General features: G+C 69.4%; 49 protein-coding genes, 1 tRNA gene and 1 pseudogene (2 of these 51 cut by a window edge). 25 read left to right on the forward strand and 26 right to left on the reverse strand.

Features of this window, described 5'->3' with window-relative positions; all coding sequences use genetic code 11:
* The 4 genes from yihA to rpmH all read right to left on the reverse strand — a co-directional run.
* Positions 1–478, reverse strand: partial view of a ribosome biogenesis GTP-binding protein YihA/YsxC gene (gene yihA / locus MWN33_RS06020; protein ID WP_247199801.1) — the 5' portion only. It extends 185 nt beyond the left edge of the window; the window shows 478 of its 663 coding nt (coding positions 1–478); its start codon is at positions 476–478; the stop codon falls past the left edge of the window.
* Between the two features lie 49 nt (positions 479–527).
* Positions 528–2,339, reverse strand: a complete 1,812-nt coding sequence (gene yidC, locus MWN33_RS06025) for a membrane protein insertase YidC (RefSeq protein ID WP_247199519.1) — start codon at positions 2,337–2,339, stop codon at positions 528–530.
* Positions 2,329–2,736: a ribonuclease P protein component gene (rnpA, locus tag MWN33_RS06030; RefSeq protein ID WP_247199520.1), complete on the reverse strand. Its 408-nt coding sequence runs from the start codon at positions 2,734–2,736 to the stop codon at positions 2,329–2,331. The genes yidC and rnpA overlap by 11 nt, the downstream gene beginning before the upstream one ends.
* 65 nt (positions 2,737–2,801) lie before the next feature.
* Positions 2,802–2,936: a 50S ribosomal protein L34 gene (gene rpmH, locus MWN33_RS06035; protein ID WP_013165198.1), complete on the reverse strand. Its 135-nt coding sequence runs from the start codon at positions 2,934–2,936 to the stop codon at positions 2,802–2,804.
* A 614-nt stretch (positions 2,937–3,550) separates the two neighbouring features.
* On the opposite strand from rpmH, the gene MWN33_RS06040 reads away from it, so the two are divergent.
* From MWN33_RS06040 to MWN33_RS06050, 3 genes are all read left to right on the forward strand, one after another.
* Entirely contained in the window at positions 3,551–5,029 is a 1,479-nt protein-coding gene (locus MWN33_RS06040; RefSeq protein WP_425531971.1) for an ATP-binding protein, read from the forward strand.
* A gap of 22 nt (positions 5,030–5,051) precedes the next feature.
* Positions 5,052–6,293 carry a glycoside hydrolase family 2 TIM barrel-domain containing protein gene (locus MWN33_RS06045; protein ID WP_247199522.1) on the forward strand — a complete coding sequence of 414 codons (1,242 nt, stop codon included), beginning with the start codon at positions 5,052–5,054 and terminating at the stop codon, positions 6,291–6,293.
* A 156-nt stretch (positions 6,294–6,449) separates the two neighbouring features.
* A tRNA-Arg gene (locus MWN33_RS06050) sits at positions 6,450–6,526 on the forward strand.
* Positions 6,527–6,966: 440 nt separating this feature from the next.
* Here MWN33_RS06050 and MWN33_RS06055 read toward each other — a convergent pair.
* The 5 genes from MWN33_RS06055 to MWN33_RS06075 form a co-directional block, all read right to left on the reverse strand.
* Positions 6,967–8,238, reverse strand: coding sequence for an alpha/beta hydrolase family protein (locus MWN33_RS06055; protein ID WP_247199523.1), 1,272 nt, complete (start codon positions 8,236–8,238; stop codon positions 6,967–6,969).
* A gap of 20 nt (positions 8,239–8,258) precedes the next feature.
* Positions 8,259–8,993 carry an MFS transporter gene (locus tag MWN33_RS06060; protein WP_247199524.1) on the reverse strand — a complete coding sequence of 245 codons (735 nt, stop codon included), beginning with the start codon at positions 8,991–8,993 and terminating at the stop codon, positions 8,259–8,261.
* 95 nt (positions 8,994–9,088) lie between these two features.
* Positions 9,089–9,595, reverse strand: a complete 507-nt coding sequence (locus MWN33_RS06065; RefSeq protein WP_247199525.1) for a YbhB/YbcL family Raf kinase inhibitor-like protein — start codon at positions 9,593–9,595, stop codon at positions 9,089–9,091.
* 67 nt (positions 9,596–9,662) lie between these two features.
* On the reverse strand, positions 9,663–10,547 hold the full coding sequence (locus MWN33_RS06070; protein WP_247199526.1) for an isocitrate lyase/PEP mutase family protein: 885 nt from the start codon (positions 10,545–10,547) through the stop codon (positions 9,663–9,665).
* A gap of 67 nt (positions 10,548–10,614) precedes the next feature.
* A complete protein-coding gene (locus MWN33_RS06075) occupies positions 10,615–11,451 on the reverse strand; it encodes an alpha/beta fold hydrolase (RefSeq protein ID WP_247199527.1) in 837 nt (278 codons plus the stop codon).
* A gap of 126 nt (positions 11,452–11,577) precedes the next feature.
* Between MWN33_RS06075 and MWN33_RS06080 the strand changes: the two genes are divergently transcribed.
* Complete coding sequence (locus MWN33_RS06080; RefSeq protein ID WP_247199528.1) at positions 11,578–12,579, forward strand: GlxA family transcriptional regulator; 1,002 nt, start codon at positions 11,578–11,580, stop codon at positions 12,577–12,579.
* Between the two features lie 622 nt (positions 12,580–13,201).
* On the opposite strand, the gene MWN33_RS06085 is transcribed toward MWN33_RS06080, so the two are convergent.
* Positions 13,202–13,939 (reverse strand): hypothetical protein, encoded by a 738-nt coding sequence (locus MWN33_RS06085; protein ID WP_247199529.1) that lies wholly within the window; start codon positions 13,937–13,939, stop codon positions 13,202–13,204.
* 232 nt (positions 13,940–14,171) lie between these two features.
* On the opposite strand from MWN33_RS06085, the gene MWN33_RS06090 reads away from it, so the two are divergent.
* Together MWN33_RS06090 and MWN33_RS06095 are read left to right on the forward strand one after the other, a co-directional pair.
* On the forward strand, positions 14,172–15,227 hold the full coding sequence (locus MWN33_RS06090) for a class I SAM-dependent methyltransferase (protein ID WP_247199530.1): 1,056 nt from the start codon (positions 14,172–14,174) through the stop codon (positions 15,225–15,227).
* A 21-nt stretch (positions 15,228–15,248) separates the two neighbouring features.
* The gene (locus MWN33_RS06095; RefSeq protein ID WP_247199531.1) at positions 15,249–18,227 is read left to right on the forward strand and encodes a glycosyltransferase; all 2,979 of its coding nucleotides are present in this window, start codon (positions 15,249–15,251) and stop codon (positions 18,225–18,227) included.
* 10 nt (positions 18,228–18,237) lie between these two features.
* Here the strand turns inward: MWN33_RS06095 and MWN33_RS06100 are convergent, their stop codons facing one another.
* From MWN33_RS06100 to choX, 6 genes are all read right to left on the reverse strand, one after another.
* Positions 18,238–19,371, reverse strand: coding sequence for a cupin domain-containing protein (locus MWN33_RS06100; protein ID WP_247199532.1), 1,134 nt, complete (start codon positions 19,369–19,371; stop codon positions 18,238–18,240).
* A gap of 40 nt (positions 19,372–19,411) precedes the next feature.
* Positions 19,412–20,179 carry a YoaK family protein gene (locus MWN33_RS06105; RefSeq protein ID WP_247199533.1) on the reverse strand — a complete coding sequence of 256 codons (768 nt, stop codon included), beginning with the start codon at positions 20,177–20,179 and terminating at the stop codon, positions 19,412–19,414.
* 306 nt (positions 20,180–20,485) lie between these two features.
* The gene (locus tag MWN33_RS06110; RefSeq protein WP_247199534.1) at positions 20,486–21,205 is read right to left on the reverse strand and encodes an LrgB family protein; all 720 of its coding nucleotides are present in this window, start codon (positions 21,203–21,205) and stop codon (positions 20,486–20,488) included.
* A complete protein-coding gene (locus MWN33_RS06115; RefSeq protein WP_247199535.1) occupies positions 21,202–21,543 on the reverse strand; it encodes a CidA/LrgA family protein in 342 nt (113 codons plus the stop codon). Before MWN33_RS06115 ends, MWN33_RS06110 begins: the two co-directional genes overlap by 4 nt.
* A 123-nt stretch (positions 21,544–21,666) precedes the next feature.
* The gene (betC, locus tag MWN33_RS06120) at positions 21,667–23,205 is read right to left on the reverse strand and encodes a choline-sulfatase (protein ID WP_247199536.1); all 1,539 of its coding nucleotides are present in this window, start codon (positions 23,203–23,205) and stop codon (positions 21,667–21,669) included.
* Positions 23,206–23,280: 75 nt separating this feature from the next.
* Positions 23,281–24,222 (reverse strand): choline ABC transporter substrate-binding protein, encoded by a 942-nt coding sequence (gene choX, locus MWN33_RS06125; RefSeq protein ID WP_247199537.1) that lies wholly within the window; start codon positions 24,220–24,222, stop codon positions 23,281–23,283.
* Between the two features lie 151 nt (positions 24,223–24,373).
* Between choX and MWN33_RS06130 the strand changes: the two genes are divergently transcribed.
* The gene (locus MWN33_RS06130; RefSeq protein ID WP_247199538.1) at positions 24,374–25,273 is read left to right on the forward strand and encodes a LysR substrate-binding domain-containing protein; all 900 of its coding nucleotides are present in this window, start codon (positions 24,374–24,376) and stop codon (positions 25,271–25,273) included.
* A gap of 8 nt (positions 25,274–25,281) precedes the next feature.
* Here MWN33_RS06130 and MWN33_RS06135 read toward each other — a convergent pair whose 3' ends face one another.
* Positions 25,282–26,205, reverse strand: a complete 924-nt coding sequence (locus MWN33_RS06135) for a LysR family transcriptional regulator (RefSeq protein WP_247199539.1) — start codon at positions 26,203–26,205, stop codon at positions 25,282–25,284.
* A gap of 37 nt (positions 26,206–26,242) precedes the next feature.
* Positions 26,243–27,211 carry a YeiH family protein gene (locus tag MWN33_RS06140; protein WP_425531972.1) on the reverse strand — a complete coding sequence of 323 codons (969 nt, stop codon included), beginning with the start codon at positions 27,209–27,211 and terminating at the stop codon, positions 26,243–26,245.
* A gap of 327 nt (positions 27,212–27,538) precedes the next feature.
* Here MWN33_RS06140 and MWN33_RS06145 point away from each other — a divergent pair, with 327 nt between their 5' ends.
* The 7 genes and pseudogenes from MWN33_RS06145 to MWN33_RS06175 all read left to right on the forward strand — a co-directional run bounded on the left by MWN33_RS06145 (position 27,539) and on the right by MWN33_RS06175 (position 32,341).
* Positions 27,539–27,742, forward strand: a complete 204-nt coding sequence (locus MWN33_RS06145) for a YgaP family membrane protein (RefSeq protein WP_247199541.1) — start codon at positions 27,539–27,541, stop codon at positions 27,740–27,742.
* A gap of 31 nt (positions 27,743–27,773) precedes the next feature.
* Positions 27,774–28,634: pseudogene (locus tag MWN33_RS06150) on the forward strand (MBL fold metallo-hydrolase); the annotation flags it as partial.
* Between the two features lie 32 nt (positions 28,635–28,666).
* Complete coding sequence (locus MWN33_RS06155) at positions 28,667–28,996, forward strand: ArsR/SmtB family transcription factor (RefSeq protein ID WP_247199543.1); 330 nt, start codon at positions 28,667–28,669, stop codon at positions 28,994–28,996.
* Positions 28,993–29,418 carry a YeeE/YedE family protein gene (locus MWN33_RS06160; protein ID WP_247199544.1) on the forward strand — a complete coding sequence of 142 codons (426 nt, stop codon included), beginning with the start codon at positions 28,993–28,995 and terminating at the stop codon, positions 29,416–29,418. Before MWN33_RS06155 ends, MWN33_RS06160 begins: the two co-directional genes overlap by 4 nt.
* A 3-nt stretch (positions 29,419–29,421) precedes the next feature.
* Positions 29,422–29,838 (forward strand): DUF6691 family protein, encoded by a 417-nt coding sequence (locus MWN33_RS06165; protein WP_247199545.1) that lies wholly within the window; start codon positions 29,422–29,424, stop codon positions 29,836–29,838.
* A 112-nt stretch (positions 29,839–29,950) separates the two neighbouring features.
* The gene (locus MWN33_RS06170; RefSeq protein WP_247199546.1) at positions 29,951–31,315 is read left to right on the forward strand and encodes an APC family permease; all 1,365 of its coding nucleotides are present in this window, start codon (positions 29,951–29,953) and stop codon (positions 31,313–31,315) included.
* Between the two features lie 99 nt (positions 31,316–31,414).
* Positions 31,415–32,341, forward strand: coding sequence for a glutaminase (locus MWN33_RS06175; RefSeq protein ID WP_247199547.1), 927 nt, complete (start codon positions 31,415–31,417; stop codon positions 32,339–32,341).
* 131 nt (positions 32,342–32,472) lie between these two features.
* On the opposite strand, the gene MWN33_RS06180 is transcribed toward MWN33_RS06175, so the two are convergent.
* On the reverse strand, positions 32,473–32,658 hold the full coding sequence (locus tag MWN33_RS06180) for a DUF2735 domain-containing protein (RefSeq protein WP_247199548.1): 186 nt from the start codon (positions 32,656–32,658) through the stop codon (positions 32,473–32,475).
* Between the two features lie 462 nt (positions 32,659–33,120).
* On the opposite strand from MWN33_RS06180, the gene MWN33_RS06185 reads away from it, so the two are divergent.
* Complete coding sequence (locus tag MWN33_RS06185; RefSeq protein ID WP_247199549.1) at positions 33,121–34,152, forward strand: glutamine synthetase beta-grasp domain-containing protein; 1,032 nt, start codon at positions 33,121–33,123, stop codon at positions 34,150–34,152.
* A gap of 638 nt (positions 34,153–34,790) precedes the next feature.
* Here the strand turns inward: MWN33_RS06185 and MWN33_RS06190 are convergent.
* The 4 genes from MWN33_RS06190 to MWN33_RS06205 all read right to left on the reverse strand — a co-directional run bounded on the left by MWN33_RS06190 (position 34,791) and on the right by MWN33_RS06205 (position 41,274).
* Complete coding sequence (locus tag MWN33_RS06190; RefSeq protein WP_247199550.1) at positions 34,791–36,224, reverse strand: phospholipase D-like domain-containing protein; 1,434 nt, start codon at positions 36,222–36,224, stop codon at positions 34,791–34,793.
* 150 nt (positions 36,225–36,374) lie between these two features.
* The gene (gene lon / locus MWN33_RS06195) at positions 36,375–38,804 is read right to left on the reverse strand and encodes an endopeptidase La (protein WP_247199551.1); all 2,430 of its coding nucleotides are present in this window, start codon (positions 38,802–38,804) and stop codon (positions 36,375–36,377) included.
* Between the two features lie 16 nt (positions 38,805–38,820).
* Positions 38,821–39,237 carry an Hsp20/alpha crystallin family protein gene (locus MWN33_RS06200; protein ID WP_247199552.1) on the reverse strand — a complete coding sequence of 139 codons (417 nt, stop codon included), beginning with the start codon at positions 39,235–39,237 and terminating at the stop codon, positions 38,821–38,823.
* 147 nt (positions 39,238–39,384) lie between these two features.
* Positions 39,385–41,274, reverse strand: coding sequence for a heavy metal translocating P-type ATPase (locus tag MWN33_RS06205; protein WP_247199553.1), 1,890 nt, complete (start codon positions 41,272–41,274; stop codon positions 39,385–39,387).
* Positions 41,275–41,627: 353 nt separating this feature from the next.
* On the opposite strand from MWN33_RS06205, the gene MWN33_RS06210 reads away from it, so the two are divergent.
* Entirely contained in the window at positions 41,628–42,635 is a 1,008-nt protein-coding gene (locus MWN33_RS06210) for a DUF2778 domain-containing protein (protein ID WP_247199554.1), read from the forward strand.
* 87 nt (positions 42,636–42,722) lie between these two features.
* On the opposite strand, the gene MWN33_RS06215 is transcribed toward MWN33_RS06210, so the two are convergent.
* Positions 42,723–43,703, reverse strand: coding sequence for a LysR family transcriptional regulator (locus MWN33_RS06215; RefSeq protein ID WP_247199555.1), 981 nt, complete (start codon positions 43,701–43,703; stop codon positions 42,723–42,725).
* Positions 43,704–43,884: 181 nt separating this feature from the next.
* On the opposite strand from MWN33_RS06215, the gene MWN33_RS06220 reads away from it, so the two are divergent.
* The 8 genes from MWN33_RS06220 (at position 43,885) to rpe (ending at position 52,997) form a co-directional block, all read left to right on the forward strand.
* Complete coding sequence (locus MWN33_RS06220; RefSeq protein ID WP_247199556.1) at positions 43,885–44,910, forward strand: class 1 fructose-bisphosphatase; 1,026 nt, start codon at positions 43,885–43,887, stop codon at positions 44,908–44,910.
* Between the two features lie 13 nt (positions 44,911–44,923).
* The gene (locus tag MWN33_RS06225; protein WP_247199557.1) at positions 44,924–45,799 is read left to right on the forward strand and encodes a phosphoribulokinase; all 876 of its coding nucleotides are present in this window, start codon (positions 44,924–44,926) and stop codon (positions 45,797–45,799) included.
* Positions 45,800–45,873: 74 nt separating this feature from the next.
* Positions 45,874–47,841: a transketolase gene (gene tkt, locus MWN33_RS06230; protein ID WP_247199802.1), complete on the forward strand. Its 1,968-nt coding sequence runs from the start codon at positions 45,874–45,876 to the stop codon at positions 47,839–47,841.
* Between the two features lie 16 nt (positions 47,842–47,857).
* Entirely contained in the window at positions 47,858–48,943 is a 1,086-nt protein-coding gene (gene fba / locus MWN33_RS06235) for a class II fructose-bisphosphate aldolase (protein ID WP_247199558.1), read from the forward strand.
* A 61-nt stretch (positions 48,944–49,004) separates the two neighbouring features.
* Positions 49,005–50,474, forward strand: coding sequence for a form I ribulose bisphosphate carboxylase large subunit (locus tag MWN33_RS06240; RefSeq protein ID WP_247199559.1), 1,470 nt, complete (start codon positions 49,005–49,007; stop codon positions 50,472–50,474).
* Between the two features lie 183 nt (positions 50,475–50,657).
* On the forward strand, positions 50,658–51,077 hold the full coding sequence (locus tag MWN33_RS06245; RefSeq protein ID WP_247199560.1) for a ribulose bisphosphate carboxylase small subunit: 420 nt from the start codon (positions 50,658–50,660) through the stop codon (positions 51,075–51,077).
* A gap of 197 nt (positions 51,078–51,274) precedes the next feature.
* The gene (gene cbbX, locus MWN33_RS06250) at positions 51,275–52,219 is read left to right on the forward strand and encodes a CbbX protein (RefSeq protein WP_247199561.1); all 945 of its coding nucleotides are present in this window, start codon (positions 51,275–51,277) and stop codon (positions 52,217–52,219) included.
* Positions 52,220–52,319: 100 nt separating this feature from the next.
* Positions 52,320–52,997: a ribulose-phosphate 3-epimerase gene (rpe, locus tag MWN33_RS06255; RefSeq protein WP_247199562.1), complete on the forward strand. Its 678-nt coding sequence runs from the start codon at positions 52,320–52,322 to the stop codon at positions 52,995–52,997.
* 19 nt (positions 52,998–53,016) lie between these two features.
* Here rpe and MWN33_RS06260 read toward each other — a convergent pair whose 3' ends face one another.
* Together MWN33_RS06260 and MWN33_RS06265 are read right to left on the reverse strand one after the other, a co-directional pair.
* Positions 53,017–53,901 (reverse strand): hypothetical protein, encoded by an 885-nt coding sequence (locus MWN33_RS06260; RefSeq protein ID WP_247199563.1) that lies wholly within the window; start codon positions 53,899–53,901, stop codon positions 53,017–53,019.
* A gap of 137 nt (positions 53,902–54,038) precedes the next feature.
* Positions 54,039–54,707, reverse strand: coding sequence for a DedA family protein (locus MWN33_RS06265; protein ID WP_247199564.1), 669 nt, complete (start codon positions 54,705–54,707; stop codon positions 54,039–54,041).
* A 251-nt stretch (positions 54,708–54,958) separates the two neighbouring features.
* Between MWN33_RS06265 and MWN33_RS06270 the strand changes: the two genes are divergently transcribed.
* Positions 54,959–56,569, forward strand: partial view of a mechanosensitive ion channel family protein gene (locus MWN33_RS06270; protein WP_247199565.1) — the 5' portion only. Its footprint extends 774 nt past the window's final position; the window shows 1,611 of its 2,385 coding nt (coding positions 1–1,611); it begins with the start codon at positions 54,959–54,961; its stop codon lies beyond the right edge, outside the window.

The following is a 56,569-nucleotide window of genomic DNA, read 5'->3' on the forward strand; positions in this document are numbered from 1 at the left end:
TCAGCACCACGGCATAGGAGACCGCCGCCTTGTCGAGCCCGTCCAGCACCTCGGTGTCGATGGGCTTCAGCCCGTGGCGGGAATCGATGAGCACGAAGACGCGCGCCAGATTGGCCCGCCCGCGCAGATAGGCGTGGATGGTCGCCGTCCAGGCGTCCACCTTGTCCTTGGGTGCCTTGGCGAAGCCGTAGCCCGGCATGTCGACCAGCGTGAGGTCGGGGCCGAGGCCGAAGAAGATCAGCTCCTGCGTACGCCCCGGCGTCACCGAGGTGCGCGCCAGCGCCTTGCGGCCGGTCAGCGCGTTGACGAGGCTGGACTTGCCAACATTGGAGCGGCCGGCCAGCGCGATCTCGATGCCGCGCATCGGCGGCAGGGTGGGAATCGTCGGGGCCGCCGAGAGGAAGTTCCACTCGCCGGCGAACAGCCGCCGCCCGGCCTCGATCTCGTCGGGGGTGAAGGCGGACGCGGCGGCGGGCATCTGCGCCGCTGCCGCGTCCTCGTTCTCGTGTCCGTGCTCGCCCACCGCGTCAGCCGGCCTTCGGCTTCTTCTTGCGGACGAAGACGCTCCTCACATTGTCCCACAATTCGATCTTCACGCCGTTCTTGCGCATGATGATCGACTGCTGGATCACCGAGAGCGTGTTGTTCCACGCCCAGTAGATGACGAGGCCCGAGGCGAACGAGGCCAGCATGAAGGTGAAGACCAGCGGCATCCAGTCGAAGATCATCTTCTGCGTCGGGTCCGGCGGGGCCGGGTTGAGCTTCATCTGCGCCCACATGGTGCAGCCCATGATGATCGGCCACACGCCGAGCAGCAGGAAGTGGCCGATCACCGGCACCTGGCCGGGATCCCACGGAATGAGGCCGAAGAGGTTGAAGATGGTCGTCGGGTCGGGCGCCGAGAGATCGCGGATCCAGCCGAAGAACGGCGCATGCCGCATCTCGATGGTGACGAACAGCACCTTGTAAAGCGCGAAGAAGACGGGGATCTGGATCAGGATCGGAAGGCAGCCCGCGACCGGGTTGATCTTCTCCTTCTTGTAGATCTCCATCATCGCCTGCTGGAGCTTCACGCGGTCGTCGCCGTAGCGCTCGCGCAGCGACTGGATCTCCGGCTGCACCGCCTTCATCTTCGCCATGGAGGCGTAGCTCTTGTTGGCGAGCGGGAAGAAGATCGCCTTGAGCATCACCGTGACGACGAGGATGGCGACGCCGAAATTGCCGACGAAGCGGTAGATCCAGTCGATCACCAGGAACAGCGGCTTGGTGATGAAATAGAACCAGCCCCAGTCGATCAGCCGGTCGAAGCGGTCGATATTGTACTGCTGCTGGTAGCCGTCGACGAGCTGGACCACCTTGGCGCCGGCGAACAGGCGTCCGTCGGTGGAGGCCTTGGCGCCCGGCGCCACGCTCACCGCGTCACCGAGGAAGTCGGTCTGGTAGGTCAGGTCGTTGCCGTTCTGCGCGGCGGAGAAGCGCGCCTGCACCTTCTCGGCCGCGCCGGGGATGACGGTGGCGGCCCAGTACTTGTCGGTGATGCCGAGCCAGCCGCCGACCGAGGGGAAGGTCTCCGACTTGCGGTCGGCGATGTCCTTGTACTTGATCTCGTGCAGCCCGCCTTCCGAGGTCACGCCGATCAGGCCCTCGTGCAGGATGTAGTAGCCGAGCGTGTGCGGCGTGCCGTGGCGCGAGACCAGCGCATAGGGATGCAGCGCCACCGGGTCGGCGGTGGTGTTCTCCACCTCGTCCACCACGTGGAACATATAGTTCGGGTCGATGGTGACGGTGCGGCGGAAGACGAGGCCCGCGCCATTGTCCCAGCTCAGCACCAGCGGGGTGTCGGGCGTCAGCTTGGCGCCTTCCGGGGCGGTCCACAGCGTGTCGGTGCCCGGCACGGCGACGGTGGCGCCGGCGCCCGGCACCCAGCCGAACTCGGCATAGAACGGAGAGGGGCCGCCCGAGGGGGAGAGCAGCACGATGATCGGGCTGCTCTTGTCGACGGTCTCGTGATAGCCCTTCAGCGACAGGTCGTCGATGCGCCCGCCCTTGAGCGCGATGGAGCCGATGACGCTCGGCGTCTCGATGGCGACGCGCGGCGAGCGGGCGAGCGCCTCGGCGCGGCTGAGCGCCTTGGGCGCGGCCGTTGCCGGAGCGGGCGCCGTCGTGCCGGGGGCGGGGGCCTCGGTGCCGGCGGCGGGCGCGCCGGTCTGCGTCTGCTGCGCGGCCTGCTGCTGGTGCTGCGGGGCGCCGCCGAAACTGCCGGAGAAGTACTGCCAGGCGATGAGCACCGCCATCGACAGCACGATGGCGAGGATCATGTTGCGGTTTTCACTGGTCATGCAGCGTTTCTCCGTCGGCGCGTGCCGAATCCCGCGCGGCATGGTCGCGTGCGGGCTTGGGCGTACGCCGGCTCCCTGAATGGAGGCGGGCTATGCCCCGTTCGATGTCTTTGACAAGGTCGGTGAAGGGCGTGCCGAGCGCGGCGCGCCGGGCGACGATCACATAGTCGAAACCGTCCTTGCCCGCGCGCGGCAGGGCGTCGCGGACGGCTGCGCGCAGCCGGCGGCGGATGCGGTTTCGCACCACGGCGTTGCCGTGCTTCTTGGTGACGGTGAGGCCGATGCGGGGAGCGGTGTCGTCCGCGCGGTCGCGGCCCTGCATGAGCAGCGGGCCGGAATTGGCGCGCAGCCCGGAGGCTGCGGCCAGGAAGTCCTTGCGCTTGACGATCCGGTGCATGGCGGGGCGCCGATCCTCAGGCAGCAGGGCGGCGTGCCCCAGCCATGTGGGGCCGAAAGGCGGGATCAGGCCGACAGACGCTTGCGGCCATGAGCCCGGCGGGCATTGATGATCTTGCGGCCGTTGCGGGTCGCCATGCGCGCACGGAAGCCGTGCCGGCGGGCGCGCACGAGCTTGCTCGGTTGATAAGTGCGCTTCACGGGAATTTCTCCGCTCGTTTCGATAAGCTGCCCGGCCGGAATGCTCCCCGCTTCCGGCAGACCGCGAAACCAGTCGCGGCGACAAGCGCGCATGCAGGGGGCAACCCGACCGCGAGGGCAGCCGTGGTTGGAGCCGGCTTATAGGGGGCGCCCCGGACCAAGTCAACGTGTCCGCGGCAAGTTGTGCGCAGCTTGCCGTCCGCCGTGCCGCCGGCTGGACACAGGCCAACCACGGCTCGGGCGCGTGGCACGGGCGCGCGGAGCCGACGGGAACGGGCTCGCGCTTTTGCAAGGCTCCCGCAAGCCGATGGCGATCACACTCTGGCGATCACGGGCCGGCGCCATACATGAAGAGCTGGGGCACATCCGTCCGGGTCGCGCCTGCGTAGGAGTGACGTAGCGTCGTCTCCCTGCCGCATTCATTGGCTCGGATAGGACTTCCGCCGGTGGCGCGCGCTGCCCGCCGGCAGGGCAGGGGTTGGATGAAGCAGGACAACGAAACCGGAGTGCGCGCCGTCGCCCTGTCCGCCGTCACGGCGGACGGCGAGGTCGTGCGTCCCGAGGTCGTGCGCCCGGAGGCGGCGGTGCCGGCGCCGGAGCGCGCGCCCGCCCGCATGGCCGGCGGCCCGCCGGCCGGCCGCAAGCTGCGCCATCTCGGCCTGTCCGGCAAGCTGCTGGTGTTCACCCTCGCCTTCGTGCTGCTGGCGGAGGTGCTGATCCTCGTGCCGGCGGTCGCCGCCTTCCGGCTCAACTGGCTGTCCGACCGGCTGGCCGCCGCGCGCACCGCCGCGCTGGTGCTGGACGCCGCGCCGGACGGGATGATTCCCCCCCAGCTCACGCAGGAGCTTCTGCGCAGCGTCGGCGCCATCACGGTCGCCCTCAAGCGCGACGACACGCGCCGCCTGCTCGCCTCCTCCGACATGCCGCCGGAGGTCGACCACCACGCCGACGTGCGCGATGTCGGCCCGTGGCAGGCGGTGACGGAGGCGGCCGACACGCTGCTCGCGCGCGATGGGCGCATCATCCGCGCCGTCGGCACGCCCCCGCGCGGCGACGGCTTCGTCGAGATCGTGTTCAACGAGACGCCGCTGCGCAAGGCGATGCTGCGCTTCACCGGCAACCTGCTGCTGGTCTCGGCGGTGATCGCCGCGCTGACCGGCGCGCTGGTCTATCTCGGCCTCGCCTGGATGTTCGTGCGCCCGATGCGCCGCCTCACCCAACGCATGATCGCCTTCCGCGACAACCCCGCCCTGCCGGTGCCCGACATGGAGCGCGGCACGCGCCTCGACGAGATCGGCCAGGCGGAGCGCGAACTCACCGACATGCAGCGGCAGATCGCCGAGACGCTGCAGCAGAAGAGCCATCTCGCCGCGCTCGGCCTCGCCGTGTCGAAGATCAACCACGATCTGCGCAACCTGCTGGCCTCGGTGCAGCTCATCTCCGACCGCCTCGCCGATATCCAGGACCCGGCGGTGCAGCGCTTCGCGCCCAAGCTGGAGGCGGCGCTCGACCGCGCCATCGCCTATTGCCAGCATACGCTCGCCTATGGCCGCGCGCAGGAGCCCCCGCCCGAGCGGCGCATGGTGGCGCTCGCCCCGATGGTCGCCGAGGTGCGCGACACTCTGGGCCTCGGCGCGAGCGAGGACGGCGCGGGCATCGGTTTCGTCGAATCGATCGACCGGGGGCTGGAGGTCGACGCCGACCCCGACCAACTCTTCCGCGTGCTTCTGAACCTGTGCCGCAACGCGGTGGAGGCTCTTTCCGCCCGCGCGCCCAACGATCTCTCCCGCGACCAGATACGCATCACGGGGCGGCGCGAGGGCGCCATCGTCGTCATCGAGGTCGCCGATACCGGCCCCGGCGTGCCCGAGCGCGCCCGCGCCCATCTGTTCGAGGCCTTCCAGGGCTCGGCGCGGCGCGGCGGCACCGGGCTCGGCCTCGCCATTGCCGCCGAGCTGATGCAGGCGCATGGCGGCGACATCCAGCTCGTGCCCGGCACTATCGGCGCCACCTTCCAGCTGCGCGTGCCCGACCGGCCGGTCGACCTCGACGCCCATCGCGACGCCCAGCGGGCGCTGCGCTCGCATGGCTGAGCGCGCGCGCCGGCGCCGGCGCATGCTCCTCTCCCTCGCGCTCGGCGCCCCCCTTCTCTTCGCCGCCCTGCCGGCCACCGCCGCCGAGGTGAGCGTCTCCGGCCGCGACATCCTTGTCGACGGCCGGCCCTTCGCGGTGCGCGGCGTGGCCGGCGACGGCCCGCTGGCGCCGCTGCCGGGCCTCGGCGCCACCACGGTGCGCTCCTATGGCGAGGATCCCGGCCCGCTGCTCGACGCGGCGGACAAGCTCGGCCTCAAGGTCATCGCCGGCCTGTGGGTCGGCCAGCCCCGGCAGGGCGCGGACTATGCCGACCCCGCCTTCCGCGCCCGTCAGCTCGCCGAACTCGAAGCCCTCGTCACCCGCTACAGGGACCATCCCGCGCTGCTGATGTGGGGCATCGGCAACGAGGTGGAGGTCGACCTCGCCGACGATTCGGCCGTCTGGCCGGAGATCGAGACGGTGGCCGCGATGGTGCGCCGGGTCGATCCCGTCCATCCCACGCTCGCCGTGCTGGCCGAAACCGGCACCGACAAGGTGGCAAAGCTCATGGCGCAGGCGCCGAGCATCCAGGCGCTCGGCCTCAATTCCTACGGCGACGCGCTTTATTCCGCCCCGTCCCGCGCCCGCGAGCAGGGGTGGCGGGGGCCGATTGTCATCACGGAGCTCGGCGCTCTCGGCCAGTGGCAGGCGGCGCGCGCGCCCTGGGGCGCGCCCTTCGAGCCGTCCTCGACGCAGAAGGCGATCCAGCTGCGCCGCTATCTCAAGGCGCTGGAAGACGCGCAGGCCGGCGCCATCGTCTTCCTCTGGGGCCAGAAGCAGGAGGTGACGCCGAGCTGGCACAGCCTGCTGCTGGCCGACGGCAGCAGGCTGGAGGCGGCCGAAGCCATGGCGGAAGCGTGGGGCGGCGCGCTGCCCAGCGGCAACCACGCCCCGCGAATCGTCTCCCTGCGCGTCGCCGGCGAGCCGAGCGCGCCCTTCGCGAGTTGGGCGGCGGACGAGGAGGGCGCTTTCACCCTCGACGCGGTGGAGCCTGATGGCGAGCTCATGGAGGTGCGCTGGTTCGTGATGGCCGAGAGCGCGGCGCGCTCGGTGGGCGGTGATCCGGAGGCGGTGCCGGCGTCATTTCCCGATGCCGTGCGCCAGTCCGGGCCGACGGGCGCGCGCGTGTCCGGCCTGCCGCCGGGGCGCTACCGCATCTTCGTCGAGCTGCGCGACGGGCGCGGCGCCGCAGCCACCGCCAACATGCCCTTCGAGGTGCGCTAGGCCCGTCGTGCCGGCAAGACAATGGGCGATAGCCTGTGGAAAGCTCGCGCCGTCACCGCGACGTCTTGCAATATGCGCGGAAACGGGGTAGCTCACGGGCCCTCACGGCAGCCAAGCCTGCCGCGAACAAGGCCTTTCCCGCTACGGAAAGGCCGGGCGCCCGTAGCTCAGCTGGATAGAGCACCAGACTACGAATCTGGGGGTCAGGAGTTCGAATCTCTTCGGGCGCGCCATATTCAGTTTATCGCCCCACGTCCGTGCCGGGCTTGGTCACAGATTGGTCAAGCGGCGACCAATGCCGGGTTGCGAGCGCGAAACGCGTTGGTCCTCATGCCTGCTGTCCGGTAACGGAAGGCGCGCGCGAAAGGGGCTGGCGATGAATGGCCGAGTATCGCCGATATTTCGGTGAACGAGACAGCCAATTCCTCAGCCCGCGCTTCATCCGGGTACTGCAGGACGCAGACGGGCGGAGCCATGGATCGCTCAGCCGTTCGATGGACTTCATCGAACGGCTCTGGCGGTCACTGAAATGCGAGTGCATCCATCTCAATGCCTTCGAGACCCGTTCCGAGGTGGGATGGCAGGTCGCTCAAACTACTTTCGCATGAGGCTCCACTCGGCGTTCGGCGGCAGAACGGTCCCCCATATCGGAAAACACCGCGGACATAGCGCTTTACGCGAACTGTTCGTCGAGCCAGTCGAAGACACGGCGGTTGAGGAGCGAGCGGTTCTGCATTTCGCAATGCCCGTCCGCGCCCTCGGCCGCAGTGAAGCTCAAAAGCGTCGTGGGACAGGTGAGCGCGTCGAGGAAGGTGCCGGCATCCTCGGCCAGCGCGTCGCCTTCGGTCTGGGTGATCAGGGTGGGGCATTGGACCAGCTCGGCCCGGCCCTTCAGGGCGAAGGGCTCGGCGGAGGCGAAGAAGGCGCGCAGATTGTCGACGCCGTGCACCCAGAAGCCGCGCTGGACAATCTTCCAATGGAGCGTGCGGTCCTTGCGGATGATGGCATCCAGACGATCGATCACTGCCTGGTCCAGGGTGCCGAGATCGGCTGCCGCCTCGGGGGCGATGCCAAACTTGCTCACCACCACCTTACGGAAGCCGTCGGCGATGCTCCAGGTGCCGGGATCGGCGATGAGGGCGGCGAGGCGCGGCTCGCCGGAGGCGCCGCGGGGCGCGAGATGCCCGCCGAGGCTCCAGCCATAGAGGGCGATACGCTCGGGATCCACCAGCGGCAAGGCCACCGCAAAGTCCACCACTGCATTGACCACCACTTCCCAGTCGGGCCGCAGCGGAATGCCCTCCTCATAGAGCATCGCGCCCTGGCCGGGGCCGTCGAACAGCAAGGCATGATAGCCCCGCCTTGAGGCCGCCACGGCGGACGCGAAATAGGTGTCGGTGATGGTGGCGTCATAGCCGTTGTTGAGGATGACGAGCGGCCGCCGCTCGGTCTCGAAGCCATGTGCGGGAATGAAATAGCCGGGCATGGGCGTCTCGCCGAACGGGATGCTCAGGGGCTTGACCGGATGGGGACCCAGCGCCAGAGCCGCGTTGAGCGCTGCAACCTGCTTGCGGTATGCGGCGAGGAGGCGCGGGTCCACAGGAGCGCCGAAAATGGGATGGAAGGAGGCGGCATAAAAGGTGCTTGCTCGCAGATAGGATTCGCGAGCACTCACCTCGTGGCCCTTGGCAAGGGCCTCGTCTCCCTCGCCCTTCAGCCGGTCGCCCGCAGCCACAAACGCTTCATGGAAGGCGCCGTCATCGCCGTCACCTACGGCGTCCGCCACGGCCCTGACCTCGCCGAAATCGGCGCCGCCATAGGGGATGTAAGCCAGCGGCCAGGTGCCGAAGTCATCGTGGAATTCATTCTTAAACAACATGGTCGGTAACCTTTCTGGAGGGCGATTGCATCGGCGCCAAGTCCACGCACAGGTTACCGCGATCACGCCAATGCACAGACGATGAGTCAGCCTCCACTGCGGCTCGCCTTGATTGTGGCCGGCGCGGCGGGGCTGCCCGAAGCGAAGACGCAACACGGCGAAGGCGGCAAGACAGACCGCCAGTACGGCGGCGGTGACGCCGTCAAGCCGAGCAGCACGGTTGCGCCCGAGGCGAGGATTGGGCCGAGGGCGGTGCCAATGTCCCCGGCCGCCCGGTTGGTGCCGGTGACTGCGCCCGTCTGCTCGGGAGGTATGCCCTCCAGCGCCACGGTGGCCGCCGCCGTCACCAGCGCGCTAGTGACGATCATGACAAAGGCCGTGCCGACCCAGAGCGCCCATTGCACCGGGGCGAGCCACATCAGGACCACGCCCATGAGCGTCGGCGCACTCGCCGCCAGGACCGTGCGGCTCGCGCTCCAGCTGTCGATGAGACGGGCATTCACCGGCAGGAACAGGAGATTGACCGCGGTACCCACGCCGATGATGAGGCCGTAATGCTGCGGCGACAAGGAGAGCATGGTGGTGGCCACCGCCGGGACCACCACCCAGGACACGGTGATGCGGGCGAGGAAGCCGGTGAAGGTCATCGCCGTGCCGATGCGGGCGAAGGCGAAGGCAGAGAGGAGCGCGCCGTGCGCCACCGCCGGCAGGCCCGCCGTGAGGGCGGGGATGGCGGGGACCAGCGTGCCGATGCCAAGCGTGGCGGCGAAGGCCGCGATGACGATGGCGAAGACCGCCGTGCGGTTTTCGGAGGGAATCATGGGGCGTCTCCACCTCATGAGGAGACCCGAGGCTGGCAGGCGGCAATGGGCGCACCGTCTCCGGTCACCGGTTGTCTGTTCGCTCGGCTGTTCGGCTATTTCCTGCCGTACCGATAGATGACGGTCGCCTTGGCGACTGTATGATAGTGGAGCGCGAACCCGACCAGCGCTCCGGAGGAGGTGCCGTCGACCGGCAGCCGGTCGGTGTCGACGGCGTGGAGCGTGAAGATGTAGCGGTGCGGCGGGTCACCCGCCGGCGGGGTCGGGCCGAAATAGCCGGCGACGCCGGCATCGCCGAGGCCGAACACGGCGCCCGCCGGCAGGCCGGCCCCGCCGACGGCCCCGGCTCCCTCGGGCAGGCCCTCGATGGAAGGCGGCAGATTGGCGACCAGCCAGTGCCAGAAGCCGCTGCCGGTCGGCGCGTCGGGGTCATAGACCGTCAGCGCCAGGCTCTTCGCCGCCGCGGGCACGCCGCTCCAGGTCAGCGGTGGCGAGATATCGCCGCCGGTGCAGCCGAAGCGGTTGCCGACAAAGCGTTCCGGAATGAGGCCGGCGGCGTCGATAGCCGGCGACATGATGGTGAACGGAACAAAGGAGTTCATTGGGAGTGCTCCATATATTGGCGTGACAGGCGTGGAGCGCGTCGGGCGCAGAGGCCGACTCCAGCTCTCACACCGCTGCGGCGGCGGTCTCTTCCTTGAGTAGGTCGCCGTATTTCGCCTCGAAGTCCCAGACCTGCTGGAAGCCGATCATCTCGGTGAAGTCGTGGAAGCCGTAGAGCGGCGCCGACACCGGGCGATCCGCGACATGGTCGTCATAGGTGCGGGCGAGCGCGGCGGCGGCGGCGAACAGGCCGGCGGTCGGATAGATGGCGATGGCGATGCCGAGCTCGGCGAGTTGCGACTGCGGCAGGATGGGGGTCTTGCCGCCGTGGAGCTGGTTGGACACGAGCGGCGCGTCCACCGCCGCGCCGATGATCCGCATCTGCTCCACATCCACCGGCGCCTCGATGAAGATCGCGTCGGCGCCCGCCTGCACATAGGCCTCGGCGCGGCGGAGGGCGCTGTCCAGCCCCTCCGAGGCGATGGCGTCGGTGCGGGCCATGATCAGGAAATCCGCTGAGGAGCGGGCGTCGCAGGCGACACGGATCTTGTTCGCCATCTCCGAGACGGGGACGAGGTGGCGGCCCGGCGTATGGCCGCATTTCTTCGGGATCTGCTGATCCTCGATCTGGATCATGCTCACCCCGGCCTTCTCATAGCCGCGGACGGTGTGGGCGACGTTGAGCAGGCCGCCATAGCCGGTATCGCCGTCGGCGATCAGGGGCTTGCCGGTGGCCGCGGCGATCGCTGTGGCTCGGTCCAGCATGTCGGTATAGGTGGCGAGGCCCGCATCGGGATAGCCGAGATACGACGCTACCGTGCCGAAGCCGGTCATGTAGAGCGCCTCGGCCCTGGTGCGGTCGGCGATCTTGGTCGAGACCAGGTCGAACACGCCGGGCGCCGCCACGAACTCGCGGTTCTGCAGCATGGTCCTCAGGACTGGGTTTGCCATTGTCGTTCCCCGTGAAGCGATGAAGTGGCAGGGCGCACCGTCTCCGGTGCGCCCGCGCAGTCGTGGCTCAGCTCTCGATGAAGGCGAGGATGTCGGCGTTGAGGATGTCGGCGTTCAGGGTCAGCAGGCCGTGGCCGAGGCCGGGATAGGTCCTCAGCGTGCCGTTCTTGAGCAGCGGGGCGGAGAGCCGGGCGCTGTCGTCGATCGGGACGATCTGGTCGTCCTCGCCATGCAGCACGAGCGTCGGCACGGTGATCGCCTTCAGGTCCTCGGTCTGGTCGGTCTCCGAGAACGCCTTGATGCCGTCATAGTGCGCCTTGGCGGAGCCCATCATGCCCTGCCGCCACCAGTTATCGATAACGCCCTGATGGACCGTCGCGCCGGGCCGGTTGAAGCCGTAGAAGGGGCCGGCGGGCACGTCGACGAAGAACTGCGCGCGGTTGTCGGCGAGCGCCTTGCGGAAGCCGTCGAACACTTCGATCGGCAGGCCGCCGGGATTGTTCGCCGTCTTCACCATCAGCGGGGGCACAGCGCTGACCAGCACCGCCTTGGCGACCCGGCCCTGCGGCTCGCCATGCCTGGCGACGTAGCGGGCGACCTCGCCGCCGCCGGTCGAATGGCCGATATGGACGGCGTTGCGCAGGTCGAGATGCTGGACCACCGCCGAGGCGTCGGCCGCGTAGTGGTCCATGTCGTGGCCATCCCAGACCTGGCTGGAGCGGCCATGACCGCGCCGGTCATGGGCGATGACACGGTAGCCCTTGGAAAGGAAGAACAGCATCTGCCCATCCCAGTCGTCCGACGACAGCGGCCAGCCGTGATGGAACATGATCGGCTGGGCATCCTTGGGCCCCCAATCCTTGAAGAAGATTTCGACGCCGTCGGTGGTGGTGACCGTGCTCATGATCTCGTCTCCTGTTATGGCCGGGCCCCGTGGTCCGCGGCGGTTCAATTCGATGGAGAGAAATTAGCCGTCCGAAGTGCGCTTTCGGATTGGCATGATCGACAGATATCAGGCCATAACTGACAAATGACGACACCAGGCCCTTTGGCGGAGATCGCCATACTGCTCTATCCCGGCGCGCAGCTCGGCGCGGCCCATGGGCTCACCGACCTGTTCTCGGTCGCCAATTTGCTTGCGAGGCGTCGTCTCGGCGCCGCGGCGCCGCGCCTGCGGATCAGCCATTGGCGCGGCAGTGAAAGCGGCACGGACGCCGAGCGCGTCTTCGACAGCGATCCGGGCGTTCCGGGCGAGCCGGATTTCATCATCATGCCGCCGGCCGTCATCGCGCCGATCACGGCGGAGGAGGCGGCGCCGTTGGCGGTGTGGCTGCGCGAGCGCCACAAGGGCGGCGCGACGCTCGCCTCGGTCTGCGCCGGCGCCTTTCTGCTGGGCGAGACCGGCCTGCTGGAGGGCCGTGCCGCCACCACCCATTGGTTTTACGCCAACGACTTCGCGGAGCGCTTTCCGAACGCTCGCGTCGACATCGACAAGCTGGTCATCGACGACGGCGACCTCATCACCGCGGGCGGGCTCATGGCCTGGACTGACCTCGGGCTCAGGCTGGTGGACCGTCTTCTGGGGCCGACCGCCATGCTGGAGACCGCGCGCTTCCTCCTCGTCGACCCGCCGGGCCGTGAGCAACGGTACTACAGCGTGTTCTCGCCCAGGCTGCGCCATGGCGACGAGGCAGTGCTGAAGGTGCAGCACTGGCTGCAGGCGACCGGTGCCCGCGAGGCGACGCTCGACGCCATGGCGGATAAGGCGGGGCTGGAGCCGCGCACCTTCCTGCGCCGCTTCCACAAGGCGACGGGGCTGAAGCCGACCGAGTACTGCCAGCACCTGCGCGTCGGCAAGGCGCGCGAGATGCTGGAGACCACCACGCGGCCGGTTGATCAGGTGGCGTGGGATGTCGGTTACGAGGATCCGGGCGCGTTCCGGAAAGTGTTCGTTAAGGTGACAGGCCTCGGCCCTCGCGAGTACCGCCAGCGTTTCGGTGTCGCGGCCATCCGCGGGGGCATCGGTGCCTGATGCCCCTGACCCAGGCCGAGCGGGTTCTCCAGGAGCTGGGGATCACCGAGCCGAACGAGATCGACCTTGACGCCATCGCGTTTCACGTCGGCACGCGTATCCGCTATCGCCCGCTTGAGGGCTGCGAGGCGCGCATCATCGGCGCCGGCGATCAGGCCATCATAACCGTGAAGGCCGACAGCCCTCCGGCGCAAGCGGTTCTCGATCGCCCACGAGCTGGAGCACTGGCACCATCATCGCGGCCAGCGCCTAGTCTGCCGGGCGGAGGAGACGCGGCCGGGTGGCGCCCTGTCGCCGGAGCGGGTCGCCGACGGACGCGGTCAACGCGGTAGCGGAGGCCTTCAACATGAGCCGGACCGCGCGGCGATCCGCCTTGTCGAGAGCGACACGCCCCCGCCCTTCTCGTTTGCCATGGGCCGAAGGGCCGAATGGTTCACCTGCGCCCCGAGCGTGCCGCTGGCCCATACGGCTAGTGGACGCCTCTCCTTCAAAATTTGTAACGAAAATACAATCACTTAGGAGTTCCCGGTTTCATCCTGACTGGCGCGCCCTTGTCCTGAAATTCCAGCGCCTTGACGAAAGTTGTGCGCGTCGGCCGCCGCGCTTCGGGGTGCCTTGCGGCTCATGGATCGACGCCGAACGGCTCAAGGGGGGCGGGGCCCGCCTGCCCGGGCTCGGCATAGACCCATGCCTTCCTTGCCGCGAGGTCGTCGGTCCGGCCGTCGGAGAGCGCGTTGATATAGGGCTCCGGCTTCAGGAACTTGGTGCCCTGCACCTTGCGAAGCGGACTGCCCTCCTCCAGCAGCCTCTTGCGGATGGTCAGCGCCCGCGTGACGTCCTCGAAGATGTAGAGCGCGATCGCCGCCGCATTCTGCTGGTGGGGATGGCCGCTGGTGAGCGCGACGCGCAGCGTGTTGCAGAACACGAAGACCGGGACCTGATCTTCCTGCAGGATCGAATCGTACAGGGCGACCGTGATCTCCGGCCGCACCAGCTCGCTCTGCAGCGTGTGGATCTTCAGCGGCCGGTTCGGATCGGTCTCGGGCATGTCCTTCAGTTCGAGCCAGCTCGCATAGAGATTGCGCAGGGTGGCGAGATAGCCGGTGATGCGGTGCACGGCGTCGTCGCGCGTGCTGGCGGAATGGCTGTAGAGCACCCCGAGATAAGCGAGCGCGCCGGCGGTGACGGTGGCCATGGCGCCGAGGATGGCGCCGGTGAAGCCGAGCCAGTTCGACAGGTTGTCGCTGTTGATGCCAACGAGCAGCCGGTCCCAGAAGGTGGCGGCGAGCACGAAACCGAGAACGATGCCCAGCACCATGCCGGCGGCACCGATCACCACCATCCGCAAACTGTCTTTCATCCGCCATCCTCTCGCCGGGCGGACCTTAGCAGCCGGGCGCGGCCGTCTCCAGCCGGGGCGGTCGCGCTTCGGCGGTGTTCGCCGCGCCTTCCAGAAGCGGCGCGGTGCCCCGCGTGCTTGACGGGCAAACGCCCCATCCTGTCTAGTCCCGTCCGTCGTGCCCGGCCCGGTTCGGCGCGCGGGGGGATCGCCGCGCGCGACCCTGCGGGCACGACACGACAGGAGCCTCGCCGTGCACGACCCATTGCCGACCTTCCTTTCGCGCCCCTCCTTCGATCAGGTCGAGCACCTCGTCGAATCGGCATGGCTGGAGCACGCGCCTTTCGCCTTCCATCTCGTCGCCGCCGTGCGGCCGAAGGTGATCGTCGAGCTGGGTACCCATCACGGCTTCTCGTTCCTTGCCTTCTGTCAGGCGATCCGGCGCTATTCGCCCGGCAGCCTCGCCCATGCGGTCGATACCTGGCAGGGCGACGAGCATGCCGGCCATTATGGCGAGGAGGTTTTCGAGGCCTTCCAGCGCCGTCGCGAGGGCTATGCCGACATATCGAACCTCGTGCGGAGCACCTTCTCGCAGGCGGTCGGTTCCTTCGCCGACGGCTCCATCGATCTTCTGCACATCGATGGCCGGCACTATTACGAGGATGTCGGCCGCGACTTCGCCGAATGGCTCCCCAAGCTGTCCCGCCGGGGCGTGGTGCTGTTCCACGATACCGAGGTGCGCCAGCGTGATTTCGGCGTGTGGAAGCTGTTCGAGGAAATCAGCGCGCGCTATCCGCACTTCAACTTCCACCACGGCCACGGGCTCGGAATCCTCGCCGTGGGCGAGGAGGTACCGGAGGCTCTGCGTGTCTTCTTCGAGGCCGACGCGGAAACCGCCGATCTCATCCGCACGGCCTATGCCCGGCTCGGCGCCGGGGTGAGCGACGCCTTCAGGGCCTCGCGGCGCAGCGTCGCCCCGATCGTCCGGCCGGTGGTGGACGAGGATGTCTCGGCGCCGAGCGATGAGATGGGCCTGCTGAAGCGACGCCTCGCCGCCGTGGAGGAGTTCGCCCGCCGGCTCGATGCCGGACAGGCCCGGCTGATAGAGCGGCAGGAGGTCGAAGACCCGATCGTGGGCGTCGTGGTCGCGCTCGAACAGCGGGTGGCGAAGGCCGAGCGGCGCATCGCGCGCCTCACCTGGCACGCCGGCGTCCTCATGCCGTTGACCGCGCCGGTGGTCGCTGCCGTGCAGTTCGTCCGGCGGAAATACGCGAAGTTCAGGCGCAGGCGGCGGCAGCGGGCCGGCTGACGCCGCGTGCGAGGGGCGGTGATGAATCTGAAGCAGGCGGTCGACAGGACACTTCTCGTCATTCCGTCGGTCGATGGCGCGCATCTGCTGGAGAGGATGCTGCCGACCCTGCGGCTGCCCGGCAGCAGCGTGCTGGTCATCGATCAGGGCAGCACGGACGGCACGGTGGAACTGTGCCACCGCCACGGCGTCGGCGTGCTGCGCACCGGTGAGCGCCTGACCTATACGCAGGCCTGCAATCTCGGCGCGCGGCTGGCGAGGGCGCGCGGCTGCGCGTTCCTGTTCGTCGGCAACAACGATATCGCCTTCCTTACCGACGTGGTGCGTGAGTGCCTCGCCGAGCTGATCGCCGATCCCAAGCTCGGCATCGTGGCGCCGGCGCAGATCGTCGTCGACGAGGCGGCGGGCGTGAACGTGCACACCTACCGCGTGTTCTGGAACCTGCATCACCGGGTGTTCCAGCACGATACGAGGCCGCCCGCGCCCGGTACGCGGCGGCTGGAGGCGGACTTCTGCGAGCTCACTCTGGCGGGGCTGCGCCTCTCGACCGTGGACGAGCTGGGCTTTCTCGACGACGATTTCGGCTTCTACCACGAAGACGCCGATTTCGGCTTCCGGCTGCGCGAGGCGGGCTATGGCTGCGCCTATCTCCCCCAGTCGACCATCCGGCACTGGACGAGCTCGACGATGGGCGCCGGCTCGCCCCGGCAGACCTATTACTCCACCCGCAACAAGCGGCTGTTCGTCGAGAAGCATGTCACCCGGCAGGTGCTGCACCGCGACCACGGGTCGGCCGAGGTGCATTCATGGGCGCGGATCAACCGCCATCTGCACCGCACCCTCGGCGAGATGGGCATGATCAATCCGGCCTGCCCGGAGCTGATCTTCTCGCATCCCGGCACGCGCCCGCTGGATCATCTCTTCACCGTCTGGGAGACCACCCGGTTGCCCGACCGCTGGCTGCAATATGGCCGGCTCTACCGAACCGTCATGACGACCTCGCGCTGGGGCACGCAGGTACTGCGGCAGGAGGGCTTCGCCAACGCCGCCTATGTGCCGCTGGGGGTGGAGAGCGACGTCTTCTCGCCCTGGGGCGAGGCGGCGCGCCGCTACGCGCGCAGGACTTTCCTCTGGTTCGCCCATAACCAGCACCGCAAGGGCCTCGACGTCATGCTGGCGGCGTGGGCGGATTTCCGCCGGCTGCGCCCGCTGGCGCATCTGGTGGTCATGGGCACGGGCGTGCGCGCCGGGGTGAGGCATGCCCCGAGCTTCAGCTACCGCTCGCGCCATTTCGAGATCAGCGAGTTCGTCGAGGACGGGCTGTCGATCTATGAGACGATCGTGCCGCTGAGCGACGAGGAACTGGCCGCCCTCTATCGCGGGGTCGACTTCACCGTCTGCACCTCGCGCAGCGAGGGGTTCGGATTCGTGGTGGCGGAATCGCTCGCCTGCGGCCGGCCGGCGATCTTCGGCGACTATGGCGGCACGGCGGATTTCCGCTATCCCGGCGCGCTCACCTTCGGGGGGCGTCCGGTGCCGGCGAACTATGCCGACAAGGGTTTCGGCGATGTCGGCAACTGGTGGGAGCCGGATGTGGAGGGTCTCGTCGCCCGCCTCGTCGAGGCCTACGACATGGACGCGCCGCGCTATGCCGCGCTGTCCGCCGCCGGCGTGCGGGCGATGCGGGCGGATTTCTCCTGGCGCAACACCGGCTTCGCCCTGAGGGCCGCGCTGGAGCGGGCCGCGCGCGCCGGGGAAGGGCCGTTGCCGGTGCCGGAACCCGCGCCCATCTCTCCCACGCCCATCTCTCCCGCGCCGGCCCTCGCCACGTCGTCGCCGGCGGCTCCGGTCCCGGCCTGCCGCTTCGTCGGCTATGTGGAAGGCGACCTCGGGCTCGGCCAGGCGCTGCGCAACGACATTCTGGCGGCGCGCTCCGCCGGCGTGCCGACCTCCATCTATCCGTTCAACACCGGCATCGAGACGCGGCGGATCGGCTCGTTTCTTCCCGAGCTGTACGACACCTCGGCTCCCAGTCCCGTCGACGTCATCTGCGTTGCCACCGAACATGTGCCGCGCGTGCTGGAGGCCGGGGTCATCGGAGCGGGCTACACCATCCTGCGCGCCTATTGGGAGCTGCCGAAGGCGCCCGAAGCCTGGCGCGCCTGCCTTGCGCGCGTCGACGAGATCTGGGCGCCGAGCACCTTCGTCGCCGAGGCCTTTCGCGGCGTGTTCGACCGGCCGATCCATATCGTGCCGACGGCGGTCGAGCCGGGCGAGGGGCCGAGGCCCGGCCGCGCCGGTTTCGGCATGGAGGAAGACCGCTTCTATTTCCTCTACAGCTTTGACTACTACTCCTCGCCGCACCGCAAGAACCCGCTCGCCCTGCTGTGGGCTTTCCGGCAGGCCTTTCCGATCGGCACGGAAAAGGTCGGGCTGGTGCTGAAGTCGATCGGCCCGGCGGCCGCCTATCCCGACGTGCAGCAGGAGATCGAGGCGGCACTGGCGGCCGATCCGCGCATCCTGCGCCTCGACGGCTCGCTGGGGCGCGAGGACATGCTCGGGCTGATCGGCGCGGCCGATGCCTACGTGTCGCTGCACCGCTCGGAGGGTTTCGGCATCGGCATGGCGGAGGCGATGATGATGGGCAAGATCGTCATCGGTACCGATTTCGCCGGCAGCCGGGATTTCCTCAGCGAGCGCACGGGTTTCCCCGTGCCCTATGCGCTGCGGCGGGTACGGCCCGAGGAATATGCGTTCGCGCACGGGCAGGTCTGGGCCGAGCCTTCGACCGCCGAGGCCGCCCGCATCATGCGCGCGGTCGTCGAGCGGCCGGAGGAGGCGCATCGGCGCGCGCGGGAGGGTGCGCGCGCCATCGTGGCGCGCTTCGGCCGCGAGGCGGTGGGCCGCGCCATCCGCCAGCGCCTCGCGGAGATCGGGCCCGGCCTTGCCGCGCGCGGCGCGCCCTTCCGGGCGATGCCCGCCGCCGCCACGCAGCCCTGAGCGGGCACCCTCAGCCCTTGACGACCGGCTGGCGGCTGGCGCGCAGCGAGGACATCAGCGGATCGCCCACATCGAGATGCCCCTTCACCAGATGCTTCGGCGTCAGGGCCAGCCAGTTGTTCAGCGAGACGTCCCTGTACTCGCCCGTATGGAACACGTTGAGCACGCGCACGGGCTCGTCGCCGATGTTCTCGATGTAGTGGGCCAGCGTCTTGGGGACATAGCCCACATCGCCGGCCACGAAGTCGAAGGTGCGCGCGTTGCTCACCGCGTCGAACACCGTCATGCGCGCCTTGCCGCTGATGTAGTACTGGATCTCGTCGGCGTCGGGATGCCAGTGGATCTCGCGCATGCCGCCGGGTTCGAGGTCGATGAACAGCGCGGCGAGGTTCGTCACCTCGAAGGTCTTCGAATCGACCACCGTGGTGGCGCCGCCGGGATAGGGCGTCGGGGCGATTTTCGAGGCGCGGAACACGTATTTGTCGGTGAACTCCACCGCGCCGAGCGCGGCGCGCACCTCATCCAGCGGCGGGGGAACGGGCTGGCGGAAGATGTACTTCTCCGCCGCCGGGATGCCGTCGAACGCCTCGACCGGCACGCCGAAATTCTTCGCCAGAACCTCGCGCGGGGTGTGGGCGAACAGCTCGGTGACGAGCAGGGTCTGGTTTTCCGAGAAGTTGCCGTCGTTGAAGACGAGCACGAACTCGGTGCCTTCCTCCAGCCCCTGGATCGCGTGCGGGAAGCCGGCGGGGGCGAGCCAGAGATCGCCGGGTTCGAGGTCCTCGATCAGCGTGCGGCGCTGGTCGTCGATGATGTAGAAGCGCACGCGGCCCTTGAGCACATAGGCCCACTCGGCCTCCTTGTGCCAGTGCATCTCGCGCACGACGCCGGGCGGCAGGCGCATGTTGACGATGGCGAGCTCCTTGAGCGAGCCCATCTCGCGCTGGGTCACCTCGCGCGCCCAGCCGCCGTCCTCCAGCCGGTTATGCGCCATGGCGAAGGGGAATTTGAGGTTCGGAATGCCGCCATTGTCGGTGGCGGGCGGCAGGAAGATGTCGGGGTTCTGCGCCTCGACGGCCGGGTTGCGCGGGCCGACGATGTCGGCGCCCTGCGTGCCGCGTATCGGCTGCTGGAGATCGGTCATGGGACGAATCCTGTCTGTGTGACGAAGAAATGCGCGGGGCTCAGGCGAAGTGACCGCCGGCCGAGGGGTCGACGGCGCCGGGCTTCCTGGAGTCCTTCAGGGCGACAAGGCCGAGGATCAGCGCGATCGCCGCCGGCAGCAGGATGGCGCCGCTCTGCAACACGTAGTCGCCGACCAGGAAGCCGATGCCGCCGCCCGCCGCGAAGCCGAGCAGGGTGAGGAAGAAGATGCCGGCCCACATCAGGTTGGGTTCGCCATTGATGCCTTCCCGCCGGAACAGGCCCTGGACCAGGAAGTTGAAGGCCATCTGCACCACGAAGGTGACGGCGACCGCGCCGTAGAGCATGCCGTGGTTCTTGTGGAACGCATTGCCCTGCATGCCGGCGACGAAGCTGATCGCGTAGGCGATGTAGTGCGCGTTCACCGCCGCGCCCGGGTCGGCGACCGCCATATGGGCGAGGTACCAGAGCACGATGAGCATCGCCGCCTGCAGGAACAGGATGACGGGGGTGTAGATCTGGCCCTTGCGCAGGCGCCGGATCATCAGGATGCCGCAGAAGGCGGAGCCGAGGCCGAAGGCCATGACGGAGAGGAAGGGGAAGGTGAACTTGTCCCACTCGCCCTGAGCGAGCCAGTAGCCGCTCTGCACGACGTTGCCGGACTGGACGGTGGCGAAGGTCTGCGCGTTCGGCAGCGTCCAGGCATTCATCGAGCCCGCCATGAAGGCGAGAAGGAAGCCCACGAACGGGCGCTCCACAAGGGGATACCGGATCTTTTCGGGATGGTCGTGTATGACTGCGGTCGTCAAGAGAGCCCCCTTTGCCAGATGTCACGCGTCCCGGCGCCTGCCGGTCCGACCGCGTGCGCAGTCGAGGGCTGGCGGACGCAACGAAACGACGACCGGATGATGTATCCGCGTCGCTATTTCGACATTACTTCGTTCGTCCTCGCGTGAAATGCGGGTTCGAAATTACGCGAATATTTATCGCAGCGGCCGGAAGCGCCGGCAACATCCCAAAGGGGACACTTTTCGCGAAGGACCGCCGAGCCGGTTACGTTTTTTTCCGGTATGCCGGGCGGCCCGGCCGCTGTTTCGCGTGAGAGGATCGCCAGCTCAGCCCGGCCAGAAGCTCGCCACCAGCGGCACGATCATCGAGGTCAGCAGCGCGGCGATGCCGATGGACATGCCGGCATAGGCGCCGGCGGTCGCGTTGATCTGCAGCATGCGCGCCGTGCCGAGGCCGTGCGCGACGGTGCCGACGCCGAGGCCGCGCGCCCGCCAGTCCTTCACCCGCGCCAGCCGCATCACCGGCCCGTGCAGCAGCACGCCGGAAAGGCCGGTGATGAGGGTGAAGGCCGCCGCCAGCGCCGGCACGCCGCCGACCTCCTCGGTGATGCCCATGGCGATGGGCGTCGTCGCCGAATGCACGGCAAGCGACAGCGCCACCTCGCGCGAGGCGCCGAGCATGTAGCCGATGCCGAGCGCCCCCAGCGAGGTGACGAGCGTGCCGATGGCGATGGCCGGCAGGATTGCCCGCGCGGAGCGGCGGATCGAACCGAGATTGTCGTAGAGCGGCAGGGCGAGCGCCACCGTCGCCGGGCCGACGAAGACGCCGACATATTGCGCGCCGCGCATGTAGTGCTCGTAGGGAATGCCGCCCAAGCTGAGCACCGCCACGATCGCCGTCACCGACACCAGCACCGGGTTGAGCAGCGCGATGCCGCCGCAGCGGCGCTGCAGCCAGCTTGCGCCGACATAGACGCCGAGCGTCAGGGCGAGGCCGAAGAGCGGCGAGGCGCCGATCGCCGGCAGGTCGACCAATGTCTCCGTCACGGCTCGTCCCGGCTCAGCAGGCGCATGGCGAGCGCGGTGGCGGCCATGCCGAGCACGGTGGAGCCGAGGAGGGCGGCGGCGATGGGCCCGGCCTGCGCCATCAGGCGCGGCAGTTCGTTGATCAGGCCGACGCTCGCCGGCACGTAGAACAGAGCGAGGTTGCGCAGCAGGCCCTGCCCGGTCTGCTGCATTTCGGGCGCCGGGCCGCGCCGGAAGACGAGCAGCGCCAGCAGCAGCACCATGCCGATGACCGGGCCGGGAAGCGGCACGCCGGTGACGAACCGCGCGGCCTCGCCGATGACGAGGCAGGCGATGATGACGGTCAGCGATTGCAGCATTCGATCCCTCATGCCCATGCGTTCCCCGTGCGGCAGGGAGGCGATGAAGGGTCTACAGGCCCGGACGGCCAAGTGAAGCGAATTGATGTGATCGCAGCCATTCGCCGCGCGTCTGGACGGAGGTCATTCGCCGCGCGGGAAACGCTGCGAATCCTCCAGCACGTTCAGGTCCATATGGTTGCGCATGTAGCGCTCGGAGGCCTTCTGAAGCGGCTGGAAGTCCCAGGGGTAATAGGCGCCGTTGCGCAGCGCCTCGTAGACGACGTGGCGACGGGCCTGGCTGGCGCGCACCTCGGCGTCGAAGCGCGCGAGGTCCCAGCGGGCGCGCATCGTCGCCGTCATCGCGGCCAGCACATCCGCGCAGGCGGGGTCCTGCGCCCGGTTCACCAGCTCGTGCGGGTCGTCGTCGAGATTCGTCAGCACGGGCGGGTCGAGTTCGCACAGGACGAGCTTCCACGGCCCCTCGCGCAGCGCCACCAGCGGCGCATAGGAGCCCTCCGCCGCATATTCCATCGGCACCGGCCCGCGCGGCGTGCCGCCGGTGGCGGTCGGCACGAGGCTCTCGCCGTCCGTCCACGGCATGACGCCGGAGAGGTCGAGCGCGGCGAGTTCGGCCAGCGTCGGCAGCACGTCGAGCGTCGAGACCGGCCGGTCGATGCGCCCCGCCGGCAGGCCGGGGGCGGCGATCATCAGCGGCACCCGCGCCGAGCCTTCCAGGAAGTTCATCTTGAACCAGAGGCCGCGCTCGCCGAGCATGTCGCCATGGTCGGAGACGAACACCACGAGCGTGTTTTCCGCCATCCGGCAGCGCTCCAGAATGTCGACCAGCTCGCCGATCTTCTCGTCGATATAGGAGATGTTGGCGAAATAGGCCCGGCGCGAGCGGCGCACATCCTCAGGCGTGACATGGCTCTTGGCGTGGTCGCTGGCGAGCATCAGGCGCTGGCTGTGCGGGTCCTGCCGCTCGAAGGGGATCGGCGGAACCTCAGGGTCGAGCGCCGGGCAGTCCTCGTAGAGGTCCCAGAACCGTTTGCGGGCGACATAGGGGTCGTGCGGGTGGGTGAAGCTCACCGTCAGGCACCAGGGTCGTCCGTTTCCCTGCCCATCCTGCCCGCGCGCGAGGTCGTAGAGCTTGCGGCCGGCGTGATAGGCCACCTCGTCGTCATATTCGAGCTGGTTGGTGATCTCGGCGACGCCCGCGCCCGTCACTGAGCCGAGGTTGTGATACCACCAGTCGATGCGCTCGCCGGGCCGCGAGTAGTCCGGCGTCCAGCCGAAATCGGCGGGGTAGATGTCGGTGGTCAGCCGCTCCTCGAAGCCGTGGAGCTGGTCCGGCCCGACGAAATGCATCTTGCCCGACAGCGCCGTGTGGTAGCCGGCGCGCCGCAGGTGGTGGGCATAGGTCGGGATGTCGGAGGTGAACTCCGCCGCGTTGTCATAGACCCGCGTGCGGCTCGGCAATTGCCCGGACATGAAGGAGGCTCGCGCCGGCGCGCAGAGCGGGCTCGCCGTGTAGCAATTGGCGAAGCGCGCCGAGCGCGCCGCCAGCGCCTTGAGATGCGGCGCGTGCAGGAACCCGGCCGGCCCGTCGGGGAACAGCGTCCCGTTGAGCTGGTCGACCATCAGGACGAGGATGTTCGGGCGGGGGGCGCTCTGGTTCATGGTCTGCACGCTGGTCTGCGAAAAGAACGGCCGCCGGGCGTCGCGGCACCGGCGGCCACAAGTGGGTCGCGAGGATCAGAGGCCGAGCGAGGCCTTCACCGCCGGCAGGCCGGGCTTGCCGTCGAGCGTGGTGACGCCCTCCAGCCACGGGCCAAGTGCCTGCGGATTGGCCTTGAGCCACGCCTTGGCGGCGGCCTTGGGCTCCAGCCCCTCGTCGAGGATCATGCCCATCATGGCGTTTTCGGTCGCCAGTTCGAACTTCAGGTTCTTGAACAGCCGCGCGGCGTTGGGGCACTGGGCCGGCCAGCCGGCGCGGGCCAGCGTGCGCACGTCGGCGCCGCCGTAATTGGCGCCGAAATAGGCGTCGCCGCCGGAGAGATAGGTGATCTTGAAGGTCTCGTTCATCGGGTGCGGCGCCCAGGCGAGGAAGACGATCCAGCCCTTGCCGTTCTGCGCGCGCTTCACCTGCGCCAGCATGGCCTGCTCGCCCGATTCGACGACCTTCCAGCCCTTCAGGCCGAAATCATTGGCGTCGACCATCTTCTGGATGTTCTGGTTGGCCGGCGCGCCGGGCTCGATGCCGTAGATCTGGCTGTCGAACTTGTCGGCATTGGCGGCGAGGTCCTTGAAGTCCTTCACCCCGGCCTCGGCGACGTAATTCGGCACGGCGAGGGTGAACTTGGCGCCTTCGAGGTTCGTGCCGAGCACCTCGACGGCCTTGGCCTCGTTCAGCGCGTCGATGAATTTCTGCTGCGCCGGCATCCAGTTGCCGAGGAAGACGTCGAGATTGCCGTTCTTCATCGATTCGTAGCCGATCGGCACCGAGAGCGTCTTGACGTCCTGCTTGTAGCCGAGGCCGTCGAGCAGCACGCCGGCAATGGCATTGGTGGAGGTGATGTCGGTCCAGCCGGGGTCCGACATGCGTACGGTCTGGCAGGCCGGCGCGTCGGCGGCGGCGAGCGGGCCGGCGGTGAGGAGAAGGCAAAGGGCCGAAGCGGTCAGCACGGAACGGTTCATCGGGATACACCTCTGGAAGGAGCGAGAGCCGTGAGATGTTCAAGCAGCCGCCTTGTGAGGCCTGCGGCATTTCTTGCGTGCCCACATCAGGCCGTTAATTATCGGGGCCTGTGAAGGCGTTCATTTTGGATGCTCGGCATAAGGGTAGTTTATGTCTGAAGCTCGCCTCGACCTAGGCTGGGTGCGCGTCTTCGAGGCGGTGGGCCGGCTCGGCAGCCTGACCGCCGCCGCGCAGGAGCTCGGCCTGTCGCAGCCGGCGGTCAGCTACACGGTGCGCACGCTGGAGCAGCTTCTCGGCGCCACGCTGCTGGAGCGGGGCCATCGCGGCAGCGCGCTTTCCCCCGCTGGCGAACGGCTGCACCGCGCGGCCCGCGCGGCGGTGGCCGAGCTCGATGCCGGCGCGCGGGCGGTGCGCCGCATGAGCCGGCGGCCGGTGGTGCGCCTGTTCACCGATTACGGCTTCGCCTCCTTCTGGATGATGCCGCGCGTGGCGCAGTTCCGGCAGGTGCGGCCGGACACCGAGGTGCACATCATCGCCTCCGCCGCCGCCGATCCCGGCGCCGACGAGGCGGAGGACGTGGCGGTGCTGTTCGGCGCGCGCACGGATTTCGGCGCCGGCGCCACCCAGCTTTTCGAGGAGCGGGTGTTTCCCGTGTGCAGCCCGCATTTCGCCGCACGGCACGGGCTCGGCGAGAACCCGGACGCGGCACCCGGCCGCCTCGCCGGCCTGCCGCTGCTGCATCTCGACAGCACGCCGCATCCGCGCTGGTTCACCTGGCGCGACTGGTTCGCCGCCCTCGATCTGGCGCGCGAGCCGGGGGCCGGCGATCTCAGCCTCAACACCTACGGCCTCGTGGTGCAGGCGGCCATTGCCGACCAGGGTGTGGCGCTCGGCTGGGCGGGGCTGATAGACGGCGCGCTCGCCGACGGCACGCTGGTGGCGGTCGGCCCGGCGCTGGCGCGGCCGGAGAGCGGCTACTGGGTGCGGCCGGGGCCCGAGCCCTCCGGCCCGGCGCGCGAACTGATCGACTGGATCCTCGGCGAGGCGTGAGGGCGCCCTCAGGGCGCGGGCGCGACGCCGGGAATCACATCCGCCTCCTCGCGCAGGCGTAGCGCGAGGTCGAGAAAGGCCTGCGCGGCGCGGGTCACGCTGCGCTCGCGGTGGCGCAGTGCGATGAACTGGCGCGAGGGCAGGGGCATGTCGATCAACGCCATGGTGCCGGTGCGGATGGCCCGGTCCACCACGCGCCGCGAGATCACCGTGGCGCCGCTGCCGGCCTCCACCGCCGCGCGGATCGCCTCGTTGGAGGGATATTCCAGCGCGAGCCTCAGCTCGGAGGGCCGCACGCCGTGGCGCGACAGATAGGCTTCGAAGATCGCCCGCGTGCCCGACCCCGGCTCGCGCAGCACCCACGGGCCGGCGCGCAGCTCCTGCGCCGAGCGCGGCGCGCGCCACGCCCACGGATGCACCACCGGCGCCACCAGCACCATCTCGTCCTCGGCCAGCGGCACGGCGGCGAGGACGGCATCGTCCACCTCGCCCTCGATGATGCCGAGATCGGCGGTGCCCTGATGGACGCGGGCCGCCACCTCGCCGGTATTGCCGATCTCCAGCCGCACCTCGATGCCGGGATAGGCGGTGCGGAAGCGCTCGATCACGCCGGGCAGCCAGTAATTGCCCACCGTCTGGCTGCCGGCGAGCGACAGGCGCCCGCGCGCCAGACCGGAGAGGTCGACCAGCACCTGCTCGGCCACCGCCACCTGCGCCAGCACGGCACGCGCCTCCACCAGCAGCAGGCGCCCGGCCTCGGTGAGCATGATGCGCCGGCCGATGCGGTCGAACAGCTTGGTGGCGTGGTTCGCCTCCAGCGTGGCGATGGCCGCGCTGGTGGCCGACTGGGTGAGGTTCAGCGCCTGCGCCGCCTTGGTGAGATGCTCGCGCTCGGCGACGGCGACGAAGATGCGCAGCTGCTCAAGGGTCATGGCGCCCCGCAGGCACGGCGCCGGTCCGGCGTGCGGCTCAGCTGGTGAGCTTCACCAGCACGAGGCTGAACACGGCGATGAAGGCGAAGGCTGCGAGGCCGAGGAGGAAGGGGCGCAGCCCCTTGGCGCGCAGCTTGGCGAAATCGGTCTCCAGCCCCATCGCGGCGAGCGCCATGGAGAGCAGGAAGGTGGTGAGCCAGACCAGCGCCGCTTTCGCCTCCGCCGGAATGCTGATGACGCTGTTCACGCCGATCATCGCGATGAAGCCGAGCACGAACCAAGGCACCGGCGGGCGGGCGGCCCCCGAGGCGTCCGGCCCGGCGCGCCGGGTGGCGAGGAAGCCGAGCGTCAGCACCACGGGGGCCAGCAGCATGACGCGCGAGAGCTTGGCGATGGTGCCGAACTCGCCGGCCGCCTGCCCCTCCTGATAGGCGGCGGCGACCACCTGCGCGATCTCGTGGATCGAGGCGCCGGTCCACAGGCCGTAGGCATGGGCGTCGAGCCCGAGAAGGCCGGGCAGCGCCGGGTAGAGGAACATGGCGACCGAGCCGAAGATGGTCACGCAGGCCACCGCATAGGCGACATCCTCGTCCGGGGCGCGCGTCACCGTGTTGGTGGCAATCACCGCCGAGGCGCCGCAGATCGACGTGCCGGCGGCGATGAGCTGGGCGAGGCCCTTCTCCACGCCCATCAGCCGGCCGAGGATGGTGGTGAACAGGAAGGTGGCGACCAGCGTCAGCGCGATGACCGCGAAGCCGCTCGCCCCCACCTCGACGATCTGCGCGGCGGTGAGCTGCAGGCCGAGCAGGATGATGGCGAAGCGCAGGATGCGCCGCATGGCGAAGGCGACGCCGGGCTTTGCCCGCGCCGGCGTGCCGACGAGATTGTGGAAGCCCATGCCGATGACGATGGCGAGGATCATCGGGCTGAGCAGGCCGAGCACGGGGAGCTGGCGCAGGCCGAAGGCCGCTCCGGCGATCGCGCCGGCCAGCAGCAGTCCCGGCAGGAGGCCACGGAGAAGGCCGGGCACGTTCTTGTCGGTCCCGGCGCCGCGCGGGCGCCCGCCGAGGGATTGCCAGGTCAGGCTCATGTTCACGCCTCCGTCGTCCAGTGACGAAGGCATGACACGTTGCCGAACGTTCGATCCAACTCATAATTAAAGATAGAACGTTCGGTAAAAACGAACAAGAGAGACGGCGAGGCGGTGTGAGTGGTTTCGGATCTGACAACGATATGTATTCTTACATATCGTAAAAATGATTGCGAAATATCGAGAACAAAGTAGCGTTGGTGGCGGCGGGAGCGGACCTGCCGTCTCATCGGGGTGCCGGACATGACCCGGAACATCGGAACCGCCGACCGCGCGTTGCGCGTCATACTCGGCTTCGCGCTGCTGTCGCTTCTCTTCGTATGGCAAGGCAATCTGCGCTGGCTCGGCCTCGTCGGCCTGGTGCCGCTGCTGACGGCCCTTGTCGGCCATTGCCCGGCCTATTCGCTGCTGGGCCTTTCCACCTGTCCGCTGACGCGGCGCCGCTGAGGAGGCCGCGCTGAGCCGCACGCCGGAGGTCACCGGATTCTTCGATCCGCGCACATGGTCGGTGCAGTATGTCGTCGCCGATCCCGCGACGGGCCGCTGCGCCATCGTCGATCCGGTCTACGACTTCGACGAGAAGTCCGGCCAGACGTCGAGCCGCACCGCCGATCGCCTGCTCGACTTCGTGCGCGAGCGCGGGCTCACGGTGGAGTGGATTCTCGACACTCACCCCCATGCCGACCATTTCTCCGCCGCGCCTTACCTGAAGGCGAAGACCGGCGCGCCGACCGCCATCGGCGAGAAGGTGCGGGACGTCCAGACGCTGTGGAAGGGCTATTACAACTGGCCGGACTTTCCAGCGGACGGCTCGCAATGGGACCGGCTCTTCGCCGACGGCGACACCTTCCGCGTCGGCGGCATCGAGGCGCGGGTGATGTTCTCCCCCGGCCATACGCTGGCCTCCGTCACCTATGTGATCGGCAACGCCGCCTTCGTGCACGACACGCTGTTCATGCCCGACAGCGGCACGGCGCGGGCGGATTTTCCCGGCGGCAGCGCGAAGGCGTTGTGGAGGTCGATACAGGACATTCTGGCGCTGCCGGACGAGACGCGCCTGTTCACCGGCCACGACTACCAGCCGGGCGGCCGCGCCCCGCTGTGGGAATCCAGCGTCGCCGCGCAGAAGGCCGGCAACATCCATCTGGCGCGCGGCCGCACGCAGGAGGAATTCGTGGCGCTGCGCGAGGCGCGCGACCGCACCCTGCCCATGCCGAAGCTCATCCTGCAATCGCTGCAGATAAACACCAATGGCGGTCGGCTTCCCGAACCCGAATCGAACGGCGTGCGCTATCTCAAGATCCCGCTCGACCTTCTCAAGGGAGCGGCATGGGACTGAAGGATCTGGAAACGACAGCCGGAACGGACACGATGCCCGACACACTCCCCAGCGAGGCCGCCGACATGAAGGCGCGGGTCGGCGAGGCCTCCGCCTTCCTGAAGAAGCTGGCCAATCCGGACCGGCTGATGGTCGCCTGCGCGCTGGTGGAGGGCGAGCGCGCGGTGCGCGAGCTGGAGGACCTGCTCGGCATCCGCCAGCCCGGCCTGTCGCAGCAGCTCGGCGAACTGCGCGAGGCCGGCCTCATCGTCGGCCGCAAGGAGGGCAAGCAGGTGTTCTACCGCCTTGCCGATCCGCGGGTGGAGACCTTCATCACCACCATGCACGCGCTGTTCTGCGCGCCGAGGGGAGAGACGCCGTGACCAGCTTCACCCCGCTCGCCTCCTTCATCGGCGGCCTGCTGATCGGACTTTCCGCCGTTCTCCTGCTGCTCGTCGAAGGACGCATCGCCGGCATCAGCGGCATCGCCGCGCGCCTGCTGCCGCCCTGGGGCAAAGGCGTGGCCGAGCGCTTCGCCTTCATCGCCGGGCTGGTGGGCGCGCCCTTCCTCGTCGCCGCGATCACCGGCGCACCGGTGGTGCAGACCGTCTCGGACGATCCGCCGCTGATGGCGGCGGCCGGGCTGCTGGTCGGCTTCGGCGCGGTGTGGGGCTCGGGATGCACTTCGGGCCATGGCGTATGCGGCCTTGCCCGCCTGTCGCCGCGCTCCATGGTGGCGACCGCCGTCTTCATGACGGCCGGCTTCCTCACCGTCTTCGTCACCCACCACGTGATCGGGGGCTGAGCGATGGCAATCCCAGTCAATCTGGCCCTCGGCCTGTTGTTCGGCGTCGGGCTCGTCGTCTCCGGCATGAGCGATCCGGCCAAGGTGCTGAACTTCCTCGATCTCGCCGGCACCTTCGATCCCTCGCTCGCTTTCGTCATGGGCGGGGCGGTGCTGGTCGCCTTTGTCGGCTTCCGCCTCGTGCTGGCGCGCGATACGCCCCTGCGGGCGCCGCGCTTCGAGCTGCCGACGCGACGGGACATCGACGCGCGGCTCATCGTCGGCCCGGCGCTGTTCGGCATCGGCTGGGGGCTCGGCGGCTTCTGCCCCGGCCCGGCCTTCACCGCGCTCGGCCTCGGCGCGCCGGGCACGCTGGTCTTCGTGCCGGCCATGCTGGCGGGCATGTGGAGTGCCCGCCTGCTGGCCGAGCGCAAGGGCTGAGCCGGCCGGCGGCGGCCTCCGGCGCCGCGCCGCGCAGAGGGACCAAATTTCGACATTGCCCGCGCCCAACAACGCGGCATTAAACTACCCCTGAGGGAACGGGGAGCAGGGGATGGCGCAGGCGGGTGGCGAGGGGTTCCGGCGCAGGCTGGGGCCGCTGGAGGCGGTCGGGCTCTCGCTCTCCGTCATGGCGCCGACCATGGGCATGGCGCTCAACGTGACGCTGGCGGTGGGGGCCGCCGGCATCGCCGCGCCTCTCGGCTTCGCCATTGGCACGCTGGTGGTCGGCCTCGTCGGCCTCTCCTTCATCTTCTTCGCCAGCCGCGTGACCACCGCCGGCTCCGGCTATGCCTATATCGGGCGCACCTTCGGGCCGCGCGCCGGCTTCATCGCCGGCTGGTGCATGGTGCTGCTCTACGTCGCCGGCGGCTCCGGCAGCGCGGCGCTGGTCGGCGATTTCCTGAGCGCCGCGCTCGACGACCACGGCATCCATCTGGGGGCCTGGTGGCTGCCGGTCGCCGTGCTTGCGCTTCTGGCCGGCACGGCGCTGGCCTGGCGCGACGTCGGCCTCGCCACGCGGCTGATGCTGGCGCTGGAACTCTCCTCCGTCGCCGTCATCATCTATCTCGGCGTGCGCATCCTCATGGCCGCCGGGGCGCAGGGCGAGGTGAGCCTCGCCCCCTTCCATCCCGACCCCTCGGTCGGATGGTGGGGCGTGGGCTACGCCATCGTCTTCGCGGTGCTGTCCTTCGCCGGCTTCGAGGCGGCGACGACGCTGGCGGAGGAGACCGGCCAGCCCGGCCGCGCCATCCCCCTCGCGCTGTTCGGCTCGGTGGTGCTGGCGGGGCTGTTCTTCGTCTTCGCCTCCTACATCCAGGTGATCGGCTTCGGCCTCGACAACATGAAGGCGCTGGCGGCGAGCGAAGCGCCGCTCAACACGCTGGCGCTGAAATACGGCAACGTCCACATCGCCACGGCGCTGGATCTGGCGGCCGCCGTCTCGGCGCTGTCCTGCGTGCTCGGCACGCTGTCGGCGGGTGCGCGCATGCTGTTCGTGCTCGGCCGGGCGGGCCTCTCGCCGGCCATGGCGCGCCTGCATCCGGGCTACGGCACGCCGACCACGGCGGTCGCCATCGTCGCCCTCGCCATGCTGGCGGGCGTCATCGCCTGGGCGCCCTTCGTCGGGCCGACCGATTATTACGATGCGGTCGGCACCATCGGCGTGCTGGCGCTCATCGTCGCCTATCTCGGGGTGACGGTGGCGGCGGCGGTGCATGCGGTGCGGGCGGGCAGCCGGCTCTGGCTGACACTGGGCATGCTCGGCACGCTCGCCATGCTGTGGCCGCTCTACAATTCAGTCTATCCGGTGCCCGCCTTCCCCGACAGCCTGTGGCCCTATCTGGTTGTCGGCTGGATCGTGCTGGGCGGCGGGCTCCTGCTGCTGCGGCCGCAGATCGGGCGCAGCGAGGCGCGGTAGGCGCGGCATCGGGCTTGCAGGCGGCGAGTGGCAGGGAGTTGCACGCGGGGGCCGCCCCGTGGCACCTGCGTGCCGTTGCCAACCGCCGAAAGCGAGCCCGTGCCCGATCTCGACCGCATCGTCCGTGAAATCGCCGAGGAAATGGCCGCGCGCACCGACCGCGGCGACGTCGCGACCTATATTCCCGAACTTGCCCGTGCCGATCCGAACCGCTTCGGCATCGCCGTGGTGAGCGGGGAGGGCGAGGTGGTGGTGGGCGGCGACGCCGACATGGCCTTCTCCATCCAGAGCATCTCGAAGGTGTTCACCCTCACTTTGGCGCTCGGCAAGATCGGCAACCTCCTGTGGAAGCGGGTCGGGCGCGAGCCCTCGGGCAGCCCGTTCAATTCCATCGTCCAGCTTGAGAACGAGCACGGCATCCCGCGCAACCCCTTCATCAATGCCGGCGCCATCGCGGTGACCGACGTCATCCTCTCCGGCCACCAGCCGCGCGAGGCGCTGGGTGAGATCCTGCGCTTCCTGCAGTTCCTCGCCGAGGACCCGGCGATCGGCATCGACGAGGCGGTGGCCGCCTCCGAGCAGCGCACCGGCTTCCGCAACCGGGCGCTCGCCAACTACATGAAGTCGTTCGGCGTGCTGGAAAACCCGGTCGACTACACGCTCGGCGTCTATTTCCATCACTGCGCCATCGCCATGAGCTGCCGCCAGCTCGCCATGGCCGGGCGCTTCCTCGCCCATAACGGGCGCAACCCGGCGACCGGCTTCTCGGTGGTTTCGCCCGAGCGGGCGCGGCGCATCAACGCCATCATGCTGACCTGCGGGCATTATGACGGCTCGGGCGAGTTCGCCTATCGCGTCGGCCTGCCGGGCAAGAGCGGGGTGGGGGGCGGCATCCTCGCCGTCGCGCCGGGCCGGGCCTCGATCGCGGTATGGTCGCCTGGGCTGGACGCCAGCGGCAACTCGCATCTGGGCCGCATCGCGCTGGAGGAACTGACCCGGCGGCTGGGCTGGTCGATCTTCGGCTAGGGGCGCCGAGCGGGGCGCTGGATGTGACAAGAGGGCCGGACGGTGTGTCGCGGCCCTCTTGCGGGGGTAAATCGTCTGGCAGTCGAACACCGACTTACGGCACCGGGCATTGTCATCGACCGGGCCGGGCGTCAGTTCTTCGGCCCGCTTTCTTCCTTGATCGCCTCTTCATGATACCAGCTTCCCACGATGAGGCGGGGCAGGCCCTTGAGGTTCTCGGAAGAAAGCGCCTCGGCGCGACGGGCAGCGAGGCCGGCCCGGCCACCGGCCGGGAACTGGACGATCTGGGCGCTCTCGCGCTGGACATTGGTACTCATTGCACGTTTCTCCTTTCCGGCTGCGCGTTCCTGCGTCAGCCCTTATCTCTATATAACACCTTTTGCATGGCGTTTGCGCAAGATGCACATTTTACGATCACAATGAGCATAGAATTTGTGCATCGCCAAAGCCGCCCGCAAGGTCCTGCCGGATAACGACTCTTGCCGCCCGCCGGTTTCGTCGCACGCTGCGCGGCACGCGTGGCTAAAAAGTCACCAGCCGCCGGCAAGCTGCGCGGAAATCATGCGAATCGCAGCTTTCGCGAGGCTTGCGCGGGGGCCCGCAGGGCCGGTGCGGGGTGGCTCTCGCCGGTGCGGGAGGCCGGCGGCGCGCCCTTCCGGCCCATCTGGCACGGCTCGTGCTTCCATTGGTTCCAGCCGTAGGCGGTCGACCATCCTCGCGCGGCCGGCAATGCGACCTGGGGTCTTCGGTGCCCGGTCTTTAGCTATGAGAGACACGCAATGACGAAGTACAAACTCGAGTATATTTGGCTCGACGGTTACAAGCCGACCCCGAACCTGCGCGGCAAGACGCAGATCAAGGAATTCGACCACTTCCCCACGCTCGAGGATCTGCCGCTGTGGGGCTTCGACGGTTCGTCGACCCAGCAGGCCGAAGGCCATAGCTCCGACTGCATCCTGAAGCCCGTCGCGGTCTATCCCGACCCGGCCCGCAAGAACGGCGTGCTGGTCATGTCCGAGGTCCTGCTGCCCGACGGCACGCCGCACCCGACCAATGCCCGCGCCACCATCCTGGACGACGAAGGCGCCTGGTTCGGCTTCGAGCAGGAATACTTCTTCTACAAGGACGGCCGCCCGCTCGGCTTCCCCGAGCACGGCTACCCCGCCCCGCAGGGCCCGTACTACACCGGCGTCGGCTTCAAGAATGTCGGTGACATCGCCCGCGAGATCGTCGAGGAGCATCTTGAGCTCTGCCTCGAGGCCGGCATCAACCACGAAGGCATCAACGCGGAAGTCGCGAAGGGCCAGTGGGAATTTCAGGTCTTCGGCAAGGGTTCCAAGAAGGCCGCCGACGAGGTGTGGATCGCCCGCTACCTGCTGCTCCGCCTGACCGAGAAGTACGGCGTGGACATCGAGTTCCACTGCAAGCCGCTCGGCGACACCGACTGGAACGGCTCGGGCATGCACTGCAACTTCTCCACCGAGTATATGCGCACGGTGGGCGGCAAGGCCTATTTCGAGGCCCTGATGGCCGCGTTCGGCAAGAACTGGAAGGAGCACATCGACGTCTACGGCCCGGACAACGACAAGCGTCTGACCGGCAAGCACGAGACGGCGCCGTGGAACAAGTTCTCCTACGGCGTGGCTGACCGCGGCGCCTCGATCCGCGTGCCGCACTCCTTCGTCAAGAACGACTACAAGGGCTATCTCGAGGATCGCCGCCCGAATTCCCAGGGCGACCCCTACGCCATCGCCTCGCGCGTTCTGAAGACCATCGCCGAAGTCGACACCAAGGCTGTCGCTGCGGCGTGAGAATGACGCGGCCGGGGCCGGGCCACCGCCCGCCCCGCCGCCACGAGCCTCCTGAGACGGCCCCGGAGACGGGCCTCGTCTCCTCCAGGCCAGCCCCGCACGCCCGTACAGGCAGCGGGGCTGGCTTTTGTTTTTGGGGGCGCGCGTCGAGGCGGCGCCACGGGACGGGGCGAGGGGAGAGGGCTACGGGACGGGCCATGGCCGCGCGGCCCGATCCGTCACGCCGTCATCCCGGCCGGAGGCGGAGCCGGAGAGCCGGGATCGCCGAAGAGTCTGGCGCTGGGTCCCGGATCGGCGACGCGCTGCGCGCAGCTTGTCCGGGAAACGGCGGTGCGCCCGGGCTTGGTGTCCCGGACAAGTGACGCCGCAGGCGGAACGCCGCTCCGGGACCCAGCGAAAACGCTTCGGCCGAAGCTCTTGGGCCGAGGCCGTGAACCGGCGCCCCGGTCACGCATGGCGGCCCTCGCGGACGTCCGCCCCGCGCCGGGATCCCGGCCTGCGAACGATCCCGGATCGGCCTGCGGCCGTCCGGGATGACGACGCAATGGGAACCGGATGACGACGGGGTATGGGCCGGCACCGGCGGCACGGGGCAGGCCGCGGTGGCGGCTCCTGGGGCGGCCGTCCCGCCGCCCCGCTCACAGATAGGGCGAGGCCAGCCAGATGGCGCGGTTGCGCAGGCGCTCGGGGAAGGGGCGGGCGGCCAGCGTCTCCAGCGTCTCGGCCCGGCCGCCGGAGACCATGGCGCCGATGCGCGCCTCGATGGCCCCCGCAATGGCCGGGTCGTACAGCTCCAGATCGAGCTCGAAATTCAGCCGCAGGCTGCGCGGATCGAGATTGGACGAGCCGGCATAGGCCCAGCAGCCGTCCACCGACATCAGCTTGGAATGGTCGAACATGCCCCCCGCCCGCCAGACCCGGCAGTCGCCGGACAGCACCTGGTCGAGCTGGGCGGTCATGGCGTAGTCGACCAGCTTCAGATTGTTCGCCGAGGGGATGACGATATCCACCTCGACGCCGCGCCGGCCGGCCACCGCCAGCGCGCCGATAAGCTGCTGGTCGGGCAGGAAATAGGGCGAGCAGATGCGCACCCGGCTCTGCGCGATGGACAGCGCGCCCATGATCATGCCGTGCGCGCAGGCAAGGTTGCGGTCGGGGCCGGAGGGCACCACGCGCACCGCCACCGGGCCGCAGGGCGGGCCTTCCGGCGCCTCGGCCCAGGCCGGCCCGTCGAGGAATTCGTCGGTGGTGAAGGACCAGTCCTGGCTGAACACGGTGAGCAGGTGCTCGACCGCCCGGCCCTCGACGCGGAAATGGGTGTCGCGGGCGGGGTCGTCGCCGGCATGGGCGCTTGTGAACTGGGCGCGGATGTTCATGCCGCCGGTGAAGCCGAGCGTGCCGTCGACGATCAGCATCTTCCGGTGGCTGCGCAGATTGGCGTAGGGCAGGCGCAGCCCGATGAGATTGCCCATGAACAGGTCGGTGACGACCCCGCCTGCCTTCAGCCGACCGACGATGGAGGGGCGCGAATAGCGCGCGCCGATGGCGTCGATCAGCACCCGCACGGCGACGCCGCGCCGGTGCGCCTCGATCAGCGCGTCGGCGAATTCGACGCCCACGGGATCGTTGTCGAAGATGTAGCTGGAGAGCGCCACATGGCGCTTCGCCCCACGTATGGCGGCCAGCATCTGCGGATAGGCCTCGTCGCCGCTGTCGAGAAGCTGCACGGCGTTGCCGGTGGTCAGCGGGAAGGCGCCCACCCGGTCGCCGAGCCGCTTCATCGCGGAGAGGCTGGGCGAGAGCGCGATGGCGATGGGCGGGCGCTCATGGTGGCGGCGCCGGTCCTGGCTGGCGCGCCGGCGGCCGGCCGCGCTCTGGCGGATGCGGTTGATGCCGGCCACGAGATAGAGGCCGGCGCCGATCAGCGGCGAGAGCAGGATGACGCCGACCCAGCCGATGGCGGCGCGCACGTCCTCCTTGGTCATCGCCGCGTGGATGGCCGCCACGATGCCGACCGTGCCGCTGGTGACGAGCACGATATGCGGCCAGTAATGCGCCCAGAAGCTCTCCATCGCCACCGTTCCGTGACCGGGTACCGGCTGGGGTCTCTAGCCGGAATCCGGCGCGCGGTCATCTTCTGCCTCGTCCGCCGGCGGAGCGCCGGTGCGGACGGGCATGAAGAAGCCGCCCCGGATCGCTCCGGGGCGGCATGGTTGTCACAATCAGCTTGCCGCCTTCAGCGGCGCCGGCTCTTCCTCGGCGGGCTCCAGCGCGTTGGCGATGGCCTCGTCGACGCGCTCCAGCCAGACGAACTCCAGCCGGTCCCGTGCGTCCTGAGGAATGTCCTCATAGTCGCGCCGGTTGCGCGCCGGCAGCATCACGCGGGTCAGCCCCGCCCGCGCCGCCGCCACCACCTTCTCCTTGATGCCGCCGACGGGCAGCACCAGCCCGCGCAGAGAGATCTCGCCGGTCATCGCCGTGTCCTTGCGCACCGTGCGGCCGGTGAGCAGCGAGACGAGGGCGGTGAACATGGCGACGCCCGCGCTCGGCCCGTCCTTGGGCGTGGCGCCGGCCGGCACGTGCACGTGCACGTCGCTGGTGGCGAACAGCGCCGGGTCGATGCCGAGCTCGACGGCGCGGCTCTTGACGAGGCTCCATGCCGCCTGCGCGCTCTCCTTCATCACGTCGCCGAGCTGGCCGGTGAGGATCAGCCCGCCCCGGCCCGGAATGCGTGTCGCCTCGATGAAGAGGATGTCGCCGCCGACGGGAGTCCACGCAAGCCCGGTCGCGACGCCGGGGACGCTGACGCGCAGCCCCACCTCGTCCTCGAAGATCGGCGGGCCGAGCAGCTCTGGCAGCGTGTCGACGCCGATGCGCACATGGCTTGCGCTGCCTTCCGCGATGTCGACGGCGACATGGCGGATGGCGCGGCCGACCTCGCGTTCGAGGTTGCGCACGCCGGCCTCCCTGGTATAGGCGCGGATGATGGCGGCGAGCGCGGCATCCTCGACCTCGACCTGCTCGGGCGTGACGCCGTTCGCCTCCAGCTGGCGGCGGACGAGGTAGCGCCTGGCGATCTGCAGCTTCTCCTGATCGGTGTAGCCGGTCAGGGAGATGATCTCCATGCGGTCGCGCAGCGGCCCCGGTATGGTGTCGAGCATGTTCGCGGTGGCGATGAACACCACGCGCGACAGGTCGAAGGGCAGCCCGAGATAATTGTCCCGGAACGTGCCGTTCTGTTCGGGGTCGAGCACTTCCAGCATCGCCGCCGACGGGTCGCCCTGAATGCCGGAGCCCATCTTGTCGATCTCGTCCAGCATCATCACGCAGTCGCGGGTGCCCGCCTTGCGGATGCCCTGGATGATGTTGCCCGGCAGCGCGCCGACATAGGTGCGCCGGTGGCCGCGGATCTCCGCCTCGTCATGGACGCCGCCGAGCGACACGCGCACGAACTTGCGGCCCATGGCGCGGGCGATGGACTGGCCGAGCGAGGTCTTGCCGACGCCCGGGGGGCCGGCGAAGCACAGGATCGGCGCCTTGCCGTTGGGCGCCAGCTTGCGCACGGCGAGATATTCGACGATGCGGCGCTTGATCTTGTCGAGGCCGAAATGGTCCTCGTCGAGAATCCGGCGCGCCTCGGCGATGTCGATCGCCTTCTCCTCCGGCAGCTTCCACGGCAGCGCGATCAGCCAGTCGAGATAGGTGCGGATCATGCCGTATTCCGCGCTCGCGTCCTGCATGCGGCGCAGCCGGCCCAGCTCCTTGCGGGCCATCTGCTCCACATCCTCCGGCATGCCGGCCTCGGTGATGGCCTTGTCCAGCTCGGCGATTTCCGCGCTGTTGCCGTCATCCTCGCCGAGCTGCTTCTGGATCGCTGCCATCTGCTCGCGCAGCAGCACCTCGCGCTGGCGTTCGTCCAGCGAGGCACGGGTCTGCTTGCCGATCTCCTGCGACAGGCGCAGCACCTCGATGCGGTGCGCCAGCAGCCGCGAGACCTTGGTCATGCGCGCGGCGATGTCGACCGTTTCCAGAAGCTCCTGCTTCTCCTCCGGCGAGATGTCGGCATAGGCCGCTACCAGATCGGCGAGGCCGGCGGGCGAATTGGAGCCGCGCACGGCGGCGGCGAGCTCGGCCGGCACCTGCGGCAGCAGCTCCATCACCTCGTTGGCCTGGCCCTGAAGATGGACGAAGCGCGCCTCGATCTCGGACGAGCGCTCCTCGCTCTCCTCGATGCGGTTGGCCCGCGCGGTGAGGAACGGCTTCTCGCGGGCGAACTCGCTGACATGGAAGCGCTGCTCGCCCTGCAGCACGAGATGGTGCGTGCCGTCGGGCGCGGTGACGTAGCGCAGAATATTGGCGATCACGCCCATGCGGTGCAGGTCGGTGGGGCCGGGCTCCTCGACGCCCGCGTCGCGCTGCATGAGGATGCCCACGGGGCGCCCCTCGCGCACCGCCTGCTGGGCGGCGGCGATGGAGGCCGGCCGCGCGATGGCGAGCGGCATCACCACGCCGGGGAACAGCACGAAATTGCGCACCGGCAGCACGATCATCTGATCGGCCGGGACGGTGGTTCCATTGCCGTTGCCATTGGCGCTTCCGCCGGCATCGGCCATGCGGACGGGCGAGAATCTCTCGAAACCGGGGTGTGTCATGTCTTTCTCCCCCTCCTCAAACCTTGCGCAGCACAATGGCGAGGCAGCCATTGACCATGCGCGGGCGGGTCACGTCGTAGCGGCCGGGCGGCAGCGCGAGCTGGCGCTCGAAGCGGCCCTGCGGCAGTTCCATGCGGTGGATGGTGGCGCGGCGCAGCTCCGGCGGCAGCACGCGCTCGCCGGAGATGACGAGCACGCCGTTCTGGATCGAAACGCTGATCTGCTCGGGATCGACGCCCGGCAGCGCGGCGAGCACGAGAAGCTCGCGCTCGTCCTCAAGCATGTCCACCGGCGGCTCCCAGCAGGGCGCGCGGCGCGCGCCGGCGCCGGGACGCGCAGCCGGCTGGAAGATCTGCCGGTGCATGCGCTCGGCGCGGCTCAGCGTCTCGAGCGCTTCCGACCACATCCACAGGCGGGGGTCCGTCTTCTTCATGAATATCTCCTGGCGGGCCCGTTTTCCCCTGGGGGTCTGGAACCGCGAGGCTGATATGGTGTCTCCCGGAAGCAACACCAGAGGCACCGCCAGCCCGACCGCCGGGCGGAGCGGGCGTCTGCGCAAAGTGGCCCGTGCAGCCACGCTCTAGCGGATTTTCCCGGTGCGTCCTCCGCCCGGCTCCCACAGCGCCCTGAGCGCGTTCAGGATGGCGGCGACGTCGATGAGCTCCTGCAACAGAGCTCCCTCGACCGGCGTCAGCAGGCCGAAGGCGGCCGCCACCATGCCGGCGAGCGACAGGCCGACGCCGACATAGACGCTCTGCAGGGCGACCGCCCGGGCGCGCCGGGCGATGCGCATGGCGTCGATCAGCCGGTCCAGCCGGTCGACGAGAATGACGACATTGGCGGCTTCCGAGGAGGCGGCCGAGCCGCGCGCGGCCAGGGCAACGCCGATATCGGCGGCGGCAAGCGCCGGCGCGTCGTTCACCCCGTCGCCGACCATCATAACGGGGCCGTTGCCGCGTTCGGCGATCACCTGGGCCGTCTTGTCGGCGGGGGTCAGCTCGCTGGCGATGGCATCGAAGCCTAGCCCGTCGGCGACGGCATGGGCGCGCTCGTCCTCGTCGCCGGTCGCCAGCACGAGCCGGCGCACGCCGGCGCCGCGCAGCCCGTCGAGGACCGCGCGGGCCTCACTGCGCACCTCGTCGGCCAGCATCAGCGCGCCCGCCAGCCGGCCGTCGACCGCCACCGCGACCGCCACCGTGCCGGGCCGCAGCGTCCAGCCGACCAGCGTGTCGTCGGGCGCGGCGCCCGTCGCGGCGGCGACGAAATCCCAACCGCCGAGCGCCACCTGCCGGCCCCCGACCATACCTCCAATGCCGGCGCCCGGCGCCTCGTGAACCTCCTCCGGCGCTTCGAGGGCCAGTTCGCGTTCGCCCGCCGCCGCGACCAGCGCCTGCGCCACCACATGGGCGGAGCCCTGGTCGAGCGAGGCGGCGAGGCGCAGCAGCTCGTCCTCCGCCATGTCGCCGCGCGTGCGGATGCCGACGAGGCGCGGCTGCCCGCCGGTGAGCGTGCCGGTCTTGTCGAGCAGCACGGTGCGCACCTTGGCGAGCGTCTCCAGCGCGCCGCCGTCCTTCACCAGCACGCCGTGGCGGGCGCAGCGCGAGATGCCGGAGATGATCGCCACCGGCACGGCGAGGATGAGCGGGCAGGGCGTGGCGGTCACCAGCACGGCGAGCGCGCGCACCGCCTCCCCACTCGCCGCCCAGGCGAGGCCGGCCAGCGCCAGCGTCACGCCGAGGAAGCCGAGGGCGAAGCGGTCCGCCAGGCGCGCCATGGGCGCTTTCGAGTCCTGCGCCGCTCTGACCAGCCGTACGATGCCGGCATAGGTGCTGTCGGCCGCCGCGCGCGTCGCCACGAGGTCGAAGGCATCGCCCGCATTGGTGGAGCCGCTCATGATCTCGTCGCCGCGCGCGCGGCGCGCGGGCAGCGGCTCGCCGGTCAGCGCGGACTGGTCGAGCACGGCGGCGGGGCTGTCGAGCCGGCCGTCGACCGGCACCACCTCGCCGCGCCGGATCAGCACCACGTCGCCGGGGAGAAGCGCGTCGAGCGGCACCTCGTGCAGATGTCCGCCTTCGCGCCGGGTGGCGCTGCGCGGCAGGCGGCCGAGCAGGGCGGTCATCTCGCGCGCGGCCCGGCGCCGGGCGTAAGCTTCCAGCGCCTCGCCGCCGGTGAACATCAGCGCGACGATGGCGCCGGCGAGACTTTCCCCGAAGGCCAGCGCGCCGGCCATGGCGAGCACGGCGATGAGATCGAGCCCGAACTCGCCGCGCCGCAGGCGGCCGGCGATGGTGACGAGCAGCACGGCAAGGATGGCGAGCGTGCTGGCGGTCCAGATCCGTGCCGCGACGTCTGGCAGGCCTGCCGCATAGGCGAGGGCGCTGGCCGCCAGTGCGAGGACGAGGGCGGGCAGCAGCGCGCGCCGCAGGGTTGTCCATGCCCGTCCGATTCCCGCACTCGCCGCTGAAGGCATGACCGCACCCAACTGCCGCCCCCCACTCCCGCGCCGCCATGCCGGCGTCGTCGCATGTGCACGTCACGCGACACGCCGGAAGCCTATGATACGCAGCGACTCGAACGCGGATGTTTGCGTCCGGCGCGCCGCGCGCCATCGGTAGCAACGCGCACCACGGGGGCACCCGGATCGGGTTGTCGGGTTGGCGTTAATGAAATATTACCTAAGCTGGAATACTAACCGATCTGGCTTGGGGGCCGTCGGCGAACAAGGGCTTGGGCGCTGACGATGAATGCAACCGAAGGCCGTTGCCGGCGCAAGGGACCGCATCGCGGTTCCCGCCCGTTCCGGTCGTCTGTTCAGAGATGCCTATGCGGCTAATTGGATCGTTCCTTATCGGCTCTGTGAGCTTCGTCGGCGTCGCCGTCGCGGTGGCCTGGATATCGAACGCGTCGCTGCCGACCCCGGCCGATGCCGCGCGCGTCGATCCCGCGCTGCGCCTCGCTCCCGCCGCCCCCGAAGTCGCCAGCCATGTCGAGGACGGACCCTCGGCGCCGCCCCTGCGCTCCGTCACGGATGTGCGCAATTTCCATCCCGCCGGCGAGATCGCGCAGGGCGACGACTGGCTGTTCCGCCCCGCCATCATGCCCGTGCGCCCCACCGTGCTGGCCGCCATTCCGGTGCCGCCGCCCTCCGTCCCGCCGACGGTGGAGACGGTGAGCGCGGTGCCGCTGCCGGTGGCCAACCCGCTCTTCGCCGGCCGGGTGATGCCGGGCGAGGAGCCCGAGGATTCGCTGACCCTCGCCCCGCTGCCGCCGCGCAAGCCCTCGGCGCAGATGCTCGCCTCGCTGCCCCCGCCCATGGAGGAGGACGACGCGCCCGAGCAGGTCGCGCCGGAACAGCAGGCCGCGCCCAAGGACGAGCTGCGCTACCCCACCGCCGAGGACCGCTTCGCTGTCTACGACATCCGCGCCAAGAAGCTCTATTTGCCGAATGGCAGGAAGCTGGAGGCGCATTCCGGCTATGGCGACAAGTTCGACGACATCCGCTACGTCCACGTGAAGATGTACGGCGTCACGCCGCCGAACCGCTACAAGCTGCGCATGCGCGAGGCGCTGTTCCACGGCACCGAGGCGGTGCGCATGACGCCGGTCGGCGACCAGCCCATGTACGGTCGCAACGGCTTCCTGCTGCACCCCTATCTTCTCGGCCCGCGCGGCGATTCCAACGGCTGCATCTCGCTCGCCGACTACGACGCCTTCCTCAAGTCCTTCAAGAAGGGCGAGATCGACGAGGTGGTCGTGGTGGAAGCGATGCCGAAGTCCGCCGAGCCGGCCAACCCGCTGCTGTCCTGGCTGACCGGCAACAAGAAGAACTGATTCCCGGCCGAAACGGCTGTCAGCGCGAACGGACCGTCAGCGGCCTGCCCCCCGGCGAGGGCCGACCATTGGCGGGCGGTCGGTTCTTCAGCCGGCCCCGTCTTCGCCCGCCTTCACCTCACGCGGCTGTCGTACCCCGGCCTGCGCGACGCCCGGCATGTGCAGCGTGTCGGGCAGGAATTCGGGGCCGCGCCGCGACAGGAACTCGGTCAGCGCGGCGGCCGGCGGCGTCAGGCGCTTGGCGCTGCGCTTGACCACGAACCATTGCCGCACCTCCGGCAGCCCCTCGACGTCCAGCACGGCGAGCCGCCCGTCGGCGACCTCCGCCGCGATGGTGTGGGCGGAGATGAAGGCGAGGCCCAGCCCCGCCATCACCGCCTGCTTGATGGTCTCGTTCGAATCGATCTCCATGCCGATGCGCGGGTCGATGCCGGACTGCTGGAAGAAGCGCTCCATCAGCCCCCGCGTGCCCGAGCCCGGCTCGCGCGACATGAAGGTGGCCCCCGCCAGCGCCGAGGGCGGGATGCGCCGCCCGAGCAGGGGATGGTCGGCGGGCGCGATCAGCACGTGGGGATGGTCGCCGATCAGCGCCTTGTCGACCTCCATGTCGAGCGGCGGGCGGCCCATGATGGCGACGTCGATGGCGTCGGCGCGCAGGCCCGCGATGATCTCCTCGCGGTTGCCCACGGTGAGCACGACGTCGATGCCGGGATGGGCGCGGGTGAAGGAGCCGAGCGCGGCGGGCACGAAATACTTCGCCGTCGAGACGAGCCCCACCGAGACCCTGCCCGAGCGTAGCCCTTTCATCGAATCGAGCGCGGCGCTGCAATCGGCCAGCGCCAGCTCGATGCGGGCAATGGCGGCAAGCACCTCGCGCCCCGCCGCACTCGGCTGGAAGCGCTCGCCCGCGCGGTCGAGCAGCGGCAGGCCGAGATGCTGTTCGAGCTGCTGCACCTGCATGGTCACCGCCGGCGGGGTGACGTTCAGCCGGCGGGCGGCGGCGGTGACGCTGCCGGTCTCGACGATGGCGGCGACGGCGCGCAGCTGCTTGAGCGTGGCATTACGCATGGAACATTACGTTTCAGTCTAATTGAACATGAAGGTAAGATTATTCGAATTTCCTTACGCCGGCAATTCGTGCAGTCTGCCATCAACAAAAGGCGTCCGCCGCTTCGGGTTCCCCGCTCGAAGGCTCACGGAAACGACACGCCAGCGGGCACAAGCCCACGCCATAATTGGGGAAACGCCAATGACACGCCCGACCTTGCAGGGCCACCTCGACAGGTGGTCCCTGGCGGATGATTTGCGCCGCGACGTCGCCAGCGCCGTGCTCGCGCTCGCCGGTGCCGGCATCAGGATTTCAGAGCTTCTGGCCGCCGGGCCGCTGGCCGGCACGCTGGCCGCCGTGCGCGGCCACCACGCGGATGGCGACAGCCAGAAGGAACTCGACGTCATCGCCGACGACCTCGTGCGCGAGGCATTGGCCGCCGCGCCGGTCGCGCTTCTCGGCTCCGAGGAGGCCGAGGAGGCCATCGCGCTCGATCCCGCCGGTACGCTCGCGGTGGCGGTCGATCCGCTGGACGGCTCGTCCAACATCGACACCAATATGAGCGTCGGCACGATCTTCTCGATCCTGCCCTATGGCGGCCCCGACTCGCTGCTGCAGCCCGGTTCGGCACAACTCGCCGCCGGCTTCCTGCTCTACGGGCCGCAGGTCGCGCTGGTGCTCACTGTGGGCGTCGGCACGCAGATCTTCATCCTGGAGCGCGCGAGCGGCGAGTTCCTGCTGGCGCAGGAGCGCGCCTTCGTGGTGCCGGAGACGGTGGAATACGCCGTCAACGGCTCCAACCTGCGCCACTGGGACGGCGCCATCCGTTCCTATGTCGAGGATTGCCAGGCCGGCACCGACGGCCCGCGCGGCAAGGATTTCAACACCCGCTGGGTCGCCTCCATGGTGGCCGACGTCTACCGCATTCTCGTGCGCGGCGGGGTCTATCTCTATCCCGGCGACGCGCGCCGGGGCTATGCGCAGGGCCGGCTGCGTCTCGTCTACGAGGCCAATCCCGTCGCCTTCCTGATCGAACAGGCACAGGGCGCCGCCACCGACGGAATCCAGCCCATCCTCGACCTGGTGCCGAGCCATCTGCACCAGCGCGTGCCGCTGGTCTTCGGCTCGCGCGCCGAAGTCGAGCGCATCGCCCGCTACCACGTCGGTTCCGCCGCCATGCCGGAGCGCTCGCCGCTGTTCGGCCGGCGCGGCCTGCTGCGCGCCTGAGGGGAGAGGAGCCATGTCGATCCATCACCCCATCATCTCCGTCACCGGCTCGTCGGGCGCGGGTACCACTTCGGTGCGGCGCATCTTCGAGCAGATCTTCCGCCGCGAGGACGTCGCCGCCGCCTATATCGAGGGCGACGCCTATCACCGCTACGACCGTGCCGAGATGAAGCGCGTCATGGCCGAGGAGGCGGCGCGCGGGAACAACCACTACAGCCATTTCGGGCCGGATTCGAACCTGTTCGAGGAACTGGAGGAGACCTTCCGCTCCTACGCCCAGACCGGCACCGGCCAGTTCCGCCACTATGTCCATGACGACAAGGAGGCCGCCGAATACGGCGGCCCGCCGGGGACTTTCACGGCCTGGGAGCCGATCCCCACGCCGACCGACCTGCTGTTCTACGAGGGTCTGCACGGCGCGGTGGTGAGCGGCAACATCGACGTCGCCCGCTACGCCGACCTCAAGATCGGCGTGGTGCCGGTGATCAACCTCGAATGGATCCAGAAGATCCACCGCGACCGCTCGCATCGCGGCTATTCCACCGAGGCGGTGACCGACACCATCCTGCGCCGCATGCCGGACTACGTGAACTACATCTGCCCGCAGTTCACCCACACCGACATCAACTTCCAGCGCGTGCCGACGGTCGATACCTCGAATCCGTTCATCGCCCGGTGGATCCCGACGGCGGACGAATCCATCGTCGTCATCCGCTTCAAGAGCCCGCGCGGAATCGACTTCCCCTACCTGCTCTCGATGATTTCCGGGAGCTGGATGAGCCGCGCCAATTCCATCGTGATCCCCGGCGGCAAGCTCGACATCGCGATGCAGCTCATCCTCACGCCGATGATCCTCAACCTCGTCGAGAAGAAGCGGCGCGCCGCGTGAACCGGGAGGACAGCATGCTCACCAGCAACAACGCGGCGCTGCGCCCGCACCCCGCCGGTCTCCCCCACGAGGACATGGCACAGGACATGGCGAACGCGCTGCGCGCCCTCGCGATGGACGCGGTGGAGGCCGCCAGGTCCGGCCATCCCGGCATGCCGATGGGCATGGCGGACGTTGCGACCGCCCTGTTCTCGCGCTTCGTGACGCTCGATCCGAGCCGGCCCGACTGGCCGGACCGCGACCGCTTCATCCTCTCGGCCGGCCACGGCTCGATGCTGCTCTACGCCATCAACCATCTGCTCGGCTATGCCGACATGGGCGTCGACCAGCTCAAGAGCTTCCGCCAGCTCGGCGCCATCACCGCCGGCCATCCCGAGCATGGCCACACGCTGGGGGTGGAGACCACCACCGGCCCGCTTGGCCAGGGCCTCACCACGGCGGTCGGCATGGCGCTCGCCGAGCGCATGCTCAATGCCCGCTTCGGCGACGACCTCGTCGACCACCGCACCTGGGTGATCGCCGGCGACGGCTGCCTGATGGAGGGCATCAGCCACGAGGCCATCGACCTCGCCGGGCACCTGAAGCTCGCCCGCCTCACCGTGCTGTGGGACGACAACGGCATCTCCATCGACGGGCGCACCTCACTCTCGACCTCGACCGACCAGCTCGCCCGCTTCCGGGCGGCCGGTTGGGACGTGCTGCGGGTCGACGGCCACGCTCCTCACGCGCTGATCGACGCCATCGCCGAAGCCCGCGCCAGCGACCGGCCGACGCTGATCGCCTGCCGCACCACCATCGGCTTCGGCGCGCCGACCAAGGCGGGCACGGAAGCGGTGCACGGCGCCCCGCTCGGGCCGGACGAGATTGCCGGCGCGCGCGAAAGCCTCGGCTGGAACCACCCGCCCTTCGAGGTGCCGCAGGGCGTGCGCGCGGGCTGGGCGACCATCGCCGAGCGCGGCCGCAGGGCACGCGAGGCCTGGGAGAAGCGGCTCGCCGCCTCCGGCCAGCGCGCCGCCTTCGAGGCGGCGATGGAGGGCGAACTGCCGGCCGATTTCGACGAGAAGCTCGCCGCCTTCAAGCGCGAGCTCGCCGAGACCGCGCCGAAGATCGCCACCCGCAAGGCCTCCGAGATGGCGCTTGCCGTCATCAACGCGGCGACCGACCTCACGGTCGGCGGCTCGGCCGATCTCACCCATTCGAACCTGACCCTGACCAAGGGGCTCGTCTCGGTGACGCCCGGCAACTATGCCGGCCGCTACCTGCATTACGGCATCCGCGAACACGCCATGGCGGCGGTGATGAACGGGCTCGCCTTGCATCGCGGCGCCATTCCCTATGGCGGCACCTTCCTCGTCTTCTCCGACTATGCGCGCGGTGCCATGCGGCTCTCGGCGCTGATGGGGCAGCGGGTGATCTACGTGCTCACCCACGATTCCATCGGGCTGGGCGAGGACGGGCCGACCCATCAGCCGGTGGAACACCTCGCCATGTTGCGGGCGACGCCGAACCTCTATGTGTTCCGCCCCGCCGACGCGGTGGAGACGCTGGAGGCCTGGCAACTCGCCCTCCATGCGGAAGGCACGCCCTCGGTGCTGGCGCTCTCCCGGCAGAACCTGCCGACCTTCCGCACCGAGCCTTCCGAGGAGAACCTCGTCGGCTACGGCGCCTATGTCGCCCGCAAGCCGGCCCGCCGGCGCGATGTGACGCTGCTGGCCACCGGCTCGGAGGTGGAGATCGCCTTCAAGGCGGCCGACCTTCTTGCCGAACGCGGGGTCGACGCGGCCGTCGTCTCAATGCCGTGCTGGGAGCTGTTCGAGCGCCAGAGCCACGAATACCGCCGCGCCGTGCTGGGCACCGCCCCGCGCGTCGCCATCGAGGCGGCGGCCCGGCTCGGCTGGGACCGCTGGACCGGGGATCGCGGCCGCTTCGTCGGCATGGAGGGCTTCGGCGCCTCGGCCCCCGCGCCCGCGCTCTACGAGCACTTCAACATCACCCCGGAGGCGGTCGTCGACGCTGCCTGCGACCTGCTGACCTGCGCCTGAGCCGGAGGGAGAGCCAATGGCCCGCATCACGCTTCGACAGCTTCTCGACCACGCCGCCGAGCACGATTACGGCGTGCCGGCCTTCAACATCAACAATATGGAGCAGGGCATCGCGATCATGGAGGCGGCGCAGGCCGTCGATGCGCCCGTCATCATGCAGGCGAGCCGGGGCGCGCGCTCCTATGCCGGCGACATCATGCTCTCGCGCATGATCGACGCGCTCACCGAGATGTACCCGGCGATCCCGATCTGCATGCATCAGGACCACGGGAACAACGAGGCGACCTGCCTCTCCGCCATCCAGCACGGCTTCACCTCGGTGATGATGGACGGCTCCTTGAAGGAGGACGCCAAGACTCCGGCGGACTACGCCTACAACGTCGCCATCACCCGCCGCGTGGTCGATGCCGCCCATTGGGTCGGCGCATCGGTGGAGGGCGAGCTCGGCGTGCTCGGCTCGCTGGAACACGGCGCGGGCGAGCCGGAGGACGGCCACGGCGCGGAAGGCCAGCTCAGCCACGACCAGCTCCTCACCGATCCCGACCAGGCGGTGGACTTCGTCGCGGCGACCCGCGTGGACGCGCTCGCCATCGCCATGGGCACCTCGCACGGCGCCTACAAATTCTCGCGCAAGCCGGACGGCGATATCCTCGCCATGCATGTGATCGAGGAGATCCACCGCCGCCTGCCGGGCGTGCATCTGGTGATGCACGGCTCCTCCTCGGTGCCGCAGGCGCTGCAGGACCTGTTCAATGCCTCGGGCGGCGAGATGCCCCAGACCTGGGGCGTGCCGGTCGACGAGATCGTGCGCGGCATCCGCCACGGCGTGCGCAAGGTCAATATCGACACCGACTGCCGCCTCGCCATGACCGCGCAGTTCCGCAAGGTCGGGCAGGGCAACCGGACCGAGTTCGACCCGCGCAAATTCCTCAAGCCCGCCATGGACGCGATGCGCGACCTCTGCCGCGAGCGCTTCGAGCAGTTCGGCACCGCCGGCCATGCCTCGTCCATCAAGGTGCTTCCGCTGGCGGCGATGGCCAAGCGCTACGCGGCCGGCGCGCTCGATCCGGTGATCGGCGGCGCCCGCGTCGCGGCGGAATGAACCAGACAGGAAACAGCCCGCGCGCGCCGACGGCGCCGACGGAACGCACAGGAGACGAGCGATGAACGCCATCGACAAGACAGTCGCCGCCGACAAGCCGCGCAGCCGCTACAGCGCCGGCGTGATGGAATACCGCAAGATGGGCTACTGGCAGCCCGACTACGAGCCGAAGGACACGGACGTCATCGCCCTGTTCCGCATCACCCCGCAGGACGGCGTCGACGAGGTGGAGGCGGCGGCGGCGGTGGCGGGCGAGAGCTCCACCGCGACCTGGACCGTGGTGTGGACCGACCGGCTGACCGCCTGCGACAAGTACCGCGCCAAGTGCTACCGGGTCGATCCGGTGCCGAACACGCCTGGCTCGTGGTTCGCCTATATCGCCTATGACCTCGACCTGTTCGAGCCGGGCTCCATCGCCAACCTCTCCGCCTCGATCATCGGCAACGTGTTCGGCTTCAAGCCTCTGAAGGCGCTGCGGCTCGAAGACATGCGGATGCCGGTCGCCTACATCAAGACCTTCGACGGGCCGGCCACCGGCATCGTGGTGGAGCGCGAGCGGCTCGACAAGTTCGGCCGCCCGCTGCTCGGCGCCACGGTGAAGCCCAAGCTCGGCCTGTCCGGCCGCAACTATGGCCGCGTGGTCTATGAGGCGCTGAAGGGCGGGCTGGATTTCACCAAGGACGACGAGAACATCAACTCGCAGCCCTTCATGCACTGGCGCGACCGCTTCCTCTACTGCATGGAGGCGGTGAACAAGGCGCAGGCCGGCACCGGCGAGGTGAAGGGCACCTATCTCAACGTCACCGCCGCCACCATGGAGGACATGTACGAGCGCGCCGAGTTCGCCAAGAGCCTGGGCTCGTCCATCGTGATGATCGACCTGATCATTGGCTATACCGCCATCCAGTCCATGGCGAAGTGGGCGCGGCGCAACGACATGATCCTGCACCTCCACCGCGCCGGTCACTCCACCTATACGCGCCAGAAGAGCCACGGCGTCTCCTTCCGCGTCATCACCAAGTGGATGCGCCTCGCCGGCGTCGACCACATCCATGCCGGCACGGTGGTGGGCAAGCTGGAGGGCGACCCTCACACCACCAAGGGCTATTACGACCTCTGCCGCGAGGATTTCGTGCCGCAGAACCTCGCCCACGGCATCTTCTTCGACCAGCCCTGGGCCTCGACCCGCAAGCTGATGCCGGTGGCATCGGGCGGCATCCATGCCGGCCAGATGCACCAGCTCATCGACCTGCTCGGCGAGGATGTGGTGCTGCAGTTCGGCGGCGGCACCATCGGCCATCCGATGGGCATCCAGGCCGGCGCGACGGCCAACCGCGTGGCGCTGGAGGCGATGATCTTCGCCCGCAACGAGGGTCGCGACATCGTCTATGAGGGGCCGGAGATCCTGAAGGCCGCCGCCCGCCACTGCCTGCCGCTCAAGCAGGCGCTGGAGACGTGGAAGGACGTGACCTTCAACTACAGCTCCACCGACACGCCCGACTTCGTGCCGCAGGCCACCGCGGCGGAGTGATCGCTGTTTCCCGGACAAGCGGAGCGGAACGCGAAGCGCCGATCCGGGACCCAGCACAAGAACCGGCCGAAGGCGCCACTGCCTTTTGCCGAGAGTCATGACGCTTCGCGACTTTTTCCTGGGCCCCGGATCGGCACGGCGCTGCGCGCCGCTTGTCCGGGGCACGCAAACGAGGACACCACCATGCGCCTGACCCAGGGAGCCTTCTCCTTCCTGCCGGACCTCACCGACGAACAGATCGCCCGGCAGGTCCAGTACTGCATCGACAAGGGCTGGTCGGTGAACATCGAGTTCACCGACGACCCGCACCCGCGCAACACCTATTGGGAGCTGTGGGGCCAGCCCATGTTCGACGTGCCGGACGCCGCCGGCGTGATGTTCGAGCTGAACGAGTGCCGCAAGACCTATAAGGGCCGGCACTACATCCGCCTCAGCGCCTTCGATTCCACCCATACGTGGGAATCGCTGCGCCTCTCCTTCATCACCGACCGTCCCGACGAGGAGCCCGGCTTCGCGCTGGAGCGCCAGGAGGTGGACGGCCGGGCGATCCGCTACACCACGCGCGCCTATGCGGCCAACCGCCCGGAAGGCGCGCGCTACTGAGCTCCCCTGAGCGTCTTCCGCGCGACGAGCGCTTCTCGCGCGGAAGACGCCGCCTGATCCGTCGGTCTCCCTCTACTCCCCCGACGGAGAACCGCGGTCGTTCGGTTTCCTCCCCGACCGCGAGGGACCGATGCCGGAATGCCGCGCCCGGCATCGGTCCCCTTTTTCTTCTCTGCCTTGGGCCAATGGAGGTTGCCATGGACGCCATCACCGACAACCCGCCCGCCCTCGACGAGACGGCCGAGCGGCGTGGCGCCATCGACCTCGGCGCCGAATTCGTCTCCAGCGGCCTCGCCGAGGTGCTGGAGCAGCTCGACCGCGAGCTGGTCGGCCTGGTGCCGGTCAAGCAGCGCCTGCGCGAGATCGGCGCGCTGCTGCTTGTGGACCGCGCCCGCGCGCATTTCGGCCTGCAGGCGGTGAGCCCCACCTTGCATATGAGCTTCACCGGCAACCCCGGCACCGGCAAGACCACGGTGGCGCTGCGCATGGCGGAGATACTCCACCGGCTCGGCTATGTCCGCAAAGGCCATCTCGTCACCGTCACCCGCGACGATCTGGTCGGCCAGTACATCGGCCACACCGCGCCCAAGACCAAGGAAATCCTCAAGAAGGCGATGGGCGGCGTGCTGTTCATCGACGAGGCCTATTACCTCTACCGCCCGGAGAACGAACGCGACTACGGGCAGGAGGCCATCGAGATATTGCTGCAGGTGATGGAGAACCAGCGCGACGATCTCGTCGTCATCCTCGCCGGCTATGCCGACCGCATGGAGCGCTTCTTCACCGCCAATCCCGGCTTCCGCTCGCGCGTCGCCCACCATATCGACTTCCCCGACTATACCGGCGACGAGCTGGAGGCGATCGGCGGGCGCATTCTGGAGACCATGAACTACAAGCTCAGCCCGGAGGCGCAGGAGGCGTTCCACGGCTATGTCGGGCTGCGCATGCGCCAGCCCCATTTCGCCAATGGCCGCTCGATCCGCAACGCGCTCGACCGCGCCCGACTTCGGCAGGCCAACCGCCTGTTCGCCAGCGCCCGGCCGGTGACGGCGGACGATCTGGTGACGCTGGAAGCGGCGGACATCCTCGCCAGCCGGGTCTTCTCCGGCGGCATCGACAGCTATCCGCCGCTCAGCACCTGACCGTCATACCGGATGGCCGCAGGCCGATCCGGGTGCGCGACCCACTTCATGATGATCCCGGCTCGCGCTTCACTCGGCCGGGATGACGGGAGAGACGAATATGCCCCTCATCGCCCCTTCCATGCTGGCCAGCGACTTCTCCCGCCTCGGCGAGGAGGTGCGCGACGTGGCTGGCGCCGGCGCCGACTGGATCCATCTCGACGTGATGGACGGGCATTTCGTGCCCAACATCACCTTCGGGCCCGACGTCATCAAGGCGATGCGCCCGCACACCGACAAGGTGTTCGACGTGCATCTGATGATCGAGCCGGTGGAACCCTTCATCGAGGCCTTCGCCAAGGCGGGGGCGGACGTCATCACCGTGCAGGCCGAGGCGACGCATCATCTCGACCGCTGCCTCCAGCACATCCGCTCGCTCGGCAAGAGGGCGGGGGTGGCGCTGAACCCGGCGACGCATGAGAGCGCGCTCGCCTATGTGCTCGACAAGGTGGACCTCATCCTCGCCATGACGGTCAATCCCGGCTTCGGCGGGCAGGCCTTCATCCCCGACGTGCTGCCGAAGATCTACCGCCTGCGCGCCATGATCGGCGAGCGGCCGATCCATCTTGAGGTCGACGGCGGGGTGACGCCGGAGACCGCAAGGCTGTGCGCGGCGGCGGGCGCCAATGTGCTCGTGGCCGGCTCGGCCGTGTTCAGGGGCGGGCGCGAGGGCTACGCGGCCAACATCGCCGCCCTACGCGAGGCCGGCCGGCAGGCGCGCGGGCGCGCCGCTGCCTGAGCGGCCCCAGGCTGCGGCCTCAGTTAAAGGCGTCCTCGGTCAGGTTGAGGATGATGATCTGCCGCGCCGAGGGCGGGATCGAGGGCGAGGCGCGCATCTCCATGGCGATCGCCGGGTGCTTCTTCTGGATGAGGCTGGCGACGCGGTTCGCCACCTCCTCGGTGGTGGCGAAATAGGACATGGAGTTGCTGGTCGTCTGGACCACGCCGGTGTCGGAGACCACCACGTCGAAGCCGGCCGCCTTCAGCGGGGCGGTGAAGTTGTCCATCTTGGTCTGCGACACGGCGTTGACCGGCGCGAAGATGCGCACCGTGTAGCCCGAACCCGGCAGGGCAGGGGCGGCGGGGGGTGCGGGCGCCGCCGTCGCGGGAGCCTGCGCGGTCTCTGCCGCCGCCGTCTGGCCCGGCAGCGGGGGCACCAGGGCATCGCCGCCGGCAGGTGCGGGCGTCGATGAAGCGGCAGGCGCCGGCACGGGCGCCGCCGGCGTGGCCGCGAGGGGGGCTGGCGCAGCCGGGGCGCTGGCGCGTTCGGCCTCCATGGTGGCGAGGCGTCCGGCGATTTCGGTCTGTGCTGTCCGCAGCGCGGCGATCTCTTCGCGCAGGCCCAGCGTCTGCGCCGTGATGAAGGCGACAAGGCCCAGCACGGCCACCAGCACGAGCCCGTAAAGCACCGGCAGGGCGGGGTGCGTCGTGCGCGGCGGCGGCGTCTCGGCCTTGCGGCTCTCGATCTCCAGCCGGCGCATATCGACCTTCAGCCGCTCGATGCCGAGCCAGCGCTGGAACGCCTCGGGCTCGACGGGCGGGCCCTTGGGGCGGCTCGGCGGCGCGCTGGCCCGCGCCGGGGCGTCCGCCGTCGTCGGCGTCGGCCGCGTCGTCTCCAGTGAAGGCTCGCGCTTGTCGGTCATCTCGTGCTCCTGCGCGGAGGCGGACCCGCACGCAGCCGCCCGCTCCCCTCGCGGCCGATACTACCGCAAGGTCGCCGCGCCGCCGACCCTTGCCTGCGGACGTGGTAAAGCGTGGGACGGCGGGGGAGGTGGCTGGCTCAGGCGGCCGGCGCGCGGGCCGGGCGGCGGCGGGTGCGCGGGCGCTTGGCGATGCGGCCCTTGACGATGCGTAGCACGACCACGGTGAGGATCAGCATGACCAGCGTGACGCCCACCATCAGCACCAGCCATTCCGACTGGCTGGCGCCGCCGAGCTGGTTGGCGCCCTTGCCGGCGAGCCAGCCGGGGGCCAGCATCACCGGCGCCCACACCACCGCCGAGGAGACGTTGGCGAGCTGGAAGCGGCGCTGGTCCATGCGCATCATGCCGGCGACCATCGGCATGGTCGCGCGCACCGGGCCGAAAAAGCGGCCGACGAACACCGAGGCGAAGCCGAACCGGCGGAAGAACAGGCGCGCCTGCGCAACCTGCTCGCGATAGCCCAGCAGCGGGCGCCGGTGCACGATGCGCGGGCCAAGCCAGCGGCCCAGCCAATAGGACACCACGTCGCCCAGCACGGCGCCGACGACGGCGCCGGAGATGACGGGCAGCGGCGAGACGATGCCGGAGCCGATCAGCCCGCCGATCGCCAGCATCAGCGCGGTGGCGGGGATGACGAGGCCGACGAGAACGAGGGATTCCCCGAAGGCGATGATCCCGATGACGACGGGGATCAGATAGTCGTGGTCGCGCAGAAACGCCGCCACATCCGCGGTAAGAGCTTCCATGTCCTCACACTGCCGGCAAACCGAGCCCCCAATGTGAGGGCGAACATGTCGGCAGCAAGGCCATAGCGGCGTTTCATCGCGGGTCCGTGCGGGCCTGCCGCCGGCCCGGTTCGCCATGCCTGACGATTTCTTTGCCGCGCGCCGGAACTTTGCGGGCGTCCGCGCGTTCAACCCGCCGCATCCGCCATTCCGGCTCCCCCTGTCCGCGTGCCCCGCCTCGACTGCGAGGGACGCCAACGACGGAATGTTCCATGCCGCCTTTGCCGCGTGCGCTCGCCCGCTTTCTGTTGCTCGCCCTCCTCCTCGCCGCGCCGCTGGCTCCCTCGCCCGGATGGGCGCAGGCCCCCGCAGAACCGGCACCCGCGGCAACCCCGGCCACCCCGCCGACTTCCTCCCCGCCCACATCCCCGACACCGGAAGCGCGTGAGAATCTGCGCGCGCTCCTCGGCACGTTGAGCGACGACACCGAGCGCGCCCGCTTCCTCGCGCAGCTCCGCGCTCTGGTGGAGGCAAGCGACGGCACGACTACGGACGCCGCCGTGCCCGCCGAGCGCAGCGACTGGCTGGCCGGCGCTACCCAGTCGCTCGGCGCCTTCTCCACCGGCGTGCTGTCGCTGGTCGCCGAGGTCGAGCAGATCCCGCAGCAGGCGCGCGAGCTCGTCGAGGGACTGTCCGATCCGCTGGTGGTCGAGCGCGTCGGCTGGGCGGTGACGATGGTGATCGCCGTTCTCGCCGCCGCGCTGCTGGCCGAATATGCCGCCAAGCGGCTGCTGGCGCGGCTGCGCCGCGCGGTCGAGGCAAGGCGGGTGCGCGGGCCGGGCATGAAGGTGCTGCTGCTCGCCCTGCGCACCGTGCTCGACATATTGCCCATCGCCGCCTTCGCCGCCGCCGCCTTCGGCGTGCTGGCGCTGGTCGAGCTGAACTTCGTGGTGCGGCTCGCCGTCGTCACCGTGGTCAACGCCAATGTGCTGGTGCGCCTCATCCTCGTCGCGGCGCGGGCGGTGCTGACGCCCGGCGCGCCGCAATTGCGGCTGTTCCCGCTCGACGACGAGGGCGCCGCCTATGGTTATCTCTGGGTGCGCCGCTTCGCCGCCACGATCGTCTACGGCCATTTCCTGCTCCGCGCCGCCTGGGTGCTCGGCCTCGCCTTGCCGACCTATCGCTTCCTCACCAACGCGCTTGGCCTGTTCGTCGCCGGCATGTGCATCGTCTTCGTGCTGCAGATACGCGGCGGCGTCGCCCGGCGCCTGCGCGGCCTCGGCGCGCGGGACGGGCGGATAGCGCGGCTGCGCGACACGGTGGCCGATTTCTGGCCGGTGCTGGTGATCGGCTATGTCGCCGCCGCCTATCTCGTCTGGGTGCTCGACGTGGACGGCGGCTTCGCCTTCCTCGCCCGGGCGACGTTGCTCACCGCGCTCACCGTCGCCATCGCCGCGCTGGCGGTGGCGCTGCTCGGCCGTGCCTTCGAGCGGCTGTTCCGGCTGAACGGCGAGATGCGCGCCAGCTTCCCGCTGCTGGAGGCGCGCGCCAACCGCTATCTGCCGGCGCTGCGCGGGGCGATGCAGGGGCTGATCGCGCTGGTCGCGGCGCTGGTGCTGCTGGAGGTCTGGGGCGCACGGCCCTTCGAATGGCTGGCCTCGGAGAGCGGGCAGGGGGCGATGGGCCGGCTCATCTCCATCGGCGTGGTGGTTCTGGTCGGCCTCGTCGCCTGGGAGCTGTCGAGTGCCTTCGCCGACCGGCTGCGCGCCGGCAACCCCAACTCGACCCGGCTGAAGACGCTGCTGCCCTTCGTGCAAAACGCCTTCCGCGTGGTGCTGCTGACGCTGGGCGGGCTGATCCTGCTCTCGGAGATCGGCGTCAAC

Source organism: Ancylobacter koreensis, assembly GCF_023016525.1.
GTDB lineage: Bacteria > Pseudomonadota > Alphaproteobacteria > Rhizobiales > Xanthobacteraceae > Ancylobacter > Ancylobacter koreensis.

What these genes read in the sequence shown, in the direction of transcription:
- yidC (WP_247199519.1), bottom strand. Translation starts at nt 2,339, where the DNA reads ATGACCAGTGAAAACCGCAACATGATCCTCGCCATCGTGCTGTCGATG.
- tkt (WP_247199802.1), top strand. Translation starts at nt 45,874, where the DNA reads ATGGCACAGGACATGGCGAACGCGCTGCGCGCCCTCGCGATGGACGCG.
- MWN33_RS06170 (WP_247199546.1), top strand. Translation starts at nt 29,951, where the DNA reads ATGGCGCAGGCGGGTGGCGAGGGGTTCCGGCGCAGGCTGGGGCCGCTG.
- MWN33_RS06210 (WP_247199554.1), top strand. Translation starts at nt 41,628, where the DNA reads ATGCGGCTAATTGGATCGTTCCTTATCGGCTCTGTGAGCTTCGTCGGC.
- lon (WP_247199551.1), bottom strand. Translation starts at nt 38,804, where the DNA reads ATGACACACCCCGGTTTCGAGAGATTCTCGCCCGTCCGCATGGCCGAT.
- MWN33_RS06040 (WP_425531971.1), top strand. Translation starts at nt 3,551, where the DNA reads ATGGCCGGCGGCCCGCCGGCCGGCCGCAAGCTGCGCCATCTCGGCCTG.
- MWN33_RS06045 (WP_247199522.1), top strand. Translation starts at nt 5,052, where the DNA reads ATGCTCCTCTCCCTCGCGCTCGGCGCCCCCCTTCTCTTCGCCGCCCTG.
- MWN33_RS06135 (WP_247199539.1), bottom strand. Translation starts at nt 26,205, where the DNA reads ATGACCCTTGAGCAGCTGCGCATCTTCGTCGCCGTCGCCGAGCGCGAG.
- MWN33_RS06085 (WP_247199529.1), bottom strand. Translation starts at nt 13,939, where the DNA reads ATGAAAGACAGTTTGCGGATGGTGGTGATCGGTGCCGCCGGCATGGTG.
- MWN33_RS06155 (WP_247199543.1), top strand. Translation starts at nt 28,667, where the DNA reads ATGCCCGACACACTCCCCAGCGAGGCCGCCGACATGAAGGCGCGGGTC.
- MWN33_RS06220 (WP_247199556.1), top strand. Translation starts at nt 43,885, where the DNA reads ATGACACGCCCGACCTTGCAGGGCCACCTCGACAGGTGGTCCCTGGCG.
- MWN33_RS06100 (WP_247199532.1), bottom strand. Translation starts at nt 19,371, where the DNA reads ATGACCGATCTCCAGCAGCCGATACGCGGCACGCAGGGCGCCGACATC.
- choX (WP_247199537.1), bottom strand. Translation starts at nt 24,222, where the DNA reads ATGAACCGTTCCGTGCTGACCGCTTCGGCCCTTTGCCTTCTCCTCACC.
- MWN33_RS06245 (WP_247199560.1), top strand. Translation starts at nt 50,658, where the DNA reads ATGCGCCTGACCCAGGGAGCCTTCTCCTTCCTGCCGGACCTCACCGAC.
- MWN33_RS06205 (WP_247199553.1), bottom strand. Translation starts at nt 41,274, where the DNA reads ATGCCTTCAGCGGCGAGTGCGGGAATCGGACGGGCATGGACAACCCTG.
- MWN33_RS06200 (WP_247199552.1), bottom strand. Translation starts at nt 39,237, where the DNA reads ATGAAGAAGACGGACCCCCGCCTGTGGATGTGGTCGGAAGCGCTCGAG.
- MWN33_RS06070 (WP_247199526.1), bottom strand. Translation starts at nt 10,547, where the DNA reads ATGGCAAACCCAGTCCTGAGGACCATGCTGCAGAACCGCGAGTTCGTG.
- cbbX (WP_247199561.1), top strand. Translation starts at nt 51,275, where the DNA reads ATGGACGCCATCACCGACAACCCGCCCGCCCTCGACGAGACGGCCGAG.
- rpe (WP_247199562.1), top strand. Translation starts at nt 52,320, where the DNA reads ATGCCCCTCATCGCCCCTTCCATGCTGGCCAGCGACTTCTCCCGCCTC.
- MWN33_RS06075 (WP_247199527.1), bottom strand. Translation starts at nt 11,451, where the DNA reads ATGAGCACGGTCACCACCACCGACGGCGTCGAAATCTTCTTCAAGGAT.
- MWN33_RS06260 (WP_247199563.1), bottom strand. Translation starts at nt 53,901, where the DNA reads ATGACCGACAAGCGCGAGCCTTCACTGGAGACGACGCGGCCGACGCCG.
- MWN33_RS06180 (WP_247199548.1), bottom strand. Translation starts at nt 32,658, where the DNA reads ATGAGTACCAATGTCCAGCGCGAGAGCGCCCAGATCGTCCAGTTCCCG.
- MWN33_RS06225 (WP_247199557.1), top strand. Translation starts at nt 44,924, where the DNA reads ATGTCGATCCATCACCCCATCATCTCCGTCACCGGCTCGTCGGGCGCG.
- MWN33_RS06190 (WP_247199550.1), bottom strand. Translation starts at nt 36,224, where the DNA reads ATGGAGAGCTTCTGGGCGCATTACTGGCCGCATATCGTGCTCGTCACC.
- MWN33_RS06215 (WP_247199555.1), bottom strand. Translation starts at nt 43,703, where the DNA reads ATGCGTAATGCCACGCTCAAGCAGCTGCGCGCCGTCGCCGCCATCGTC.
- MWN33_RS06240 (WP_247199559.1), top strand. Translation starts at nt 49,005, where the DNA reads ATGAACGCCATCGACAAGACAGTCGCCGCCGACAAGCCGCGCAGCCGC.
- MWN33_RS06080 (WP_247199528.1), top strand. Translation starts at nt 11,578, where the DNA reads ATGACGACACCAGGCCCTTTGGCGGAGATCGCCATACTGCTCTATCCC.
- MWN33_RS06115 (WP_247199535.1), bottom strand. Translation starts at nt 21,543, where the DNA reads ATGCTGCAATCGCTGACCGTCATCATCGCCTGCCTCGTCATCGGCGAG.
- rnpA (WP_247199520.1), bottom strand. Translation starts at nt 2,736, where the DNA reads ATGCACCGGATCGTCAAGCGCAAGGACTTCCTGGCCGCAGCCTCCGGG.
- MWN33_RS06185 (WP_247199549.1), top strand. Translation starts at nt 33,121, where the DNA reads ATGACGAAGTACAAACTCGAGTATATTTGGCTCGACGGTTACAAGCCG.
- betC (WP_247199536.1), bottom strand. Translation starts at nt 23,205, where the DNA reads ATGAACCAGAGCGCCCCCCGCCCGAACATCCTCGTCCTGATGGTCGAC.
- MWN33_RS06165 (WP_247199545.1), top strand. Translation starts at nt 29,422, where the DNA reads ATGGCAATCCCAGTCAATCTGGCCCTCGGCCTGTTGTTCGGCGTCGGG.
- MWN33_RS06130 (WP_247199538.1), top strand. Translation starts at nt 24,374, where the DNA reads ATGTCTGAAGCTCGCCTCGACCTAGGCTGGGTGCGCGTCTTCGAGGCG.
- MWN33_RS06265 (WP_247199564.1), bottom strand. Translation starts at nt 54,707, where the DNA reads ATGGAAGCTCTTACCGCGGATGTGGCGGCGTTTCTGCGCGACCACGAC.
- MWN33_RS06095 (WP_247199531.1), top strand. Translation starts at nt 15,249, where the DNA reads ATGAATCTGAAGCAGGCGGTCGACAGGACACTTCTCGTCATTCCGTCG.
- fba (WP_247199558.1), top strand. Translation starts at nt 47,858, where the DNA reads ATGGCCCGCATCACGCTTCGACAGCTTCTCGACCACGCCGCCGAGCAC.
- MWN33_RS06065 (WP_247199525.1), bottom strand. Translation starts at nt 9,595, where the DNA reads ATGAACTCCTTTGTTCCGTTCACCATCATGTCGCCGGCTATCGACGCC.
- MWN33_RS06060 (WP_247199524.1), bottom strand. Translation starts at nt 8,993, where the DNA reads ATGATTCCCTCCGAAAACCGCACGGCGGTCTTCGCCATCGTCATCGCG.
- MWN33_RS06145 (WP_247199541.1), top strand. Translation starts at nt 27,539, where the DNA reads ATGACCCGGAACATCGGAACCGCCGACCGCGCGTTGCGCGTCATACTC.